This is a genomic window from Moorena producens 3L (assembly GCF_000211815.1).
Lineage (GTDB): Bacteria > Cyanobacteriota > Cyanobacteriia > Cyanobacteriales > Coleofasciculaceae > Moorena > Moorena producens.
The window spans coordinates 21,626-78,708 of sequence record NZ_GL890828.1 but is presented as its reverse complement, the minus strand read 5'-3'; the positions used below and the strand labels follow the sequence as shown (position 1 = coordinate 78,708).

General features: G+C 44.1%; 56 protein-coding genes and 3 pseudogenes. 29 read left to right on the top strand and 30 right to left on the bottom strand.

What is annotated here, in order from left to right:
• The first annotated feature begins 70 nt into the window (after positions 1–70).
• A complete protein-coding gene (locus LYNGBM3L_RS04940) occupies positions 71–1,300 on the top strand; it encodes a glycosyltransferase family 4 protein (RefSeq protein ID WP_008179804.1) in 1,230 nt (409 codons plus the stop codon).
• 994 nt (positions 1,301–2,294) lie between these two features.
• Here LYNGBM3L_RS04940 and LYNGBM3L_RS42825 read toward each other — a convergent pair.
• Positions 2,295–2,510 carry a hypothetical protein gene (locus LYNGBM3L_RS42825; protein WP_154659678.1) on the bottom strand — a complete coding sequence of 72 codons (216 nt, stop codon included), beginning with the start codon at positions 2,508–2,510 and terminating at the stop codon, positions 2,295–2,297.
• Between the two features lie 25 nt (positions 2,511–2,535).
• On the opposite strand from LYNGBM3L_RS42825, the gene LYNGBM3L_RS04935 reads away from it, so the two are divergent.
• Positions 2,536–3,750: a glycosyltransferase gene (locus tag LYNGBM3L_RS04935; RefSeq protein ID WP_008179803.1), complete on the top strand. Its 1,215-nt coding sequence runs from the start codon at positions 2,536–2,538 to the stop codon at positions 3,748–3,750.
• A 172-nt stretch (positions 3,751–3,922) separates the two neighbouring features.
• Positions 3,923–6,307 (top strand): tetratricopeptide repeat protein, encoded by a 2,385-nt coding sequence (locus LYNGBM3L_RS04930; protein WP_008179800.1) that lies wholly within the window; start codon positions 3,923–3,925, stop codon positions 6,305–6,307.
• A 393-nt stretch (positions 6,308–6,700) separates the two neighbouring features.
• Here the strand turns inward: LYNGBM3L_RS04930 and LYNGBM3L_RS04925 are convergent, their stop codons facing one another.
• A complete protein-coding gene (locus tag LYNGBM3L_RS04925; protein ID WP_008179798.1) occupies positions 6,701–6,901 on the bottom strand; it encodes a hypothetical protein in 201 nt (66 codons plus the stop codon).
• Positions 6,902–7,369: 468 nt separating this feature from the next.
• Between LYNGBM3L_RS04925 and LYNGBM3L_RS04920 the strand changes: the two genes are divergently transcribed.
• The 5 genes from LYNGBM3L_RS04920 to LYNGBM3L_RS04900 all read left to right on the top strand — a co-directional run bounded on the left by LYNGBM3L_RS04920 (position 7,370) and on the right by LYNGBM3L_RS04900 (position 14,609).
• Positions 7,370–8,257: a DUF4351 domain-containing protein gene (locus LYNGBM3L_RS04920; protein ID WP_008179796.1), complete on the top strand. Its 888-nt coding sequence runs from the start codon at positions 7,370–7,372 to the stop codon at positions 8,255–8,257.
• A gap of 285 nt (positions 8,258–8,542) precedes the next feature.
• On the top strand, positions 8,543–9,256 hold the full coding sequence (locus tag LYNGBM3L_RS33630) for a hypothetical protein (protein ID WP_008179794.1): 714 nt from the start codon (positions 8,543–8,545) through the stop codon (positions 9,254–9,256).
• A gap of 201 nt (positions 9,257–9,457) precedes the next feature.
• Positions 9,458–12,754: a CHAT domain-containing protein gene (locus LYNGBM3L_RS04910; protein WP_008179793.1), complete on the top strand. Its 3,297-nt coding sequence runs from the start codon at positions 9,458–9,460 to the stop codon at positions 12,752–12,754.
• A gap of 11 nt (positions 12,755–12,765) precedes the next feature.
• Positions 12,766–13,122, top strand: coding sequence for a hypothetical protein (locus LYNGBM3L_RS04905; protein ID WP_008179790.1), 357 nt, complete (start codon positions 12,766–12,768; stop codon positions 13,120–13,122).
• Positions 13,122–14,609, top strand: coding sequence for a hypothetical protein (locus LYNGBM3L_RS04900; protein ID WP_008179788.1), 1,488 nt, complete (start codon positions 13,122–13,124; stop codon positions 14,607–14,609). The genes LYNGBM3L_RS04905 and LYNGBM3L_RS04900 overlap by 1 nt, the downstream gene beginning before the upstream one ends.
• Here LYNGBM3L_RS04900 and LYNGBM3L_RS42820 read toward each other — a convergent pair.
• Positions 14,578–14,796 carry a hypothetical protein gene (locus LYNGBM3L_RS42820; RefSeq protein WP_154659677.1) on the bottom strand — a complete coding sequence of 73 codons (219 nt, stop codon included), beginning with the start codon at positions 14,794–14,796 and terminating at the stop codon, positions 14,578–14,580. The two genes, LYNGBM3L_RS04900 and LYNGBM3L_RS42820, sit on opposite strands and share 32 nt — an antisense overlap.
• 88 nt (positions 14,797–14,884) lie before the next feature.
• A complete protein-coding gene (locus tag LYNGBM3L_RS45435) occupies positions 14,885–15,100 on the bottom strand; it encodes a hypothetical protein (protein ID WP_044492282.1) in 216 nt (71 codons plus the stop codon).
• A gap of 245 nt (positions 15,101–15,345) precedes the next feature.
• On the opposite strand from LYNGBM3L_RS45435, the gene LYNGBM3L_RS04890 reads away from it, so the two are divergent.
• Positions 15,346–15,912 (top strand): Uma2 family endonuclease, encoded by a 567-nt coding sequence (locus tag LYNGBM3L_RS04890; protein ID WP_044492281.1) that lies wholly within the window; start codon positions 15,346–15,348, stop codon positions 15,910–15,912.
• Between the two features lie 39 nt (positions 15,913–15,951).
• On the opposite strand, the gene LYNGBM3L_RS04885 is transcribed toward LYNGBM3L_RS04890, so the two are convergent.
• From LYNGBM3L_RS04885 to LYNGBM3L_RS04850, 8 genes are all read right to left on the bottom strand, one after another.
• Positions 15,952–16,236 carry a DUF1816 domain-containing protein gene (locus LYNGBM3L_RS04885; RefSeq protein ID WP_008179783.1) on the bottom strand — a complete coding sequence of 95 codons (285 nt, stop codon included), beginning with the start codon at positions 16,234–16,236 and terminating at the stop codon, positions 15,952–15,954.
• 79 nt (positions 16,237–16,315) lie between these two features.
• Complete coding sequence (gene rlmB / locus LYNGBM3L_RS04880; RefSeq protein WP_008179781.1) at positions 16,316–17,359, bottom strand: 23S rRNA (guanosine(2251)-2'-O)-methyltransferase RlmB; 1,044 nt, start codon at positions 17,357–17,359, stop codon at positions 16,316–16,318.
• Between the two features lie 14 nt (positions 17,360–17,373).
• The gene (locus LYNGBM3L_RS04875; protein WP_008179779.1) at positions 17,374–17,862 is read right to left on the bottom strand and encodes a Mini-ribonuclease 3; all 489 of its coding nucleotides are present in this window, start codon (positions 17,860–17,862) and stop codon (positions 17,374–17,376) included.
• Between the two features lie 177 nt (positions 17,863–18,039).
• A complete protein-coding gene (locus tag LYNGBM3L_RS04870) occupies positions 18,040–18,408 on the bottom strand; it encodes an STAS domain-containing protein (protein WP_044492280.1) in 369 nt (122 codons plus the stop codon).
• Between the two features lie 364 nt (positions 18,409–18,772).
• Positions 18,773–19,930, bottom strand: a complete 1,158-nt coding sequence (gene carA / locus LYNGBM3L_RS04865) for a glutamine-hydrolyzing carbamoyl-phosphate synthase small subunit (RefSeq protein WP_008179774.1) — start codon at positions 19,928–19,930, stop codon at positions 18,773–18,775.
• Positions 19,927–20,469 carry a GIY-YIG nuclease family protein gene (locus LYNGBM3L_RS04860; RefSeq protein WP_008179772.1) on the bottom strand — a complete coding sequence of 181 codons (543 nt, stop codon included), beginning with the start codon at positions 20,467–20,469 and terminating at the stop codon, positions 19,927–19,929. The genes carA and LYNGBM3L_RS04860 overlap by 4 nt, the downstream gene beginning before the upstream one ends.
• Positions 20,470–20,505: 36 nt before the next feature.
• Positions 20,506–20,832, bottom strand: a complete 327-nt coding sequence (locus tag LYNGBM3L_RS04855) for a hypothetical protein (protein WP_008179770.1) — start codon at positions 20,830–20,832, stop codon at positions 20,506–20,508.
• A 512-nt stretch (positions 20,833–21,344) separates the two neighbouring features.
• A complete protein-coding gene (locus tag LYNGBM3L_RS04850) occupies positions 21,345–22,292 on the bottom strand; it encodes a Sll0314/Alr1548 family TPR repeat-containing protein (protein WP_008179768.1) in 948 nt (315 codons plus the stop codon).
• A 533-nt stretch (positions 22,293–22,825) separates the two neighbouring features.
• On the opposite strand from LYNGBM3L_RS04850, the gene LYNGBM3L_RS04840 reads away from it, so the two are divergent.
• The 7 genes and pseudogenes from LYNGBM3L_RS04840 (at position 22,826) to LYNGBM3L_RS04825 (ending at position 26,727) form a co-directional block, all read left to right on the top strand.
• Positions 22,826–23,473 (top strand): ABC transporter ATP-binding protein, encoded by a 648-nt coding sequence (locus tag LYNGBM3L_RS04840; protein WP_008179764.1) that lies wholly within the window; start codon positions 22,826–22,828, stop codon positions 23,471–23,473.
• 3 nt (positions 23,474–23,476) lie between these two features.
• Positions 23,477–23,752 carry a hypothetical protein gene (locus LYNGBM3L_RS45430; RefSeq protein ID WP_131827056.1) on the top strand — a complete coding sequence of 92 codons (276 nt, stop codon included), beginning with the start codon at positions 23,477–23,479 and terminating at the stop codon, positions 23,750–23,752.
• Positions 23,753–23,845: 93 nt separating this feature from the next.
• Positions 23,846–24,592, top strand: a complete 747-nt coding sequence (rsmG, locus tag LYNGBM3L_RS04835) for a 16S rRNA (guanine(527)-N(7))-methyltransferase RsmG (protein ID WP_008179760.1) — start codon at positions 23,846–23,848, stop codon at positions 24,590–24,592.
• Positions 24,565–24,762, top strand: a pseudogene (locus LYNGBM3L_RS49310) (hypothetical protein); the annotation flags it as partial. The gene rsmG and the pseudogene LYNGBM3L_RS49310, both read left to right, overlap by 28 nt.
• Positions 24,672–24,860, top strand: a pseudogene (locus tag LYNGBM3L_RS49305) (hypothetical protein); the annotation flags it as partial. The pseudogenes LYNGBM3L_RS49310 and LYNGBM3L_RS49305, both read left to right, overlap by 91 nt.
• 348 nt (positions 24,861–25,208) lie before the next feature.
• Positions 25,209–25,820 carry a Uma2 family endonuclease gene (locus LYNGBM3L_RS04830; protein WP_008179757.1) on the top strand — a complete coding sequence of 204 codons (612 nt, stop codon included), beginning with the start codon at positions 25,209–25,211 and terminating at the stop codon, positions 25,818–25,820.
• Between the two features lie 115 nt (positions 25,821–25,935).
• A complete protein-coding gene (locus tag LYNGBM3L_RS04825) occupies positions 25,936–26,727 on the top strand; it encodes a DUF4058 family protein (protein ID WP_044492291.1) in 792 nt (263 codons plus the stop codon).
• Between the two features lie 258 nt (positions 26,728–26,985).
• Here the strand turns inward: LYNGBM3L_RS04825 and LYNGBM3L_RS04820 are convergent, their stop codons facing one another.
• The 3 genes from LYNGBM3L_RS04820 to LYNGBM3L_RS04810 form a co-directional block, all read right to left on the bottom strand.
• Positions 26,986–27,513 (bottom strand): Uma2 family endonuclease, encoded by a 528-nt coding sequence (locus LYNGBM3L_RS04820; RefSeq protein ID WP_008179753.1) that lies wholly within the window; start codon positions 27,511–27,513, stop codon positions 26,986–26,988.
• A 177-nt stretch (positions 27,514–27,690) separates the two neighbouring features.
• Positions 27,691–27,972, bottom strand: coding sequence for a type II toxin-antitoxin system RelE/ParE family toxin (locus tag LYNGBM3L_RS04815; protein ID WP_008179751.1), 282 nt, complete (start codon positions 27,970–27,972; stop codon positions 27,691–27,693).
• Complete coding sequence (locus LYNGBM3L_RS04810; protein ID WP_008179749.1) at positions 27,969–28,304, bottom strand: hypothetical protein; 336 nt, start codon at positions 28,302–28,304, stop codon at positions 27,969–27,971. The genes LYNGBM3L_RS04815 and LYNGBM3L_RS04810 overlap by 4 nt, the downstream gene beginning before the upstream one ends.
• Before the next feature lie 124 nt (positions 28,305–28,428).
• On the opposite strand from LYNGBM3L_RS04810, the gene LYNGBM3L_RS04805 reads away from it, so the two are divergent.
• Together LYNGBM3L_RS04805 and LYNGBM3L_RS39745 are read left to right on the top strand one after the other, a co-directional pair.
• Positions 28,429–29,250 (top strand): Rpn family recombination-promoting nuclease/putative transposase, encoded by an 822-nt coding sequence (locus tag LYNGBM3L_RS04805; RefSeq protein ID WP_008179745.1) that lies wholly within the window; start codon positions 28,429–28,431, stop codon positions 29,248–29,250.
• Positions 29,228–29,629 (top strand): hypothetical protein, encoded by a 402-nt coding sequence (locus LYNGBM3L_RS39745; RefSeq protein ID WP_131827055.1) that lies wholly within the window; start codon positions 29,228–29,230, stop codon positions 29,627–29,629. Before LYNGBM3L_RS04805 ends, LYNGBM3L_RS39745 begins: the two co-directional genes overlap by 23 nt.
• Here the strand turns inward: LYNGBM3L_RS39745 and LYNGBM3L_RS04800 are convergent.
• From LYNGBM3L_RS04800 to LYNGBM3L_RS04780, 5 genes are all read right to left on the bottom strand, one after another.
• On the bottom strand, positions 29,548–30,615 hold the full coding sequence (locus LYNGBM3L_RS04800; protein ID WP_008179744.1) for a hypothetical protein: 1,068 nt from the start codon (positions 30,613–30,615) through the stop codon (positions 29,548–29,550). The genes LYNGBM3L_RS39745 and LYNGBM3L_RS04800 overlap by 82 nt on opposite strands.
• 1,686 nt (positions 30,616–32,301) lie before the next feature.
• Positions 32,302–32,535 (bottom strand): hypothetical protein, encoded by a 234-nt coding sequence (locus tag LYNGBM3L_RS04795; protein WP_008179742.1) that lies wholly within the window; start codon positions 32,533–32,535, stop codon positions 32,302–32,304.
• A gap of 516 nt (positions 32,536–33,051) precedes the next feature.
• On the bottom strand, positions 33,052–35,460 hold the full coding sequence (locus LYNGBM3L_RS04790; RefSeq protein ID WP_008179740.1) for an ATP-binding cassette domain-containing protein: 2,409 nt from the start codon (positions 35,458–35,460) through the stop codon (positions 33,052–33,054).
• A gap of 612 nt (positions 35,461–36,072) precedes the next feature.
• Positions 36,073–36,591, bottom strand: a complete 519-nt coding sequence (locus LYNGBM3L_RS04785) for a DUF8051 family protein (RefSeq protein WP_008179736.1) — start codon at positions 36,589–36,591, stop codon at positions 36,073–36,075.
• Between the two features lie 61 nt (positions 36,592–36,652).
• Positions 36,653–37,249, bottom strand: coding sequence for a hypothetical protein (locus LYNGBM3L_RS04780; protein ID WP_008179734.1), 597 nt, complete (start codon positions 37,247–37,249; stop codon positions 36,653–36,655).
• Between the two features lie 237 nt (positions 37,250–37,486).
• Between LYNGBM3L_RS04780 and LYNGBM3L_RS04775 the strand changes: the two genes are divergently transcribed.
• Together LYNGBM3L_RS04775 and LYNGBM3L_RS04770 are read left to right on the top strand one after the other, a co-directional pair.
• Positions 37,487–38,095, top strand: a complete 609-nt coding sequence (locus tag LYNGBM3L_RS04775; protein ID WP_008179732.1) for a TetR/AcrR family transcriptional regulator — start codon at positions 37,487–37,489, stop codon at positions 38,093–38,095.
• 83 nt (positions 38,096–38,178) lie between these two features.
• A complete protein-coding gene (locus LYNGBM3L_RS04770; RefSeq protein WP_008179730.1) occupies positions 38,179–39,198 on the top strand; it encodes an ABC transporter ATP-binding protein in 1,020 nt (339 codons plus the stop codon).
• Positions 39,199–39,221: 23 nt separating this feature from the next.
• Here LYNGBM3L_RS04770 and LYNGBM3L_RS04765 read toward each other — a convergent pair whose 3' ends face one another.
• Entirely contained in the window at positions 39,222–39,728 is a 507-nt protein-coding gene (locus LYNGBM3L_RS04765) for a ferric uptake regulation protein (RefSeq protein WP_008179729.1), read from the bottom strand.
• 313 nt (positions 39,729–40,041) lie between these two features.
• Positions 40,042–40,548, bottom strand: a complete 507-nt coding sequence (gene lspA, locus LYNGBM3L_RS04760) for a signal peptidase II (RefSeq protein WP_008179728.1) — start codon at positions 40,546–40,548, stop codon at positions 40,042–40,044.
• Between the two features lie 12 nt (positions 40,549–40,560).
• On the opposite strand from lspA, the gene LYNGBM3L_RS48370 reads away from it, so the two are divergent.
• Complete coding sequence (locus LYNGBM3L_RS48370; RefSeq protein ID WP_267871985.1) at positions 40,561–40,689, top strand: hypothetical protein; 129 nt, start codon at positions 40,561–40,563, stop codon at positions 40,687–40,689.
• Between the two features lie 31 nt (positions 40,690–40,720).
• On the opposite strand, the gene LYNGBM3L_RS04755 is transcribed toward LYNGBM3L_RS48370, so the two are convergent.
• Positions 40,721–41,305 (bottom strand): biotin transporter BioY, encoded by a 585-nt coding sequence (locus LYNGBM3L_RS04755; protein WP_008179727.1) that lies wholly within the window; start codon positions 41,303–41,305, stop codon positions 40,721–40,723.
• Positions 41,306–41,342: 37 nt separating this feature from the next.
• Positions 41,343–42,368, bottom strand: a pseudogene (gene bioB / locus LYNGBM3L_RS04750) (biotin synthase BioB); the annotation flags it as partial.
• Between the two features lie 317 nt (positions 42,369–42,685).
• Here bioB and LYNGBM3L_RS04745 point away from each other — a divergent pair.
• From LYNGBM3L_RS04745 to LYNGBM3L_RS04715, 6 genes are all read left to right on the top strand, one after another.
• Positions 42,686–43,681 (top strand): PstS family phosphate ABC transporter substrate-binding protein, encoded by a 996-nt coding sequence (locus LYNGBM3L_RS04745; protein WP_044492278.1) that lies wholly within the window; start codon positions 42,686–42,688, stop codon positions 43,679–43,681.
• A 293-nt stretch (positions 43,682–43,974) separates the two neighbouring features.
• A complete protein-coding gene (gene pstC, locus LYNGBM3L_RS04740) occupies positions 43,975–44,916 on the top strand; it encodes a phosphate ABC transporter permease subunit PstC (protein ID WP_044492277.1) in 942 nt (313 codons plus the stop codon).
• Positions 44,916–45,824 (top strand): phosphate ABC transporter permease PstA, encoded by a 909-nt coding sequence (gene pstA, locus LYNGBM3L_RS04735; RefSeq protein ID WP_008179721.1) that lies wholly within the window; start codon positions 44,916–44,918, stop codon positions 45,822–45,824. The genes pstC and pstA overlap by 1 nt, the downstream gene beginning before the upstream one ends.
• Positions 45,825–45,921: 97 nt before the next feature.
• Positions 45,922–46,752, top strand: a complete 831-nt coding sequence (gene pstB / locus LYNGBM3L_RS04730) for a phosphate ABC transporter ATP-binding protein PstB (protein ID WP_044492288.1) — start codon at positions 45,922–45,924, stop codon at positions 46,750–46,752.
• A 203-nt stretch (positions 46,753–46,955) separates the two neighbouring features.
• Positions 46,956–47,360, top strand: coding sequence for a photosystem II protein Psb27 (psb27, locus tag LYNGBM3L_RS04720; RefSeq protein ID WP_008179714.1), 405 nt, complete (start codon positions 46,956–46,958; stop codon positions 47,358–47,360).
• Between the two features lie 656 nt (positions 47,361–48,016).
• The gene (locus LYNGBM3L_RS04715; RefSeq protein ID WP_008179712.1) at positions 48,017–49,498 is read left to right on the top strand and encodes a family 10 glycosylhydrolase; all 1,482 of its coding nucleotides are present in this window, start codon (positions 48,017–48,019) and stop codon (positions 49,496–49,498) included.
• A 141-nt stretch (positions 49,499–49,639) separates the two neighbouring features.
• Here LYNGBM3L_RS04715 and rpe read toward each other — a convergent pair whose 3' ends face one another.
• Complete coding sequence (gene rpe, locus LYNGBM3L_RS04710; protein WP_008179710.1) at positions 49,640–50,347, bottom strand: ribulose-phosphate 3-epimerase; 708 nt, start codon at positions 50,345–50,347, stop codon at positions 49,640–49,642.
• Between the two features lie 273 nt (positions 50,348–50,620).
• On the opposite strand from rpe, the gene LYNGBM3L_RS04705 reads away from it, so the two are divergent.
• Positions 50,621–51,085: a CAAD domain-containing protein gene (locus LYNGBM3L_RS04705; RefSeq protein WP_008179709.1), complete on the top strand. Its 465-nt coding sequence runs from the start codon at positions 50,621–50,623 to the stop codon at positions 51,083–51,085.
• Positions 51,086–51,112: 27 nt separating this feature from the next.
• Here LYNGBM3L_RS04705 and LYNGBM3L_RS04700 read toward each other — a convergent pair whose 3' ends face one another.
• Both LYNGBM3L_RS04700 and LYNGBM3L_RS04695 read right to left on the bottom strand, forming a co-directional pair.
• Positions 51,113–51,562 (bottom strand): hypothetical protein, encoded by a 450-nt coding sequence (locus tag LYNGBM3L_RS04700; RefSeq protein WP_008179708.1) that lies wholly within the window; start codon positions 51,560–51,562, stop codon positions 51,113–51,115.
• A 253-nt stretch (positions 51,563–51,815) separates the two neighbouring features.
• Positions 51,816–53,006, bottom strand: coding sequence for a HetZ-related protein 2 (locus tag LYNGBM3L_RS04695; RefSeq protein ID WP_008179707.1), 1,191 nt, complete (start codon positions 53,004–53,006; stop codon positions 51,816–51,818).
• 832 nt (positions 53,007–53,838) lie between these two features.
• Between LYNGBM3L_RS04695 and LYNGBM3L_RS04690 the strand changes: the two genes are divergently transcribed.
• Positions 53,839–54,135 (top strand): DUF2470 domain-containing protein, encoded by a 297-nt coding sequence (locus tag LYNGBM3L_RS04690; protein ID WP_008179706.1) that lies wholly within the window; start codon positions 53,839–53,841, stop codon positions 54,133–54,135.
• Between the two features lie 94 nt (positions 54,136–54,229).
• Here the strand turns inward: LYNGBM3L_RS04690 and LYNGBM3L_RS48365 are convergent, their stop codons facing one another.
• From LYNGBM3L_RS48365 to LYNGBM3L_RS42815, 3 genes are all read right to left on the bottom strand, one after another.
• Positions 54,230–54,358, bottom strand: coding sequence for a hypothetical protein (locus LYNGBM3L_RS48365; RefSeq protein ID WP_267871984.1), 129 nt, complete (start codon positions 54,356–54,358; stop codon positions 54,230–54,232).
• Positions 54,359–54,491: 133 nt separating this feature from the next.
• Positions 54,492–54,905 carry an Hsp20/alpha crystallin family protein gene (locus LYNGBM3L_RS04685; RefSeq protein WP_008179705.1) on the bottom strand — a complete coding sequence of 138 codons (414 nt, stop codon included), beginning with the start codon at positions 54,903–54,905 and terminating at the stop codon, positions 54,492–54,494.
• Between the two features lie 1,448 nt (positions 54,906–56,353).
• Positions 56,354–56,518 (bottom strand): hypothetical protein, encoded by a 165-nt coding sequence (locus tag LYNGBM3L_RS42815; protein ID WP_154659676.1) that lies wholly within the window; start codon positions 56,516–56,518, stop codon positions 56,354–56,356.
• Positions 56,519–57,083 lie beyond the last annotated feature (565 nt).

The window sequence follows — 57,083 nt, the reverse complement described above, 5'->3', positions numbered from 1 at the left end:
GCACCTTGTAAGCCCCGTGGGAACCCCCAAGACCGCGCTGCATCGCTTTCTTACCTAACCTGAAGATATGATGAAAATTCTCATGCTATCTGCCACCTTTCCTTATCCCCCCACTAGGGGAGGAACTCAGGTTCGGACATTTAATTTACTAAAACATCTTAAGTTAAGTCATGATATCACCATGATTACTCAACGTTCAGAAGATGTCACGGATCAGGAAGTGGAAAAACTAGGGAAATGGGTAGATGAATTGGTGGTTTTCCCCCAACCAAAGCCTTGTGATCCCTCAGGAGGAATCTGGGGCAAAGTAAAGCGATTTAGTAATTTTATTCGCCAAGGCATCCCCCCCAGTGTGCTACATCTCTACTCCCCGGACATTCAGCAATGGGTGGATGAAGCTGTGGCGGCTGGAAGGTTTGACATTATTACCTGTGAACATAGTGTAAATGAAATATATGTACGACCAGAATGGCGACAGCAGCTGGGAACGGTGGTGAATATTCACAGTTCTGTGTATGGTACGTTCCGTAATCAGTTGGAAACAGGAACCTCGGAAAATCAGCTGAGAGACCAGTTAAATTTACCCCTGTTGCGCCGCTATGAGGAACGATACTGTGCCAAATTTACTGGTCTTGTGGTCACAACACCGGAGGATCAAAGCCAGATAGCTGCCTACAAGCCATCGGGTAAAATGGTGGTGATTCCAAATGGGGTAGATTTGACTCAATTTACCGAACGCACTGCTGACCCAGGGGGACATCGCATAGTTTTTATTGGAGCTATGGATAACCGAGCCAACATTGATGCTGTAAGCTTTTTCAGCTTGGAGGTCTTTCCAGCCATTAAAGAACGCTATCAAGATGCTAAGCTGGACCTGGTAGGAGCAAGACCAGTACCTTCGGTGTGGTCGTTGGCAGAATTGTCGGGAATTACGGTCACCGGTCGTGTGCCATCAATGGTAGAGTATCTCCATCAAGCAACTATCTGTGTGGTACCGATGCGGACTGGCTTTGGCATTAAAAACAAGACCCTGGAAGCAATGGCGGCTGGGGTACCTGTAGTGGGAAGCGATCGCGGTTTGGAGGGACTGGCGGTTGATGGTGCCAATACACCCCTGCGAGCATTGCGGGCAAATCATGTTAATGAGTATCTTAGTGCCATCACTCGTTTGTTTGAAGACCCACAGCTGCGAGCAAAGTTGTCTCAAAACGCGCGTTCATTGATCGAGAATGAATACACCTGGGATCGGGCTGGTCAATGCTACGAACAAGCCTTAACTCAGTCAGTGGTTAGGGGTTAGTGAAATCTGTTCATGTGACATACTCCCACACTGAATCGAAGATTACAGTGTGGGCTTCTTACCAACTCCAGCCATCACTATCGGCTTTCGCCGACGCGGGGCGCGTTCGGATACACGGGTTACTTTATTAACGACACGGGATGCCCCTCCGCACCGGAACAATACAATGAGTTCTATTTTTTAGGCACGTAAGTGGCTGACAAACCAGCATTTAAGGCCGTAGGCCACGCTACGCGAACGGCTTTGTTTATCAGTACATATATTATAGCAATTTTATAATACCCTGTGCAAAATTCATCCCACACCTATGCTACGCATTAGGTGTGGGGCTTCTTTTGCCGGACAGCTAAAACCTCCGAGAGTAGGGAAACTCCGTATAGCAGTCGCCAGGGCAGTTAGGACATGACAAAAGTCTCAAACCCTTTGTAAGCGCAAGAGTTTGACTTCTGACAAATGACTTCTGACTTTTGACTTCTGCTATAACGGTGGCAAACCCCTATAAATCACTGTGACTGGAAGTCATAGAGAGATTAGGATACCTGGTGTTTGGTAAATCGGGAAATTTGAATTTTTAACTATATTTTCTAGAGGAAAATTCACAATTAGTATAAATGTATTGGAATGAAGATATAATACATTTATACTGTCCGATTTTTTCGGTAGTGTTATTTGTCGTTGTTTTTTGGGTTTTGGGTAATAGGTAATCGGGAATTACTCTGCAGTAATCAGAATTATCAAAAACCCCAACCTTGGCAATATCGATTATCACGTATTTTATACAATAAGAAGTTGGAGTAAATTAAAATTACGAAATGTTAATAAAAGTTTAGATTTTTTTCAAAAAGTATAAATAAATTAATCCTTAACTCATGTAAAAAGTGAGATATAGCAGAAGTCAGAAGTCACAAGTCATTTGTCAGAAGTCAAACTCTTGCGCTTACAAAGGGTTTGAGACTTTTGTCATGTCCTAACTGCCCTGTCTTGATGCAGTCGCTCATGGGGGAAACCACGGCAGTCGCTCATGGGGGGGACCACGGCAGTCGCTCATGGGGGGACCACGGCAGTCGCTCATGGGGGGAACCCCCAAGACCGCGCTGCCTCCCCAAGACCGCGCTGCCTCCCCAAGACCGCGCTGCCTCCCCAAGACCGCGCTGCATCGCTGGCGACTGCTATAAGCATGAATTATTGCCTGTCCTTTCCTTGTGGTCACTTATTGCTCAAAGTAGTAACGTCCTATGAAGATTCTAATGATCTCCACAACCTTTCCCTATCCGCCAACGCGGGGGGCAACTCAGGTCAGGACGTTTAATTTACTCAAGTACCTGAGTAAGCGTCATGCTATAACCTTGGTTACTCAACGTTCTGAGGAGATCAAGGACATCGAGGTAGAAAAATTGCAGCAGTGGGTGGAAGAACTGGTGATGTTTCCCCAACCGCAGCCATCAGAACAAGAGAAAGGCATAAAGGAGAAATTACAGCGCTGGAGTACCATTTTGCAACAGGGAACCCCCCAGAAAGTACTCCAACTCTACTCAACTCCAATGCAGCAATGGCTGGATCAGGCTGTAGAGGGGGGACAATTTGACCTGATTACCTGTGAACACAGTACCAATGAGATTTATGTGCGACCAGAGTGGCGGGAGCAGCTGCGAACTGTGGTGAATATTCATCATTCTGTATACCGGAAATCTCTGGACAAGCTGGAAACCAAAACATCAGACAATCAGCTGAAAGACCAGTTGAATTTGCCCCTATTACGTCGCTATGAAGAGCAATATTGTGCTAAGTTTACAGACATTGTAGTCACAACAGCAGAAGATAGACGGCAAATAGAATCATTTGAGCTAGACAGTAAAATTACATTGATTTCTAATGGGGTTGATGTTAATACATTTCCCCGGCGCATCTCTGATCCTGGTGGACACAGATTAGTATTTACTGGGGCGATGGATAACCCACTAAACATCAAAGCAGCTCGTTATTTTAGCCTAGACGTGTTCCCAGCAATTACAGAGCGCTATGCTGATACCAAGCTAGAATTAGTCGGACCCAAACCGGTGCAGGCGGTGCTAGAGTTAGAAGATATACCAGGGATTAGTGTAACTGGCACGGTGCCTTCTTTAGTAGACCACCTTCATAAGGCAACCATATTTGTGGTGCCAATGCAAAGTGGATTTGGCGTAAAAAATAAAACTCTGGAAGCGATGGCAGCAGGAGTACCGGTCGTGGGAAGCGATCGCGGTTTGGAGGGCTTGATAGTTGATGGCGGGGATGTCCCTTTGCGGGCATTGCGAGCAAATGATACAACAGAATATGTTTATGGCATTAGTCGGTTATTTGAAGACCGCCAGCTCCGTAAGCAACTGTCGGAAAATGGGCGAGCGTATATTGAACAGAAATATACTTGGGAACGTGCTGGTGAGCTGTATGAGCAGGTAATCACAGATTGAAGGGTTTAGGGTGCACTTGTTTTAGATTGAGCAAGGGGGAATGACAAAGACATGGAAAATTAGCCTTTAAGTCCAAAAATCTGTACTATTTGGCTAATTACTATCTATCTATTGCCCCCAAGATTTTTTTCAAACTAGGAAAAAACTGGAAAGATAAACCATTAAAACATCAGTGCAAAAGTCTAGTAGAGGTGGTTGGTTAACAACCTTGGGCGCGATCGCTGCCTTAATCACCACTAGCGGTATCATTGCCGGTAGTATCTGGGTGGCGGTTATGTTAATAATTGATCCTGATTCGATTGTATGGATCAATCACATTTTGCCGAGTTGGGCTCGTATCCCCCAGATTGTTCCCTCATCTGCCAAGACATTTGCCCAAATTCAAGGGGAGATTCGTGAAAATGGACTAACGGCGAGCACACCCCTTGCCCTTCACTCTGAGTTGCTGCTACCGATTTTGGCATCACCACCATCATGCCAAAGTAATTGTGACCAGATCGTGGAACTCAGAGTCTATCAGCCCCTTGAACAAAGCAACAGCGAACAGCAGTATTATCAGCTAGTTAGTCAGCTGCCTATCACTGCCCCGGTCGAATATTTTGTGCTGTCTACCCAAGTGAACACAGGATCGGATGATGCTAGTGTCTCCCGTTCACTACCTTTAACCAAACTCGATCGTTTCGATGAACAAGCTCTAGAGGAAGGGTTTTGGTTCAACCTCTCGGGTAACGTGGTCTCAGAAAATACACCAGAGAGCTATGGACAAATTATTCACTACAATCCAGACCAGACACACCTGAGTATGATGTTGGAGTGGACAAGCCCTAATGAAGGTCCTCCCTATTGGCAGGAAGTGACCGGTGGTGCTAGTCCAGAATTAGTGGTTAATCATACTGTAGGCTTGGAACCCCAGTTCAAGGTTTACCAAATTCAACCTCGGTCTTTTGTTCCCAACCCGATTTATCTAGAGGAAATTTCCCTGACCCAAACAGCGATAGATACTAAACTCTATCGCAATGGTTTAAGCCTAGCCCGTCATGGTTTGTGGTCTGATGCTTGGCAATGGTTGAACCAACAGAAACCAAAACACTGGTCAGCAGAGGCTCAAGCCCAAATGGATTTGGTTAAACTGCACGCTCAGGTCACCGAGTCTCAGGCAAATCAAATTTGGGCAAGTGCCAGTGCCGCTATCTTTGCCTATCTCCTGGATGGTCGCTGGGGGGAGGCAAAAACAGTGTTTCAGACGGCAGTGGATGGTGCTCAGTTGGGGGATATTATCACCATGCTAAAGAGCGATTCTGGGGGATTGTGGCAGCGGGTGGAAGCAGCACTAGAGGTCAATCCTGATGACAGCAATGTACAAGCTTGGGGAGGGTTGATTTTGGCAGCCCAGGAAGACCCTCAAAAAGCGATCGCATGGGTGAAGGAATTACCCCAAACTAATCCCCAGGTTTACCAACTCCTCAACCATATGGAAAATGCCTTAAACCCAGTTCCAGCTATTGTCAGGCACTTCAGTCAACTGGTTGGCAATTCAGAAATAATTCAAACTGTCAACGCAACGGATTGGTTGCAACCGGAAGATGGAGATGGGGGAATAGGAGAACAGCACTGCCAAAGGCAACAGGAAAGTACTGAATTGGTTTCTGTAGCAGAGGAAGAGAGTATAGCAGTTTCACCCCTGTCCCCTTGTCCATCTGTCTCCGTCACTCTACAAAAAAACCCCGAGGAAGTTTGGTATCAAGTACAGGTAAAAGCATTTCACGATGGTCAGGGTTGGCGGTGGATGCCCTTTTCTGATTTACGGCTGCCCACTTTGACCAAGGGAAAGCGATTGTGGCGATATTTGGGCTTAGACGTTGACCCCCAGATTCGGATTAGCCTTTGGAGTGAGAATGGTATCCAGCAATCAACTACAGCTACGGTCAAGGGGGTTTCCTACCAGAAAGGGGTGATTAAGCTGTTGGCAGCAGGTGGGAAATTCCCTAGTGAAGCCCTAGCTGTTGATGGCTCTAATCAGCACCTGCTAGCACACACCGATACGGGACTGCGCTGGTTAGACCCAAGTGCGATCACTTTGTCAGCACTCTACCACCTTAACCCTGAGTCGGTGTCAGCCATGCTGCCAGTACTCTGGCAGGAGTTAATCAACAGTGGTCAATTCTCCTCAGGACCCATTCCTAGCTTACCAATGATGCTTCAGGAGATTGGGCATTGGTCAGTTAGACCGATCGAGCTGACTGGCAACAACCAGCCAGAAGCGGTCATAACCTTATATCAAGAAATATCAGTTACCTCAGAATCTAGCGAGGTCGGTCTATCGGATAGTAATAATGACGGGATAGATACAGAAAGGGCAACTACTATCTACAAACCCCGCACCATGATTTTTTCTGACGCAGGAGCCTTACTCTACAGCGAATTTTCCCAAGATGCCAACACTTCCATGACTGCGATCGCGGATTTAGGGGATGGCGGTCCTGCGGCTATAGTCATTGATGAACCGAATAACTATAGCTTTAAGCGTTGGTCAGCCAAGCATCAGCGTTTTGAATAATTAAATAGGCGTTGCGTCAGTCAAGTAATGGATAGCAGTAGAGTGGGCATTCTGCTCGCTCTACCAGATCTCGAACGGGCAAGATGCCCATTCTACAGGTGCGACCCAAGGGCCCGAGCAATCCCTCGCGCCCTTGGAGGCGCGCACCTACTCTTATAGCAGAAGTCAGAAGTCAGAAGTCAGAAGTCAGAAGTCAAACTCTTGCGCTTACTTAGGTTTGAGACTTTTGTCATGTCCTAACTGCCCTGGCGACTGCTATAAAATCATTCTATTATTCAGGAACGCCAAAAAAATAGCCGTAGAAATACTATCCACGGCTATGTCAATCACATATGTCAGAAATTTCCTAAACCCAAGGCCAAGGGGGGGAAACCCCCCCAGAAAGTTAAGGTGTTATGGCAATAACCAATACTTGGTCATAGTAGTAATTACTTCTCCTGGAATATCGGTCGGTTCTAGAGGGGTCCACTCCGCGATTTCGGCATAGCCTAGGGAATAAAACATTTGCATACTATAAATTACTGATTCACGAGTACCTTTGAGAGTGTGCTGAGTCGGTTGTTTCTTGAAATTGCGAGTAAATTTTTCTGACATTGTGAAAAAAATCAACTTGGATTTACAATGATTATTATAATAATTATATATTTAATTGGTCAAGGTTTTTTAAAAGTTTTTTTGGGAAGTTTTAGGGTTTGTATAAAAAAGCTATTGCATAGGCTTGACAAAGCATAATCTAACGTTAATTGTAGACAAATATTAACTTATTTTACTTAATTTTTAGTTAATAATTTGAGCAATAATATGGCTAAAATGTGATAATATTAATTATATTAACCAACAATAGCAATCATTTTACCTGGTTTTTATCACCCGAGCTACCGTTAATGATTGTCGGGGTTTACTGGGAATTTCAAGAGTTAGTTAAGTGGCCAATATTTCCGACAGACCTTCCCATGGCTTTATTGAAGATGATTTGGGATAGGTTCGAGTCGTCGAATTTGTGGCTCTTAACCCTCTTTTCGATTAGTTCACCAGAATTTACTTAGTTCCTTCAGATGTCTAATGACTTACGACAGTACCCTAAAATATTTAGTTGAACAATATCCTCAAGCCTTTACCCGTTGGTTGTTTAACCAAGAACCAGCAGAGGATATCGAAATTCTAAACACCGAATTAAGCACAGAACCAATTCGGGCAGATGCCTTGTTTTTTGTGCGAGTTGCTGATGCTATCTTGCATCTTGAATTTCAAACCTTACCCCAATCTGAACCTCCGTTACCCCTGCGGATGCTGGATTATTGGGTAAGGTTATATCGTCAGTATCGCTGTGATATTGAACAGGTAATAATTTTTCTCAAACCAACCCGATTAGCCGGAGTATTTGTGAATCAATTTACCGAGAGGAACCTATCCTTCCGCTACCGGGTGATTCGGATTTGGGAATGTGATCCACAACCGTTACTAACAACACCGGGGTTACTACCCTTGGCAGTATTAGCACAAGCGGAAGTGCCAGAAAACCTGCTATCCCAAGTAGCAGCCAGAATCGATATGATTGAAGATAGACAACAGCAGCGTAATTTATCTGCTTGCGTGCAACTGTTGGCTGGGGTGAAATTTGATGAACAGTTAATTCAAGCCTATTTTCGGGAGGATATGATGCAAGAGTCAGTCGTTTATCAACGAATTATTCGCCAAGGATTAGAACAGGGATTAGAGCAAGGATTAGAACAGGGATTAGAACAAGGATTAAAACAAGGATTAAAACAAGGAAAGCGCAATGAGCTGAATTTAATTAAGCGTCTACTTAACCGTCGCCTAGGTGAAATCAATCCCCAAGTACAAAATCAAATTGAGGAATTATCCTTTGAACAGTTGGAGGATTTAGGAGAAGCGTTGTTAGATTTTGAAACGGAAGTGGATTTGACCAATTGGTTGAACCAGTTATAGCGCTACGCGCAAGGGCAAGAGGCAAGAGGCAAGAGGCAAAGGTGCGCTTTCCAATGGGCGAGTAAATCGCCCTTGGGTCGCACCTAAAAGTTTACTAAAAAATAGGTGCGCTCTTACCATTAAGAATTTCATTCGCTACGGGTCGCACCTTTTTCAGCTTGTATCAATGTCTTAACTTTAATGGGTAGTGCTATAACAAATAAGTAACATCCAGTTAGGTGTTGCATTCAAAAGCCATGCTATCAAGACCTGATCGAGTGGCTTCTGAACCTCTCCCTTGAGTATTTGAATATAAACCTTGAGTATCTGGACCTTGTGGACGAGTATCTGAACTTCGACCGTGAGTATTTGAATACCGTGGTTGAGTCTCAGAGCCTCGTGAACGAATATCAGAGTCTCAACGTTGAGTATTTGAGTCTCGTGGTCGAGTATTTGAATATCGTGGACGAGTCTCAGAGTCTCGTGGTTGAGTATTTGAATATCGTGGTCGAGTATTTGAATATCGTGGACGAGTCTGAGAGTCTCAACGTTGAGTATTTGAGTCTCGTGGTTGAGCCTCAGAGCCTCGTGAACAAACCTCTTCCCTGCTCCCTACTGAGATGGAATAGAGCTGCGGGCAGGATGCCCACTCTACTGAGATGGAATAGAGCTGCGGGCAGGATGCCCACTCTACTGAGATGGAATAGAGCTGCGGGCAGGATGCCCACTCTACTGAGATGGAATAGAGCTGCGGGCAGGATGCCCACTCTACTGAGATGGAATAGACGGGCGGGCAGGATGCCCACTCTACTGAGATGGAATAGAGCTGCGGGCAGGATGCCCACTGTACTGAGATGGAATAGAGCTGCGGGCAGGATGCCCACTGTACTGAGATGGAATAGAGCTGCGGGCAGGATGCCCACTCTACTGAGATGGAATAGAGCTGCGGGCAGGATGCCGACTCTACTGAGATGGAATAGAGCTGCGGGCAGGATGCCCACTCTACTGAATATGGAATAGAGCTGTGGGCAGGATGCCGACTCTACTGATATGGAATAGACGGGCGGGCAGGATGCCCACTCTACTTCTAACTTCTGACTTCTAACTTCAGACTTCTGACTTCTTAGAAATGCTATAATCTATGAGGTTTTATATGAAGATTGATAAATCCAGGGTGCTTTAAATAAGTCTATTTTTTGAATAACTATTGTAGAGCAGTTGATGGCAATGGCTGACAATACATTTCATGCCCAACTCGACTTTCTATTTCAGGTACTACAAGCAACCGCAGACAGTAATGGTGATGAGCAGGTAGTTTACCCATTACTGGCAAAAAATACAGACAAAATTAATGATATTTTAAAAAAATTTCGGGTTTTGGTAACAACTAGGCTGGCGGAAGCGAAAGCAGATGAACCGGAATATATAGCCGTAGATATTTTTAAATTCAGCACACTAATACTACAATTTACCTTGGGTGACAAAGCCAGCAATATGGAAATTGGAATCACTGGCTATGAAGTCGCACTAACTGTTTTCACTCGCGAGGCTTGGCCCCAAGATTGGGCTTTGACTCAATACAATCTCGGTAATGCTTACTTTTACAGAATCACAGGTCAGAAAGAACAAAACCTAGAAGAAGCTATCGCTTGCTACCAATTGGCAAAAGACGTTTATACCCGTGAAGCTTTTCCTGAAAAATGGGCAATGACTCAAAACAATCTCGGTGAAGCTTACCGTAACAGAATCACAGGGGATAAAGCACAAAACCTAGAAGAAGCGATCGCTTGTTACCAATTGGTAAAAGACGTTTATACCCGTGAAGCTTTTCCTGAAAAATGGGCAATGACTCAAACCAATCTCGGTAATGCTTACTCTAAAAGAATCACAGGTCAGAAGGCACAAAACCAAGAACAGGCCATCGCTTGCTACCAATTGGCTTTAGAAGTTCGCACCCGTGAAGCTTTTCCTGAAAAATGGGCAATGACTCAAAACAGTCTCGGTAATGCTTACTCTAAAAGAATCACAGGTCAGAAGGCACAAAACCAAGAACAGGCCATCGCTTGCTACCAATTGGCTTTAGAAGTTCGCACCCGTGAAGCTTTTCCTGAAAAATGGGCAATGACTCAAAACAGTCTCGGTAATGCTTACTTAGAAAGAATCACAGGTCAGAAAGAACAAAACATAGAACGAGCGATCGTTTGCTACCAATTGGCTTTAGAAGTTCGCACCCGTCAAGCTTTTCCTGAAAAATGGGCAATGACGCAATATAATCTCGGTAATGCTTACTCAAACAGAATCACAGGTCAGAAGGCACAAAACCAAGAACAGGCCATCGCTTACTACCAATTGGCTTTAGAAGTTCGCACCCGTGAAGCTTTTCCTGTTTATTGGGCAATGACTCAACACAATCTCGGTAATGCTTACTCAAACAGAATCACAGGTCAAAAAGCACAAAACCTAGAACAGGCCATCGCTTACTACCAATTGGTTTTAGAAGTACACACCCGTGAAGCTTTTCCTGTTTATTGGGCAATGACTCAAAACAATCTCGGTAGTGCTTACTCTGACAGAATCACAGGTCAAAAAGCACAAAACCTAGAAGATGCGATCGCTTGCTACCAATCCGCTTTAGCCGTTCGCACCCGTGAAGCTTTTCCCTATGAATGGGCATCGACTCAATACAATCTCGGTCGTGCTTACCAAGATGCTCAAAAGTTCCCTGAAGCTTACAATGCTTTTGATAGTGTTATTAAAACTGTAGAATTCCTGCGAGATGAAATTATTTCTGGTTCTGGAGAAGAAGAATACAAGACTAAACTAGCTGAAAAGAACAACCGAAGCTACCGAGGCATGGTAGAAACTTGCCTAGACTTAACTAATATCACCGCAGCCATTGACTATGTGGAACGGAGCAAAACCCGCAATTTAGTGGAAAAGATTCTCAGCCGTGACCTGAAAACTATTTTTCCTGTAGATGTTGCTACTCAACTACAACAATACAGAGATGAAATAGCGGCAGGTCAGGAGCAAATCCAACAGGGTAAAGCTGACAATCCAAAAGTCCTAGCACAACATATCCAACAGTTGCGACAGCAGCGCAATGATTTACAAGACCACAATTTACCTATCGGTTCTAGGTTTAAGTTTGAGCAATTTCAGCAGAAGCTGGATCACAACACTGCTATTGTAGAGTTTTACATTACAGGGGATAAGCTGCTCACCTTCATCTTTAGCGGTCAAACTCAAAAACCTATAGTTTGGCAATCTGAACCACAAGACTTCAAAAAACTGGTAAATTGGACAAATAAGTATTTACGAGATTACAAAGCTTATAGAATCAATAAAGATAATTATAATTGGCAAAATGACCGGGAGCATGCCAATTTAGCAAATCCATGCCTCAAAGTAACGAGAAGACTAGGGTTTCAAAGCATAATTGAAAGTGTTATGCGCAAAAATGGGATGCTCCCAAATGACCTGAGTAACCGCCTACATGAGTTGGCTGATATTCTATCCATTGATCACATAATTCAGCAAATTCCCGAAAAATGCGATCGCTTAATTTTAATCCCCCATCGGTTTTTACATTTATTCCCCCTTCATGCCTTACCGATTACCAGTAAGCAGAGAGAAGGTAACCCTAAAATTCTGATGGATCGCTTTCCAGCAGGGGTAAGTTACGCCCCTAGCTGTCAACTACTGCAACTTGTTCAAACCAGAAAACGCCCAGAAGAGTTTACCCACCTGTTTGCAGTTCAAAATTCCGCTGATAATTTACATTACACTCCTATCGAAGTAGACGTAGTTAAAGGCTACTTCAATCCCCCACCAGATACAGAAATTCTTGTGGAAAACGCTGCTACCAAAGCTGCTATAGATAGCAAAGCTTTCAACAGTTACCACTGTTTACATTTTAGCTGTCACGGTTACTTTAATTACCAAGAACCACGAAAATCCGCTCTAATTCTGGCCAATGCCCATAAATCGACCTCTGCTGAACCCAATTCGGAGCGCTATTTACGGATAAGTGAGGAGGAAGTATTTGACCTAGAGAAATGTCTGACTATCGATCAAGTCTTTGACCTACAATTAAAACAATGTCGCCTGGTCACCCTTTCTGCTTGTGAAACAGGATTGATTGATTACACCAACATCAGCGATGAATACATTGGGTTACCCAGTGGTTTCCTAGTGGCGGGGAGTCCAGCAGTGGTTAGTAGCTTGTGGAAGGTAAACGATTTATCGACAGCATTGTTAATGATTAAATTTTATGATAATTTGCTAAACTCCCAAATGTCCTTAGCAGTTGCTCTTAACCAAGCCCAACTCTGGCTGCGGGATGTAACAAAGGAAAATTTATTACTCTGGATTGAAAGCTTATCTATAAAGAGTTATCAAAAGCGGCGTTTGAGTGCTCCCCTTTTGAAGAATGATGATTTTAAGTATCTAAGACCCAGCGATAAGCCTTTTGAAAAACCTTACCATTGGGCAGCATTTTGTGCAATTGGTCAATAGGAGTTAAAACTATGAAACCTGAGATTCAAGAAATAGGAAATTTTATCAAGCTAATCAACAGCCAACCAGATATTTTTTCTGAACAGGATCGTAATGAACTGGAAGCGATAATTACTCCGCTATCTAATCATGATGTGGAGGGACTATTAGATAAGATTGAGAACTGGTGTAAATCTAATCCAGTTATTGACGATGCTCTAAATGTTTTAGTGGGTAGTCAACCAATTCGTGAAAAAGGAATTGGAGGCACTGTCGCCACTCCTGAAGCCAAAGCTGACTATGAAAAGAACGTGAAAGAAGAACTACTCAATGCCCTCCGCAAGAGTTCTACGGAAGAAACCGAAAAACCCAACACTCCCAAAGGCTGATGACTGACAGCGCCTTGCGAATCAAAAACCCCAGCGTCACCCTTTATGCCTTCCATCTGTGCCAAGACTTAAGTCAAGAACCGGGAAAGTTCCGACAGGATGCGGATCAGTTGTGGCAACACTGTGCTCAGCTCAGCGAACCCCTAGCTATCCCAGACCTGAAATCTTTACCTGAAAAATTACAATCCCCTCCCAGCCAAACCGCGATCGCAAGCCGTTACATAGAACTATTACCTGATCATGGTCGCTTAACCTATACTGCACCACTGCAAATAGAAGGCTCTGCCCTAACAGTAGAGGTCTATCCCGTTAAAATTCATGACACCTATGCCCTTGACCTAACTCTGTATTACCAAAATGTCACCGTTCCAGCCAGTCAATTTAGTCGGTTAAATCCCCAAGGGTGCCTCCTAGCCAGCAATATTCAACCTTCTTTGGGACAAACCTTAGTGCTCTATGGGGAACCAGTGGGCACTCCCGAGGAGGATAGAAAGTTAGCCGATGCCTGTGTGGATGCTTTTTTCCAGGGAACCGACCAAAAACCCGAACTTAGCGCATCTGGGCACTTATTTGGTAGCCCAATTTTTGCCTATGACAACGGTAAAGAGAAACCAACGGAGCAATGTCACCTTCTGGTCTGGTTAAACCGTCACCCAGAAACCTTAAACCTGGTTGAAAAGACGTCTTTGTCATTGTTCAATCTATTGTGCTGTCGCAGTAAAATCCTGTTTGCTTATGATCAAGCCCGTTGGTGTTATCGCCAAACTAGAGGACTCTATGGGCAACTCGAAGAAGAGGTTAAAGGCTTCAAGGAATTGCCAAGGGATCCAGAAACAAGGCTAGAGCAACTGAAGCAGAAACTGACTGAGATGCCACTAAAGACCTTTGACTATGCTGGTTATCTGCGAGACATGGAGGATCACAAAACTGCGATCGCTACCAATGTCAGCAACTATGAGACATGGCTCACAAAAATCAGTGAATATAGTCTCAAATACGATAATATCGAGTTTTTAGAAGACTTCCTCAACCAAAGAACCAACCTGTTTCAAAATCAGATTCAAACCAACCTCAATTATCTCAAACCGGGTCAGCAACTATTTGACCAGATGCTTGGTAGTATCCGAGGCATTGTAGAAATTGACCAGGCAGAAAGGGATCGCGCTTTGGAAAAAGCCTTAAGAGATAAGGAGAAGGCTGATCAAGCCCGAGAAAAAAGTTTAGAACGTTGGATTGCCTCGGTCGGTATTGGTTTAGGGGTCAGTGGTATTTCTTCCCAAACCGATGCTAAACCTCTAGAAGCGATCTTGATCAAACTAAACCCGAATGTATTGATAGAAAAATGTCCTAGAGCTGAACTCCAGCCTTGCTTGACTTACACTTTCTGGTTTGTGCTATTTCATGTTTTGGTTGGTGTTGGATTTGGTGCGGTCACTGCTTTAATTTTGGGTCGAATTATGCATCGGGGAGGAGGGAACAGGGAATAGGGAGCAGGGAGCAGGGAATAGGGAGCAGGGAGCAGGGAGCAGGGAATAGGGAATAGGGAATAGGGAGTTTTTCTTGCTCAATAAACAGAAAGTTTTTAGCTTGTAGGGTGGGCAAAAACCGTTTGGTTCTTGTGAGAATTATAGAGCCATTAACTTTGCCCACCCTACTTTTAGATCTGGTGGGCAAAAACCGTTTGGTTCTTGTGAGAATTATAGAGCCATTAACTTTGCCCACCCTACTTTTAGATCTGGTGGGCAAATGCCGCGAAGTTTGTTCAACTCAAAACCAACCGTTGTTGCTTGAGTAATTGCTGCTGCTGCCAGAGGGATTCAACTTCTGCCTGTAAGTGAAGGTACTTTACTTGCTGGTCAACCCCATAAACTGATGTCATCAATTTCTTCACCTGGGGGTCAGCAGTGACAACAGAACGGGAATTGCTCTGCCAGTGGGCATTGGATAAATCTGTCATATGATCGGAAGAAGTTAACATCTTTATACTAAGTATTTTTGCTTGCTAAAAACTCCACGTAATTGTATACCAAATTTCCATCACATGCTAACTATACTTGGAACCCCCACACCCCACACCCTACACCCCACGCCCCACACCTGAGGTCTTTGTAAAAAACCTACCCTTATGAGATCTCCCCATCTCCCCACACTTCCCAGCCTCCCTGTAATTATGGGTATTCAACCTGACTTGATATTAATCATTCCACTAAGGAGACAGTCATGATGCAGCCTGTTGTTCTTAACCTAGAGAGAGTCAACCTAAGCGATCAACAATTCCACAATCTATGTCAGGCGAATCAAAATCTACAACTTGAGCGTAATGCCAAAGGAGAGCTAATCATCATGCCACCTGTAGGCGGATGTAGCGGAAATCGAGAAGCAAGTCTAATCAGTCTGTTGTGGTTATGGAATAATCAAACCAAACTAGGTCAAGTGTTTAGCTCCTCAACTATTTTTCGCTTACCCAATGGAGGAGATCGATCCCCTGATGCTGCTTGGATCAGGCTAGACCGTTGGGAAAGTTTAACCCCTGAACAACAGGAGGGATTTCCCCCCATTTGTCCGGACTTTGTAATTGAACTACGGTCTCGCACTGATTCCCTCAAGCCTCTACAGGAAAAGATGCAAGAATATTTGAACAGTGGTTTATGTTTAGGCTGGTTAATTAACCCCCAGAGCAAAGAGGTTGAAATATATCGTCCCAATCAAGCTGTTGAAACTGCTAAATTTCCTGTTACTTTGTCAGGGGAAACTATTCTGCCTAACTTTGAGTTAGCTTTGCCGCTTTAAATGACCTCAGTAGGTTAGTAACTGCGGAATCATCCTTTCTCAAACAATCGGCTTACTCAAGCTAGACAAATCGTCTAGCTCAGTTTGTTCTGGCAACTCATCAAAAATTGTTAGTCTAGTGGGTTTGCAGCGTTTGAGAGTTACTATAATGCCTTGAGCTCCTTCATCTTCTAAGTCTTCAATGTATCCATATTTGGCAGCCTGAGCCTCCTGCTGGTTAACAAAGGGTCCAAAGTAGTAGGTACACTTGGGGGTTTCGGTGATGATTTCCACCCAAAACGCTAACCCTAAGACGTCGAAGATTTTGATTAAGGCTTCTTTCATGAAATCTACCTAGTTTCAAGGATAATCTCTGTTAATTTAATCGGCTTTTAAACCTTTTTATCCTCCATTTACTTTAGTTTTATTGTTTTACAATCTGTTCATTGGAAGTACTATCGATATACAGTAAATCTGACCAACGCTGCCGATAGGTTTCATATAACACCATAGCAGTTGCTGCTGAGGCATTGAGGCTAGGGGTCTTACCCTGTAATGGAATTGAAATTAACATGTCACAGCAGCTTTGTGACCTTAGGCTTAAACCATTCCCCTCTGAACCTATTACTAATACTACTGAACCAGTCAAATCAACTTTGTGTAAAAGTTTACCAGTGCCAGCAGCAGTTCCGTAAATCCAAAAGCCCGCAGTTTTCAACTGCTCTAGGGCATTACTGAGATTGACAACTCTGGCAATAGGAAAGGTTTCTAGAGCTCCTGCTGCCACTTTCCTCACAGTTGAGGTGACACCAACAGCTCGACGTTGGGGTATTACTAAGCCTTGAGCCCCTAGAGCTTCTGCCGTACGAATAATCGCCCCTAAATTTTGAGGATCATTAATGCCATCACAAGCCAATAAAACTGGCTGCTCAGTTGCCCATTTTGCTTTGTCAATTAAGTCATTTAAATCTATGTAGTTGTAAGATGCTATTTGAGCTGCCACACCCTGATGGTTACCACCTTTAGTAATTTGGCTCAGGCGTTTTGGTGCTACTTCATCAATTACTGTACCGTTGGCCTTGGCTTGAACCAGTAAGGAGTGAAAGCGAGGATCGTAACGCAGCTGGGAAATAATCCAAACTCGGTTTAGCTGGTGCTGGTTTTGGAGAGCTGCTATAACTGAATGACGCCCGTAGATTAAGTCACTCTCTTCTTCTGTGCTACTTACAAGTTTTGACTTAGGGTACCCATGCTGCTTCGGCTGAGTTTCCTCGGAGTGATGGGAATGTTTTGCCCGTGGCTTTCTAGAGTGGTAGTTCTTTCGAGGGGGTTTCCCGTTCTTTTGAGAATTGCCTGGGGTCGAAGGAGATAATTTTTTATTCTCACCTTGCCGATCAGAGGACTTCCCTAACTTGATCTGGCCAGAAGCATCAGAGGAGGAATCAGAGGAGGGGTTTTGATTAGCCATAATAGAATAAGGGTTTATGGGCTGTCGAGTTTTAGATGAGCCAATAACTGGGTCAACCGTTGAGTATCAGTAAGGTAGAGGTATCCCAGTAAGGTTTCTAAGCTACTAGCTTGTTGATAGATTTCTCGATTGAGACGCCGGGGGGTCTTTGTGGCAGCATTCCGTCCGCGCCGTAAAACGTCTTTTTCAGAAGCAGTTAGGTAAGGTTCAAGCGATCGCAAAATCTTAGCTTGGCTTTCTGCTCTCACATGAGCCACTACCTGGTTATGATAGTCACAGATTCGCCTCGGTGGTAGCAGATAGTGGGTTCGGATGTAAAGTTCATAAACAGCATCTCCTATATATGCCAAGGATGCTGGGGAAATCTGTTGAATTTTGGCAATTTGATCAACTTTCGCCATGAATTGCCTAAATCGAAACTCTGTCCACAATACTATAGAGTCAGTTCCACCGCCATGGCTATCCTCTTCCAAGGGGTCTAATTGTGCATCTGTTTGAGCCATCTTTGGGGTATCACGGTCTTTTGTTTATTAGAGCAAATTTGACATCCTTCCACAATTTCTGCTTCGAGTATTCAATACATTGACTAAAAGGCAAGTTAATCACACTCAACTCTCACCGATTCCCCACTGCTGAGAAAGTGATGGCGGGTTTTGTCCCCGCCATCACCAACGATTTTGTCATTTACCCTTGACGTTCTCCTCAGCTACCGCCAGAGAATCTTGCAGGGAGAGAAATTTTTCTAGGCGCACTAGTTTCACAGTTTGAGTCACCCGGGGATTGGTCACGACTTGTAGACTTCCTTTAGCAGTTTGAGCTTTCTTTACTAGCTGCACCAAAGCACCCAAACCAGAGCTATCGACAAAATCAATTTTAGATAAGTCCAGAATAATATGCGCTGGACCTTCATCAATACATTTGCCAATAACGTTACGGAGAGTAGATTCCGAAAAGGCATCTAGCAATCCAGTAAGGCGGAAAATTTGATAATTTGACTCGACTTGGCGAGTGCCCCTTAAACTGACTGTAAGGGTTAGTTGTTCAGGAATAACACCCTCCTAGATATAGCTTATAAATATCAATAATTTAATACTTCTACTGTCAAGTTGACTACTGTGACAGTAGATTGATGACTTGGCTACCGTTGATACACGCGCCCTATCACCATACCTTTTTTTGTTGGTTAGCACCTCAAGGGGCTAAAACAACGTCAATATTAGATTATACAACAGTATCAGAGTAATGGGGGTAGGGTAACCGGGTGTAGCGGTAGGGTAAAATTAAGCCAGCCGCAATTGTAACCGATTAATTATAACTGAAGCAGATTTCTTGGTTTGCTGGCAATGCAGGGGTTATTCTATAGCCCCACACCCGCTCACCCTACAGTTGGGGTTTGGCATTGACTATTGGGCGCTATGCTCCTGGGTCGCCGCTACGCGAACGCATCAGCTCGACAAACTGCTGAAATAAATAGTCAGCATCGTGAGGACCAGGACTAGCCTCTGGGTGATACTGTACTGAGAAGAACGGTAAGGATTTGTGACGCAACCCTGCCACAGTGCGGTCATTGAGATTTAGGTGAGTAACTTCCACCTCCGTGCCTAAGGTATCGGGATCAATAGCAAAACCATGGTTTTGGCTAGTAATTTCCACCATTTGCTGCAAACCGGCTGGGTGATTCAAACCTCGGTGACCAAATTTAAGTTTAAAGGTCTGGGCTCCTAGGGCAAGACCAAGAATCTGATGTCCCATGCAGATGCCAAAAATAGGTTGCTGACGCTCCAATAAGGCTTTGGTGGTTGAGATGCCTTCGAGTACTACCGCCGGATCCCCTGGTCCATTGGACAGAAATATCCCATCGGGATTATACTTAGCAATTTCTTCTGGCGGTGTATTAGCAGGGACGACAATTACCCGACAATTGTAGCTCGCTAGACGCTTGAGAATATTACGTTTAATCCCAAAATCGATCGCAACAACTGTCAAAGGCTTGTCCTTTTCCACTCCATCAACCCCAGGACCGAACTCCCAATTGGCTTCCGTAGGATCAGACCATTGGTAAACCTTGTGAGTGCTCACTTCTTTAACTAGATTTAATCCTGCCATACTCGGAGCCCCTTGCACTTCGGACAATAATTCAGCGGAGTCAAGGATTTCTGTGGAAATGGCACCGTTTATCGCACCAATGGAGCGTATTTTGCGGGTTAATGCCCTTGTATCTATGCCGTAAATTCCTGGGATGTTGTGTTCCGCAAGATAATCGGGCAAGGACTGGGTAGAGCGCCAGTTACTGGGCCGGTAGCAGATGTTACGGGCAATTGCCCCTCGGATTTGAGGATGAGCAGATTCTTGATCGGAGGGGTTAACACCAGTATTGCCTAATTCTGGATAGGTGAAGGTCACAATTTGACCGCAGTAGCTGGGGTCTGTCACCACCTCTTGATAACCCGTCATGGCAGTGTTAAACACTACTTCACCAATGGTTGTACCAGTCGCTCCGAAAGACCAGCCTTGGTAAGTTGTGCCATCAGCGAGAACTAGCAGAGCTGGATGAGCCGTTGAGATAGTCATTTTATGTCAAGTAAACCCTTTTCTTTAAGCTTAGGATTGAAGCGAATTTCAGTCTTTACCCCTCGGGATTCTAGCTCATCTTTAATTTTAGCTTCAACTCTCCGAGCAATTTTCTTGAGAATCTTAATTTTTGCTAATTCCTCACTTTGCTCATAGTCTAATTGCTCTGCTTCAGTCATTGTCACTTTAGCATCAATGGGCTGGATCCACAGATTTTCCTGCTCTCCATTTCCCACCGGGATCACACCATTATCTTCAATCCATGCCTTACGAATCGTTTCTAATCGACTCCGGTCAGGTTTTTCAATCGTTTCTACTTTTAGCCAATAGCAGGAGTGATGCTGACGAACTAAATGTTGTTTGATGCTGATATATACATCTCGGGAATAATTCACAAATTTCAGCGTTTTATCTTGGTCAAAAATTGCGTATACACCAATCTTTTTTTGTAAAAATTCTGGTATATTTCCCGTTTCATCCAGATAGGGAATAAATTCTAAATCCTTCAGAGATGGAATTTGATTATCAGAGGTGAGCATGGGATGGGATTAAAAAATAAGATTAAAAACTAAATTTTATTGAAATTTGCGATAAATCCCACACAGGCGACTGGGATTAAAGATTTTGGCTTTGAACATGAAGTTAGGAGGTACATTAATGATGATATAATCATCAGATTCTTGATACTGCTCATATTCCGCTGGCATTCCCTTAGGGGTTGAAGTGGTGTAGGGAACTGGTTTAAACAGTAATTCAGTAAACTCAACCCTTTCAGCTTGAGCCGCTTCAGCTACTTGAGCCAAGAAGTTTTCCCCGGTTAGTAAAGCAAATAACTGGTCTCGGGCTTCTGGAGCTAGGACAAAACTGCTATCGAACTTGTTAATTATCTTGAGGCGAACCATAAGTCAAGGACAATCCCGAATTCTTTAACACAGGGATTATACCTGATCAAGATTCACTCGTGAACAAGACTTCCCTTAAATATACTGCTGAGTTCTGAGTAAGACCTGTCACTGTTCACTAATCCTATAGGATTGCCATAGGAGCACCCACAACGAATGCCCCTACTGTTTTTTTGAAAAAAATGCAGTTAACTATTTACAGTTTACTTTTAACCTTGGCCAATAGGCCACGGGTTCGCTGAAAGCGGGACTTCGTCCATCGCGTTCAACCTTCAACTTAGTTAACCTTCAACCTACCCTATACCGAACCCTAAAGGCGAACAACCTTGGCCAATAGGCCACGGGTTCGCTGAAAGCGGGACTTCGTCCATCGCGTTCAACCTTCAACCTTCAACCTTCAACCTTCAACCTTCAACTTAGTCAACCTTCAACCTTCAACCTTCAACTTAGTCAACCTTCAACCTTCAACCTTCAACCTTCAACCTCTAAACCTTAAACCTTCAACAGTAAACTTAGTCATCCTTCTGAGCCACGTCTGTTCCCCGCTTCCGGATCCGATTCCGTTCCTTCGAGCAATTCCTATTCCCATCTGTGAGTTTATTTTCAAGTTTGCACTGCTCGTAAGTAATTTGGGCAGCGTGACGTTTTGGGAGTTGATTCTGTTTTTCTAAAGCTTTGTTAAAAAAATATAAACTTTTTTCTTCCTGCCCCAGTTTTCGCAAAATTTGTGCTTTAAGGTAAAGTACATCTGGGTTGCTTGGTGTTGTTTCCATTGACCGGTCTACATAGTCTATTGCCTTAGAATATTGCTTTAAATCTCGATATCCTACAGCAATGCCTCGATAGGCTAAATAAGAAGGAAAAGCATAGGTTTCTAACTTGTCAATGGCTTGAGATGGGTCAGAAAATGGTAAATTAACTGCTAACATTAAATCCATATAGCCTGTAATCAAGTTTAGCTCTGGATCATTAGGATCAATTTCTTTGGCTTCATCCAGATATTCAAAAACTTTCTGCAATTTAGTCAAGGCGCTGATGGGACCTTCTTTTTCAAAATCGTAAGCCCCTTCCAAAAAATAACCTACTGCTGTGTAAAGATTACCTCGCAAGGGATCAGAGGCAATCATTTCCTTAGCCTTATTAAGAGTTTTAGTTCCGTAGCTCTTGAAGGTTTCCCAATCTTGATCTAAGTAAGCTAGAGATGATAGCATAGCATAGGTCATGGGTTCTTTAGACTGCCTAGATTCCGATTTTTTTAGATAAGCTTCGGCCTCTTTATAGTTTCCCTCCTTGAAGAAGAAGTCAAAAGCATCTTGAACAGTGTTATCAATGTCCCGAGGATTACTGTCGCGAAAGGGATCAGCTGCCAAGGTGGGCATTCCCCATAAACCGATTAATACAACTGCTGTGCTGACGCAGGCTTTAACTATCTGTTTTGGTGCTCGAAACCGTTGGTTCATCGTCATTCTGGCAATATTAAAAATATATGCTACTAACCTCAGTACTGACGTTGCACTTGATGCCAGGTTCCATGGTACCGGAAGTTGGGGCATAAGATAGTAAGGGACTTGCATGTAAAAAAAATACCAATTAAAGTAGGGTGGGCAAAGTTATCTTATCTATAAGACTCATTTGAACCAAAATGTTTTTGCCCACCCTACAAGCTAAAATCTGGTATTTTATTTTTTGGCTACTCCCTAAGTAAGCATATGCGCTACGCGCACGCTACGCGAACAGCAGTCAGCAGTCAGCCGTCAGCCATTCCCGTAGCGTGGCCATTCCCGTAGCGTGCCCCAAAGGCCAAAGGCTAATAGCTGATAGCTAATAGCTGATAGCTGATAGCTGATAGCTGATAGCTGATAGCTGATAGCTGATAGCTGATAGCTGATAGCTGATAGCTGATAGCTGATAGCTGAGTGGTTAGGATAGTAATGTTTATGAAATTTTGAAACCTCCAAAATTTTGGGAGAAGGGAAAGAGTGGGCAGAACGGAATGCTATATCTTAGAGACTTAACCTATCATCCACCAGCTAGCTCCACCCCGATCTTGAAGGGTCTGAATCTAGAGCTAGCACCACAAGAATTAGGACTAGTGATTGGTGTTAGTGGTTCTGGTAAAAGCACATTATTGGAAATTTTGGCAGGATTAGCCCAGCCGACGGCAGGAAAAATCTTTTGGGGAGAAACTGAACTCACCAACGACCACCTACCCCAACTGGCAGGATTAGTGTTTCAGTTTCCAGAACGGCATTTCTGTGGTAAGACTATCCTGGAAGAATTGCGGATGGGACATCCAGAGTTGGGGTCACAGAGGGTTTATGATGCTTTGGGGGAAGTGGGACTGGCTGATTTCCCCCTGCATACTTCACCCCATGCTATGAGTGGTGGTCAGCAGCGACGCCTTGCTCTGGCAGTACAACTGATTCGTCAACCCCATATACTGATGTTGGATGAACCAACAGCTGGATTAGACTGGTCTATGCGAAGACAGTTAGTTAATCTGCTGGCAAAACTCAAAACCCACTGGACACTGCTAGTGGTGACTCACGATGCTAGGGATTTACTGCCTATTGCTGACCGCTGCTGGACTCTTAAGCAAGGGGAATTAAAAGCTGTTGATTTAGCTAGTGCTGAGTTATGAGTGTTGCCAACAGCTATCAGCGGTCAGCGGTCAGCGGTCAGCGGTCAGCGGTCAGCGGTCAGCGGTCAGCGGTCAGCGGTCAGCGGTCAGCGGTCAGTAGACGTAACTCAGATTAAACGAATGTTTACCTGTTGTCTTGATGCAGTCGCTCATGGGGGAAACTCCCAAGACCGTAATGGTGCGTTTACAGTCGTCGAATTAAATTCGCCACGGGTCGCACCTCTGCATCGCTTATTCAAAAGCACCTCAAGTAGCGTGGCACAGGCTTCGACGCTGTGACTTAACCCATAAGCTGATAACTGAAAGCTGAAAGCTGAAAGCTGATAACTGAAAGCTGAAAGCTTACGTGTTGAGTAGTTTTAAAAGTAAAAAATGACAAATGACCAAAATGTTTTATTGCTGCCACAGATGACAGAGGTTTGGCAAGAAACTCTAAATTGGCAGCCAGCTCCAGAACAACAACAGTTGTTTCAGAAACTATATGAAGGGATTTTGTCAGGCAATCGCCAGTTGAATTTAACTCGGATTACGGCTCCCGAGGAGTTTTGGGAAAAGCACCTGTGGGATTCTTTGGTAGGATTGGCTCCAATATGGCAGTCTATAACTCCAGGACAGAGAATTATTGATATTGGAACGGGGGCGGGATTTCCGGGATTACCAGTTGCGATCGCATTTCCTAATACTGCTATTACTTTACTCGATTCCACTCGCAAAAAAATTACTTTTCTTCAAACCTTAATCCCCCAGTTGGAAATCAATAATGTTACAACCTTAGTTGGCAGAGCAGAAGCTATTGGACAGAAGCAGCAGCATCGACACTCCTACGATATTGCTCTAGTTCGTGCTGTTAGTGCCCCTTCTGTTTGTGCTGAATATGCTCTACCACTTCTGAAACAGGGAGGTTTGGCGATTCTCTATCGTGGTCATTGGACAGATGAAGAAACCGAAGCTTTACAGCCAGCGGTAAAAAAGTTAGGTGGAAGAATTGAATCAGTTGAAAAATTTACTACGCCTTTGAGTGATAGTGTTCGTCATTGTTTGTTTTTGAAAGTATTATCACCAACAGTAGCTAAGTTTCCCCGTGCTGTAGGATTACCAGCACAAGACCCTTTGAATTAGAAGATAGATTTTTTGTAAGCGGTCAGCGGTCAGCGGTCAGCGGTCAGCGGTCAGCGGTCAGCGGTCAGCGGTCAGCGGTCAGCGGTCAGCGGTCAGCGGTCAGCGGTCAGCGGTCAGCGGTCAGCGGTCAGCGGTCAGCGGTCAGCGGTCAGCGGTCAGCGGTCAGCGGTCAGCGGTCAGCGGTCAGCGGTCAGCGGTCAGCGGTCAGCGGTCAGCGGTCAGCGGTCAGCCTTCAGCTAAAAGCTCACGCTATGGAACCGTCAGCTGATGTAACAGAGATTAAACCAATGCTTATTTGTTTTATTCAAAAGCACCATCTGTACCGCATTAGCTGAGAGCTGAGAGCTGAGAGCTGAGAGCTCTCAGCTAAAGGCCTACGGCTACGCTACGGGAATAGCTTTGGAATAAAACAAGTAAGCATTGGAATAATGCTGAGTTACCTCCCAGGGTCGTTCGCACAGCGTGGCCAAACGCGCACGCGTGGCCGAAAGGCCAAGGCCAAAGCCTGTGCCACAAGGCACCTCAAGTAGCGTGAGCTTTTAGCTCACGGCTGACGGCTGACGGCTGAATGCTTACACTAGAATTATCAAAAAAATGGCTTCTTAGGAAAACTCCGATGACTGCCACTACTGCACTGCTTAGCCTCGAAGACTACTTAAGCTACAACGATGGCACTGTTCGGCGTTATGAACTGGTGAATGGGGAACTGATTGCCATGTCTCAACCCAAAGGACAACATGGTGCAATTACTGAGTTTCTCAACGATCAATATCGGGCTGAAATTCAGGTTCAGGGGTTAGCCTGGGTTTCTAAGCAAGGGTTTATTGCGATCTGCTTGCAGCAGCGCTTCGCGAACGAGTCGCCCCGTGGGGGACGTTGGGATACAGCGCGGATTCCAGATGTGACGGTGGCAACACTGGAGCAATGGGAGGGAATGCTGGATCGAGAGGCGATCATTCGTCTCAACGAATCGCCACCTTTTTTGGTGGTTGAAGTGGTTAGCGATTCGACTCGGACGACGGATTATCGCAGTAAACGAGTGGAGTATAACTTGCTGGGGATTCGCGAATATTGGATTGTCGATCCCCTCAAAAAGCAGGTTGTGGTGTTGCAGTTGGTGGATGATCTTTATGAGGAAACGGTTTTTGTGGGGGATGAGTTGATTGAATCAACTATTTTTCCCGGCTTGCAGCTTTCGGCACAGCAAGTGTTAAAAGCAGCCCTTTAGAATAAGTAATAAGTCATAGACTTTTAGCCATCAGCCGTTAGCTGTCAGCTGTCAGCTAAGTTCTAAAAGCTGAATGCTGAACGCTGAACGCTCTAAGCACCGAGGAGGAAATTTTATGCCTTCCCCTTTTCCAGGGATGAACCCTTACCTAGAACATCCAGAAGTTTGGCCAGGAATACATCACTGGCTAATTGTTGAACTAGCCAGATCCCTTTCTCCTCAACTGCGTCCCAAATACAGAGTTGGTGTTGAAGTGCGCATGTATCAAACTATTGGTGAACAATCATTGCTCGTTGGCATTCCGGATTTAACTGTCAAAGGTTCACAGGTGACAACTAAACAACTAATAACTAATGTTGCAGTTGCACAAGCTCCAACTCAACCCCAAACGGTACAAGTTCCTGTACCTGAAACTATTAAACAAGGTTATTTAGAAGTGCGAGAGGTAGCTACCAAGGAAGTAGTAACAGCTATTGAAATACTCTCTCCCATTAATAAACGTTCTGGAGAAGGACGCAAGCAATATGAAAGTAAACGAAATAAAGTCTTAGGCAGTTTCACTCATTTAGTAGAAATTGATTTACTGCGTAAGGGACAACCAATGCCAGTTTATCACAGCAATATTGAAACCCATTATCGAATTTTAGTCAGTCGAGGAGACCGTCGTCCTCAAGCTGATTTGTATGGATTTAATTTACCAGCTCCTATCCCCTCATTTCCGTTACCGCTGAAGTCTGGAGATACAGAACCATTAGTAGATTTACAGTTATTATTGAATAATATCTACGATCAAGCCAGTTATGATTTACTCATAGATTATAATCAAGAACCACTACCGCAATTGTCGGAAGAGGATCGGGTTTGGGTTAATACATGGTTAACGGAGCGAGAATTGCGATCGCACTAGGGTGGGGTAAGCATTCAGCGGTCAGCAGTCAGGCGTAGGGTGGGCAAATAATCTTTGAAACACCATTTGATCCGTTATCATGTCCATTTGCCCACCCGACAAGATCAGCGATCGCACTACAAGAGTGGTCAGCAGTCAGGCGTAGGGTGGGCAAATAATCTTTGAAACACCATTTGATCACTTATCATGTCCATTTGCCCACCCGACAAGATCAGCGATCGCACTACAAGAGCGAATAATCCCCCTCAGTTATCGCTGTCAGGTCATGGCAATTACCGCTTCCACTGTAAAGTCTGAGATAGTGTCAAGGGTGGGGAGTATGTCAGTTCCGGCAAACACCAGTGGTAGTTCTTGGTTTTCCCAAACCCAGATTTGCTGTCGCTGAATATCGATTAACCAAGCCAGCTTAGTCCCGCTGCTCAGGCAGTGCAGAATTTTGTTCTGTAGGTCTAATGTGCTTTGGTCAGGGGAGCGAATTTCAATTAACCAGTCTGGTGAACCTTGCAGGGGGCGATCTTGATCCCGGATGCGATCGCGTTTAACAACCACAATATCTGGTACAGGGGATAAGGGAGGAATGATGCACCGGAGTTCTTGAATCGCAACGCAAGCATGGGTTTGATTGTTGATGGCGTTTACAAGGTTACGCTGGAGGCGGGAATGAAACAATGTTGGCATCGGTTTTTGCTTCGGGTGTCCATGGATGAATTCCCAAGCAGGAGAAGCTTCTATGTTGGGTTGTTGGAGAAAAGCGTCTAAGGAGTTAGTAATGCTAGGTGATTGCATAATTAAGTTAGCTGAATAATGCTTAAATGATCCCTATCCAACAAATATTTCATGGCTCGTCTTGCGCTTCGAGGGGTAGGGTGGGCAAATAATCTTTGAAACACCATTTGATCACTTATCATGTCCATTTGCCCACCCGACAAGAGCGTAGGCACTACTCTACAAGCTCGCCGTCAGCTAATATACTTCATCATGAGAACCTAAATTAAGCAACAAAATAGCTTCTTCAGAATCTTCAGGATTTTCGATAAATTCAAATAAAATACGGTAGCTGTAGTCAATTGAACATGACCAGATATTGGATAAATCGCCTTTAAGTTTGTGGGTGTGTAAGCTAGGATGAAATGGATCTTCTGCTAACTGACGCACGGTTTTCTCAATTAGTGGTCTAAAATCTGGTCTTTTACGAAGTATTCGCTTTAAACCTCTTAGTGATTGGGGTGTCCAAGCAATTTTCATGGTTGATCGAGTTCTTCTAAGAATTGATCAACTGAGCCAAATTTTACTTTACCTTCCGCTAATTCTTGGCGAATTTCTTTGATTTCTTGCAATAGTATTTCTCTCCGTTGTAGATGGAATCTTTTGAGAAGAGTATCGAGTAATATCTCTTGCTCTTCTAAGGACAATTTTTCAACGGTTTCAATCGCTTGCTGAAAGGCTGAGGTTTTGAGCATACTTTCAAGATGATTTCCGGTTTTTTCTATTTTATCAAAATCAGCAGGGAGTAGGGTGGGCAAATAATGAATGTGGGGTAGGGTGGGCAAATAATTAAAGAAAGGCCATTTGATCACGAATCATGTCCCTTTGCCCACCCTACTACAAGAGCGATCGCACTTAAAGCAGCCCATTTCTTTCATGAATCAGATAGGATTGCTATATACTTAGAGTATACCACTTTTAGTGGAGAGCTAAGTAATGACATTTATCAGCCCTAAAACCGACTTTGCCTTCAAAAAAATCTTTGCCTCCCAGGAAAGTAAACCGATTCTGATTAGCTTTCTCAATGCTCTTGTCTACCACAATCAACCTCTGATCCAAGATTTGGAAATTATTGACCCTTATCAGTCTTCTCCTCTTCCAATCCTCAAAGACTCTTTCCTCGATGTGAAGGCCAAACTGAGTAATGGTTCTTTGGTGATTATTGAAATGCAGGTTTTGCAGGTAGAATCCTTTGCTAGACGAGTTTTATACAATGCTACTAAAGCTTACTCTCTACAGTTAGGTAAAGGAGAAGGCTATCGTTATCTCAAGCCAGTGATTGCTCTGACGATTACGGATTTTGTCATGTTTCCTGAGCATAATCAGGTAATTTCTAATTTCAAGTTACGAGAAGAGACTACCAACATCAACTACATCGAAAATCACTTAGAGTTAGTGTTTGTGGAACTACCGAAGTTTGAGAAGCACTTGGAGGATTTAGAGCAACTCGATGAGTTGTGGATGTATTTTTTAAAAAATGCGCCTTCCTTAGAGACGGTGCCACCGCAAATGGCGGAAATACCGGAGTTTCAACAGGCATTTGGGATTGCTTCTGAGGCGAATTTAAGCAGGAAGGATTTGGAGGAATTAGGAAAAAGAGAGATGTTTATTCATGACCAACAAGGGCTAGTGATTTTTGCTGAGAAACAAGCTAAGCAAGAAATAGCACGCCAACTTTTGCCTCTGTTAGATAATGAAACGATTAGTCAGACTACTGGCTTACCTGTAGAGGAAATTGAGAAGCTGCGAGAAGGCTAAGGGTAAGCTATCAGGGGTAGGGTGGGCAAATAATGAAAGTTTGGCAATTTCATCAGTTATCCTGTCGATTTGCCCACCCCACAAGAGCGATCGCACTTTTACCCAACAAACAACAGAGGCGATCGCATGCCGTAGGGTAGGGTGGGCAAATAATGAAAGTTTGGCAATTTCATCAGTTATCCTGTCGATTTGCCCACCCTACAATATCAGAGCGATCGCACTACATATAGTATATTATGCGATCGCACTACAGAAAACCTGCTCGCACCAAAATTGTCAGAAGTTCGGTAACCGAGTCTACTTGCCAGTCAGGTTATTGTGGGTGATAGAGATGTTGTCCCAACGGGCACCATTGGCCGATGTGGAGAAGGCAACATAACCCCCAGAGCTACGCATATCATTGATACTGAAGGCGTTAACAACATTGGTGACTGTGTTTGTCAAAGTTACTGAAATTGTAGAGCCGTCATCGGTGAGAAGCAGGTGGACTGGGTCGTCCCAAAAACTATCTCCTCCCGGTGGATCTTTACGGAAAAACTCCATGAAGGGGCCACCGAATGAGACTCCAGTATGGCCATTTTGGAAGTTATGCAATCGCAGGTATATTCCGTTACTTGGTTCGTCAAAGGAACCAGAAGGAAGTCCGTCACCACGAACTTGAAGAAAAGCAATTTCGTTAGCCGGAGTGAAAGTAATGTCTGCCTCAATTGTGAGTGGATTGTCAATACTCGGTTTGAGATTAGATGCTACAGTACGAAGGGTTCCGCGATTAGTCACACTTGCCCAACCAGCATCAGTGGCATTCCCGGTTCCACCTCCGATCTCGAAATTTGCTGAATCAAAGGTCCCACCGGTGAAATCTTCAGTAATGGAGTCTGGTTCAGAACATTTTGACGTGTATACACGGCATTTTTGATTTACCGAATCCAAATTCCAAGCTCCGCAGTTCACAATTGCAGCACATCGATCACCACACTGTTCATAGGTTCCCGAAAATGGTTCAATCGTACGAATTCTAGAAATAGCTTTACAAGTTTCTGCTGTCCCAGGAGGTATAAATCCCCATCCACCGGAGGGGTCTGGTTCAGAACATTCTGACGTGTATACACGGCATTTTTGATTTACCGAATCCAAATTCCAAGCTCCGCAGTTCACAATTGCAGCACATCGATCACCACACTGTTGATACGTTCCCGAAAATGGTTCAATCGTACCAATTCTAGAAATAGCTTTACAAGTTTCTGCTGTCCCAGGAGGTATAAATCCCCATTCAAGTGTGTCAACCTGAGCATTCCCGACTGCGTAGAATGCAGTAAACAAAACTACAACAACGAGGGTAAAAATATATTTTGTTATTTTCAACATCAGCTTAATCCTGATGAACAATAAAAGTATGAAGGAGAAGCATTGCTTGCCTGGTGCATCTCAGTTTTGCAATTAGGCAAAAATTCGGCATAAAATTCCCACACTCCTCGCGCCCGGGCCCCACACTCCCCGCGCCCGGGCCCCACACTTGAGATCTTTTTTACAAATATGAGATGCACCCGGTGTGGCCAGGTAGGGAGTCACCTGTCTCCTCAGGGGTGGGGTTTTCACCCACATCCAAAAGATAGTTAGAAATTTTGAGGGTGTATCCGATACTTTTTAGCTACCAAAATCTACCAAAAGCAAATTCTGGCTCGCCAATGCAAGATGCTTTCACATCCAGGGGGTATCTCCCAAAGCTCTTACGGAATATCCCGCGAGCGCCATAAAAATGTCAACAAATTTGGTTCCACCGGGATAGACAGTGCAACTATTAAACCCTTGGTTTTCGGTTTTAATTTAAGTTACATAATAATCTCTGTCGGTGTTACCCTAATTTAATTCTAACAAATAATAAAAGTTTTTGGTATACTCTGCAACATTTTCTCTAGCGGTTTACTAACCCTCGCGATTCCCCCAGCTCATACCCCTCTAGTTTCTAGAGGCTCCTAGCTGGAACGAGCCGCACCTGCATCCAATCTTCTTCTAGAACCAATCACTCTGGAGTCTTTCTTTTTTTGAGCTATTGTCCTAGAGGTAGAGTTAGAATATTTCGGTTTATAGGTATGAGTCCGCATAGCTAGTTCTATTTACCTTGTACCCTTGAAGAAAACAATACCAGTCGATCACATGGGTGCATCTCACTTTTGTAAATGTTCGTAGGGTGCGTTAGGGACGGGGGAGCCCTTATTTTCTTGGTAGCCAGTGTTAGGACAATCCGTCCCGTAACGCACCACCCAAACGGCAAAAATGAGATGCACTCGATCCCACCGTCTTCTAGGAGCGCGACATGGCACCCCAAACTTTAACCAACTGGTATCATAGTAATTATAGTTATCTGTTACAAGAAATCGAGCCAGTTTGTAACCTATTTATAAAAGTACATAGAAGGTTAAAAAATCCACAAAGCGTTACATAATTTGGCTCCGATACATCTGCCTTGGCTGAACTTTGTCGCTAATTCCATCTCTCCCCATTTGAAAGGGATATCCTGCTAATGGGTGGGCAAATTGGGACGGCTGAGATGAGACAACTTAAGAGGCGTTGCTGCTCGGGTGCATCTCATTTTTACTGTTTGACCCGGTGGTGCGTTACGGGACGGACTTTCCCAACATTGACGACCGATAAAATGAGTGCAAGCCCGTCCCTAACGCACCCTACGAACTCACCCAATTAATAATTCCTCTAACTATAACAAAAAAAATCGGTCAAGCTCTGGTTAACCCCAAGTCTTGACCGAATTCTTTTGTAAAGCTGAGCTCAACTCAACTCTAAATCACTGTCTTGATGCAGTCGCTCATGGGGGGGACCACGGCAGTCGCTCATGGGGGAAACCCCCAAGACCGCGCTGCCTCCCCAAGACCGCGCTGCATCGCTACTGATGAACTAATACATTCTTATCGAATTAGTCAGCAACTGCTCGAAAGCAACCACATTCTAACTCATCCTTCATCCTGATTTATATCCCTCCACAAAAAACGTTCACCATTCATAGTCGCCAGGGCTTTGCCCTGGCAATTTACTATCCTAGTCTACGTAAAAATATCGAATCAAAAAGGTCATAACCTCACCCGGTTTTCCAGTAGGCTCGGGAGTGCTCCACTCGTCTGGGTAAGCATACTTAAGGGAATAAATGGCATTAATTGTTTTGCGAACCTTTTCAGGAGAACCGATCAAAACGAGCTTGGCTTTCTTCCGTTTACGACCTTCGTTTTCAGGGGTGATATTGTCATCAGAGTTAGGTGGAAAGTTTTTAGTCATCAGTAATGACTCCTTGAAACTGCTTATATTATTAATATATTTATAAATTAATTTATTGTCAAGGGGTTTAGTAATTTTTTTTATTACGAAATATGGAGATTGTGGAGAGGTTAGAAAGAAAAGATATCCGATGATTTTTTGTGTTAATATCAGAGATTAATAGTAGGGTGGGCAGTGCATAAAACCAATTGAAAAGCTGATAATCCTAAAAAGTAAGCACTGCCCACCGACAGATTAATAGTAGGGTGGGCAGTGCATAAAACCAATTGAAAAAGCTGATAATCCTAAAAGTAAGCACTGCCCACCGACAGATTAATAGTAGGGTGGGCAGTGCATCCGACTAATTTAAAACCTGACTATCCTAAAAGTAAGCACTGCCCACCCTACATCTACTCTATATTTCTCTGCCCACCGACAGTAAATTAACTATAAAATTAATTCTCTGGTGGGCAGTGCCTCAGACTAATTTAAAACCTGACAATGATCAAAGTAAGCACTGCCCACCCTACATATTTCCTATAAAATATCCTTCCGCTTCTGTAATTTAAAGGCGATTATTAAATAAACCCCGGTGTGTAAGCACAGTAGTAGCCAGTTAAGAATCAAATTTTGCCAGGTGGCATCATAAACGGGTGTTGCTTCAAAGGGAGGAGGAGGAAGCTTCAATCCAAACCTGGAAGACTGTTCTGGTACCATGCTATTCACATTTACCAGGGCACCGTAAGCTCCCATTGACCAACGACTTACCATCAGCCAAGATAGTGTACTGGCTAATCCTTTTAGTTTAAAAATAACTCCAGAAAAAATAATCTGGGGTAGCAAAATCAATGGTATAGTATTATTGGCTTCACTTTCATTTTTAACCAATGTCGATACCATCAGACCTAAACTGGTAGCAGCGATAATGGTTAAAAAAGTAGTGATTCCCAAGCCAATTTTCCAATCCAGTAGTTCAGAGGTAGGTGGCTTAAACCCATAGAGCACAATAGTAACAATCAAGATAGTTTGTAAAATAGCTAAGCCAGACCGAATCAGTACTTTGGAACCGAGATAGGGAAATAACCCTAAATTAACCAGTCGCTCTCTCGCATAAATACTGGACTCTTTCACAATTTCTTGCAGTGAACTAGATAGTCCAACCCACAGGGCAGCACAGGTAAAAATAAACAATACTCGTAGCGCTAGAGGTGCTTGGGTTATCTCTGGAGACTTCAGTTGAGCTAAGGGGTCTTTCCCTGACAACGTCAGAATAATCAAACTAATCCCAATCGGAGCAGTTAGTAAGGCTAGGGCAAGACTTCGCATATCCCGCACTACTAGTTGTAGATAGCGCTGACTGAGCAACAGCAGTTGCTTGAGTTGCTTGAAAACAGGAATACCAGCACTTTTGCTAGGGATTGAGGTCGATAGCAACCTTTGACCAGGACTGAGGTGTGCTGAAATGTAGGTCTTGTAACCAGGTGAGCTGAGAAACCGCTGATGCCAGTGTTCACTATTCTGCTCAAGTTCCTCCGGTGTTTCCCCTTGCTCTAGCTTCAGGTAAATATCAGGGAAGTATCTTAAGTCTGGAGATGGCATCTTAAAAAAGTCCATCGCTTCTGTGGGAGGACCAAAGTAACACAACCGTCCACCCCGACCCATAAAGGCAATGCGATCGCATACGTCAATATTCGCAGTAGCATGAGTCACCAGCACCACAGTTCGTCCCTGATTCGCTAATTCTCGCAATAGCTGCATCATTTCCTTATCCAGTCCTGGATCTAGACCAGAAGTAGGTTCATCCAGAAAGAACAGTTTCGGATCAGCCAATAATTCCACAGCAATACTGACTCGTTTCCGTTGTCCCCCACTCAGATTACCCACAACCGTGTTTCTCACAAAATCCAGTTTGACTTGTGACAAAGTTTGCTTCACCACCTGTTTCACATCAGTATCTGGTGGTAATCGTAATTCACAGGCATAGGTTAATACTTCTTTTACAGTTAAATCCCGATGCACAATATCATCTTGGGGAACATAGCCAATTTGTGAGCGGTACTGATTAAAATGCTGTCGCAAATCTTGGCCATTGATAAATACAGTACCTTTAGTAATTGGTGCAATTCCTAATAGAGTTTTCAGTAACGTAGATTTACCAGTGCCACTACCTCCTACCAAAGCCACTAACTGACCAGGTTCAATCGGCATAGAAACGTGATTCAGGATAGTGCGTTTTTTGCCTAATTTATAATTAACCTCGCGCAGCAATTTATCAGCATCAATCCGAATTTGATTACCTTGGTCAACTAATTCTAAAGTATCCTGCCTCAACAGTAATATAAACGGACCAATCCGAATCGTATCCCCATCCTTAAGTAAAACTGGTTTATGGATTAACTTGTCATTGATAAAGGTACCATTTCTGCTATAATTATTAATCTGATAATTGCCTTCGTAAATCTTGATAAGGGTAGCGTGAAGGGAGGAAACTGTCGGTGCATCTAATGGCCAACAGTAGGAAAGTTCAGGATTAGGAGAACGACCCAATTGCACTGGCCAATTTTGCACACTTGCCAAGGAAAGCTGCCGTTTATTTGGCGTCACCCTTGGTTGACTATGGGCAGGATTAAAGTAAGTGAGGCGAATGTAATCCCGAGGATTTTGTCCAATGGTCAACTCTAAGCCATGTTTCAGAAGATACCCATCAGTGATGCGAGTGTGGTTAACAAATAGTCCATTAGTACTTGGATTTGCCCCATCACCATCAAAAATCCGATAATCCTCTCCCTCTTGAAGCAGAAAAGCATGGCGTTGGGAGACAATAGTCCAGCCTGTTTCAGGAATATCGAAATCTGACCAAGTGCGATCGCGTCCTAATCGATAAAATCCTTTCTCAAGAGAAAAACGAAGTACTTGACCTTGATTGTTTAGCTCTAGATATATCATTGTCATATATAGCACTCTCAATCGGATGAGGTACCTCGCCCTTAGGGTTTTAGGGAGCTAAGGCCGTGGGCCACGCTTACTGGCTTTGCCAGACGCTGCGCGAACGCGCCCCGCGTGGCCTACGGCCAAACGCGAACGGAGCAGCGGTAAGAACCTTGAATGTACCTCATAGCTATGATAAACGCTATATAATTTTTATTTGAGATGTAAACATAGGATTGATATAAAAAGCAAACATATTCCTTCTAATTCTTAAGCATTCAGCGGTCAGCAGTCAGCGGTCAGCTTTCCTTAACTCAGATTAAACTAATGGTTATTTTTGTTATTCAAAAGCTGTTCGGTGTAGCTTGCCCTATGCCCATAAGCTGATAGCTGGTAAGCATTCAGCCGTCAGCCGTCAGTGGTCAGTGGTCAGCTGATTTTATTCAAAAACACCTCAAGTAGGGTGGCACAGGCTTCGACGCTGTGATCTAAGCCATAAGCTGATAGCTGATAGCTGATAGCTGATAGCTGATAGCTTACGATAGCTGTTACCGTAGCCTGGTACAGGCTTCGACGCTGTGCCACAAAGCTGATAGCTGACAGCTGAATACTTACGAATGTTAGGCACTGTTAGCTACCTATAGCCGATTTCGTAGCAAAGGTAATAATGCCAACACCAACAATAACCAAAAAGAAAGCGAAATATACAAACGTCTTTGAATAGGGTTTGCTTTCTATTACTTGCTCCTTGCCACTAGTGTTACTCGTCATAGCTCCGCGAACAGAAAGAAATAGTAAAGGAAGAGAAACAATCATTCCCAATACTTCAATTACAAATAGCGCCTGAGGCATGGGATCTGGCGAAACTGGAAAGAGTGTTCCTAAGTCTAGGGCGTATACGATAAAATAGGACATAGCACATAAGCTAGACACAATGAACGCCCACTTTAAATCTTTGAAGATAAAGTAAATAATTAAAAGGCTGACTATCTCTAGGGAAGTTAAGAAGGTATTAAATGCCCCCAATATCAAGGGGTCAATGTGTGAGAAACTCCTTGTTTCAATTGAACCACCAGGAATTAGAGACCCCAACAATCCAAAAGATAAAACCAAGAGTGCAGATACCAGATGTCTAATAGTTATTGTCATTGTAATTACCTCACAACTAGAATTATTCCTGTCAAACACCACAAATCAGTACCAGAAAATCTTATCGCGTTTCCCTAGGGCGATAAGGGGTTTCCTTAAGCAAATGACTGACTAATATTTTTAGAAAAAACAAAGGGAGAAACCATTCCAAACCAGGCATTGGGGAAAATAGATAGCGATCGCCCAACAGCCCTAACCCGTAAAGCCCTAGGGCTACTGGACGTTGAAGATAGAGGGGAGACCGCAAAATCAACACTGATGCCCCCAACAGGTAGCTGGACACACCGATCAAGAACCCCCAATCTCCCCCACGAAATAGCAGCGCCACTAACAAGACATGGATCACATGAACAGACACAAATCCTAAATGCTGCTGCCAACCCTGTTCCGGTCGGTGATACCAACCCTTAGCGGTGGAAGTGGCATTGGTGAGGAGACCCCCCACTAAATCAAGGCCAAGAACAGCAATCAGTCCTAATTGCAACGGGCTCCACTGTATTGGGAGGGTCAGCGCGTAGGTTGGAGCTGCTACCAAAGCCACCAGCGACGGCACAAATTGTATCAGCAACTCAGCTTGGGTTGCCCCTGGTCCGGTGAAGCGATCAAGCCAACCTTTGAGACCAGAGCGAGGGGAGGGACAAGTCAGCTCAGAGTGCATTAGCTTAACCTCATAACAGTTGTTATGCTAACAATATAACAACTGTTATGATAAGCTGTCAATAGGCATTGAGACTTTGTTTATGTCCCACTTTATATCTGGTGTTATCTGGTTATAGCAGTCGCCAGGGCAGTTAGGACATCGACATTAGTCTCACACCCTTTGTAAGCGCAATAGTTTTACTTCTGACTTCTGACTTCTGACTTCTGACTTCTGCTATAGTTCCCTTTAATGCTCATGTCCCAACAGGATCGCCGCCTTGAAGTTTCTGAAGCCGCCTGGCGAGTTATTGTCCGAGAGGGGTTAGATCGCACCAGTATGCGCGCGATCGCCCAAGAGCTGGGTTGCACCACCGGAGTTGTTACTCACCACTTTCGAGATAAGCAGGAGCTTATTCTGTTTGCCCTTAATCAAGTAACTCAGCGTCTGCAAAAAACCATGCAGGCTGCAACAGAGCACGCTAGGGGAGTCGATCGACTGGTAGAAATGCTATCTGCGTTTTTGCCACTAGACACTGAACGGCAAGATATTCTCAAGGTCTGGGTGGCCTTTTTGGGGTATGCCATTGGACGAGAATCCCTGATGGCTGAGCATCAACATAGTGCTGCTCAGCTCCGTCAGGTGATTATTCAAGAGTTGAAAGCTCTACAGTCAGCCAAACTGATTCGACCTAACATAGAGCCAGAGTTAGAAGCCAACGCCCTGTTAGCCCTGGTCAATGGGGTTAGCCTCGACTCCCTGATTCAAGCCAAACGCCTTAGCCCTGACCAGCAGCAGATTGTAATTCGGCGCTACGTTAACGAGTTACTGTCTACCCATGCTATGCCTGACTCTGGTAATCCTTAATCAAGACAAGTTGGTGTTGTCAAACATTAAAGCAATGGCATGTGAACGGCTAATATGATTGCGATTAAGCATTAAACAATCACATGACAGCACCACAGCTAGACAACCCCAAGCCCAACCCACAAAACAAAAGTCTCTTACACATAGAAAACCTACAGATGCACTTCCCCATCACCCAAGGAATCATCTGGCAAAAGCAAATTGGCTCCATCAAAGCTGTTGATGGACTCAACTTCGATATCAACCGTGGCGAAACTTTAGGCTTAGTAGGAGAATCTGGCTGTGGCAAAAGTACCACCGGACGAGCGATCCTACAACTATACCGTCCGACAGCTGGTCATGTTTACTTTGAAAATATCGACCTAACCCAGCTAGAGGCTGAATCCCTGCGCCAGATGCGCCGCCGGATGCAAATGATTTTTCAAGACCCCTATGCTTCTCTCAATCCCAGGATGACCGTAGGAAGTATTGTCGGTGAACCCCTGCAAATCCATGGGTTAGCCATCGGTAAACAAAAACAAGAACGAGTCCAGTCCTTACTAGAGGTGGTAGGACTCAATCCCCAGTTTATCAATCGCTATCCCCACGAATTCTCTGGGGGTCAGCGTCAGCGGATTGTGATTGCTCGCGCCTTAGCTTTAAACCCTGACTTTATAGTATGTGATGAACCGATTGCTGCTTTAGATGTATCCATTCAAGCCCAAGTCGTTAACTTGATGCAGTCGTTGCAAGCAGATATGGGCTTAACTTATCTATTTATTGCTCACGATTTAAGTATAGTGCGCCACATTTCTGACCGGGTGGCAGTAATGTACCTAGGCAAAATAGTAGAACTCGCAGATCGCGTCTGTTTATATGAGAACCCCTTGCATCCCTATACCCAAGCATTAATCTCAGCCGTACCAATTCCTGACCCTGAACTTGAGCGTCAACGGGAACGTATTATCCTAACAGGTGATGTACCCAGCCCCAGCAATCCCCCCAAAGGTTGTCGGTTTCACACTCGCTGTCCTATGGTAATGGATACTTGTCGGCAAGACCCAGAACCAGAGTTTAAAGATGCAGGTAGAGGACATTATGTTGCTTGTCATTTAGTTCATTGACAAAACGACAACCACTCACAAAACTAATGTTCGTGCATCGCAATGGATCGAGAGCAACGCCAATTACTCGGTAGAGCCGAAGGCCATCCCATGCGCAGGGCTTCTGGGCAAATGGTATGAATGGTCAGCTGGCAATCAATCAGCTGCAAGCCTTCTTTTTCCACCTGCTTCATCCCTTGTTTCAAGATTGAGTCATTCTTGAATTCAACGGTCTGGTTACACTGAATACACACCAGATGATGGTGATGATGGGGAAAAGGCTGATTGAGTTCATAATGTTTATGCCCTTCTGCCAACTCCAATTCCCGCAGGATGCCCATCCGTGACATTAACTTAACGCTACGGTAAATAGTAGATAAGCTGATTCCTTCTGCTCGTTGCTCGAGCAATTCGTGAAGTTCCTCAGCACTGAGATGGGTTCCTCTCGGTAAATTTTGGAAAACGTGGAGAATGGTCTCCCGTTGTGGTGTCATACGCCAACCTCGAGCATTGAGTTCGGCCTTGAGTGAAGCAGCTGTATAGTTAGCCATGGTAACCCTCTCAAAAACGAGCCATTATTGACAATATTAAATAATTATTTCTCTCACTTGCAAGAAAATTTTCTAATTGAGAATAAATAGTAAAGGATTATTGGTTACTTTTGAGAATAGGGCAGGCACGGATCGAGCTCGGATACAGGGATACGCCGAAAATACCAAATCCAGCACGATCCGGATTTGGCAAATAAGTTAGGAAAAGGGCGAATAAGGGAAAGACGGGGCACAGAGGGAAGACAGGGCACAGGATTATGGAAGCAGATTGGCCATAACCCTTGTGTATTGTGGCTTGTAAGTTATGACTATGTTATTGTCCCCTCTCCCTAGATTTTGGAGATTGATGCTTAAAACTTGCAATAAGCAAGCATACAATACCTAAGTTGATACACACATCGGCCACATTAAATACCGGGAAGTTAATCAACCGAAAATGGAGGAAATCCACAACGCAACCCGTTACTGTCTGGTTATCTACCAAACAACTGTTGAAAAAACGGTCTATGCCATTCCCTAATGCTCCTCCCAGTATGAAGCCATAACCAAGCTGTTCCAATCTAATCAGCTTTGGTCCAAACCAAGCTAGAGCGATTAAACCAAGACTGACGGCTAAGGACAGCCAGCGCAACCAGCTGCCGTCTTCACTAAAGAGACTGAAAGCGGCACCAGTATTAGTAAAATAGGTAAAGTGAAACACCCCTTGCCACAGGGGTAGAGTCTCTTCCAATTCAAAATTCTGCACCACCCAATATTTAGTCAGCTGATCCAGAATCAGACCAATAGCAGCAGCAAACCAACACAGGCGGTTTTTTTTCATTAGTCATTAGTCATGATAGCATTTATTGATTGGGTGAGGGACTTACTAGGAGTCGGTAGTCGGGAGTCGGGAGTCGGGAGTCGGGAGTGTCAAAGCCGTTTTACACATCTAGTGAGTAGCCGTTCGTTAATTAAACCTTAGCAATTAACAAATTTATTTTTACCAATGACTATCAATAAAACATCAACTGCCGTAGAGCAAATGCCACAACGGTGACAGAACAAATTACCACTAGCTGACTCGGTAAAGGTGAAATGGTATATTTCATGATGGCTTCCATGAGAGGCTCAGCCCCAAGCACTGACCAATTGATGCCGTGGAAAATCATCAAATAGCCGACACCATAGGCATGGATGGTTAGTAAACCACATAGGCAGCTAAATGCCAATGTTTCGACTCGTGGTTGTACGCGAAAGGCTAAAAAACCACACACCCAGGCTCCGGCAATAAAGCCTAGTATGTATCCAAAGCTGGGTTCCTTGATATAGCCAATACCTCCACCTTGAGTAAAGACTGGGAGGTTCAACCCGATCACAACATAGGCAATTTGAGAAAGAGCACCAGCATTTCTGCCTCCTAAACAAGCAGCTAGTAGGACTGCTCCAATCTGATAGGTAACCCCTAGGGATATAGTTTGAACACCTTGAGTTGACCAATCCCAGGGTGGATTGGAGACAAAGAAGGCTTCTAGAAACGTGCCGCCGATTGTCAGCAGCAAACCAATTATGGCCCACAAAATCTCATTGGGAGCAGACACAGTTACATCGATAATCTATTTATTCTGGCTATTTATTCTAAGAGTTATATTCTCCGGGAATCGGAGCTTCACCACCGGTTAGACCCAAAGAGTCCAGCATAGCGTGGTCTTGCTCTGGTGGCTGTCCCAGAGTGGTGAGGTAGTGTCCAATCAGCATAGCATTGATTCCGGATTTTAGCCCTTTTGCCTGCAATTCACCCATCACGGCTTCTCGCCCACCAGCATAGCGCAGGATTTGCTTAGGTAGGATCATCCGGAAAATTGCGATCGCTTTTAGTGCTTCATAGGGGTCTAGCTTCCCAGATTCTCCCAAAGGGGTTCCAGACCGAGGATTGAGCAAGTTCAGGGGTACTGATTCCACCTTTAACTCCCCCAGGGCTAGAGCTAAATCCACTCGGTCTTCCCAGCTTTCTCCCATGCCCATAATGCCACCAGTGCAGGCTTGAATCCCAACTGCTTTCAAGTTCTGGATCGTCTCGACGCGATCGCGCCAGCTGTGAGTAGTGACAATTTCTGGGAAAAACCGCTCTGAGGTTTCTAAGTTGTGGTTGTAGCGAGTTACCCCAGCTTCTTTCAGGGCTTGGGCTTGTTCCGAGGTCACTTCTCCCAAAGCACAGCAAGGCTTAATGCTGGTTTCGGCAATAATCTCCCGTACCGTTTCCAGAATTTGTTCAAACTCTTTCGATTTAGGACTACTGTACTTTGGTCCACGTCCCTGACTCACTAGGCAAAAACGTTTGGCTCCAGCCGCTTCAGCTGCCTTAGCTTGAGCCATAATCTCTTCCTTAGACTTAAGACCATAAATCGGGGAATCAACGCCAGGATGGTGAGCCGACTGGGCACAGAAGCCACAGTTTTCTGAGCAGCCGCCAGATTTGACATTGACGATACTACACAAATCCACGGTATTACCACAGCAGGCTTGGCGCACTTTGTCAGCTGCTTGGCACAGCAGCAATATATTATCTTGCCCTTCGAGTTTGGTCAGGGCTAAGGCTTGCTCTCTAGTAATGCGATCGCCTGCAATAATCCCCTCAGTTAGCTTTTGTAGCCACTGATTCAGGGATGCTGGGGATGTTAAGCATTGTTCTGGTGTACTTCCTGGTGTACTTGCTAGTGTACTTGCTGGTGTAGTTGATAAATCTACAGATAGACCTACAGCAGTTGACAAAGGTGCTTGAACCACAGTATCTCCCACATATATCAGCTTTAAAGGCACCCTTCACTATACCACCTTAGAGTAAGTTAGCTAGTGAAACCTACTACACCAACTATAAATTTAACCTTTTCTTAATTAAAATTTAACCCAAAGCTTAACCTAGTCTTGATGATGGAGCGCTACACTCCGGCTGTGACGCCTAAAATAATTAAGCCAATTCCATGTTGTCTCAAAAGAATTCTTTATTGTCAATAGCATTGATCACCACCTTAGCCGTGGGCATTACATCCTGTGGTGGTGGTTCAGCCCCCACAGCTACAGTTGAGGTAGATGGTTCCAGTACCGTATTTCCCATCTCTGAGGCAATGGCGGAAGAGTTCCAGAAAGCCAATCCGGGAATCAAAGTTACCGTCGGTATCTCTGGTACTGGTGGTGGATTCAAGAAGTTTTGTGCTCGAGAAACGGATATTTCCAACGGCTCCCGTCCGATCAAAGCATCAGAAATAGAACTTTGCAAGAAGGGAGGAATTGAGTACATCGAATTACCCATCGCCTTTGATGGACTTTCTGTGGTAGTTAACAAAGAAAATAACTTTGCTAGCTGCCTAAAAACCGCTGAACTCAAAAAAATCTGGGAGCCAGCAGCTCAAGACAAAGTCAACAACTGGAAGCAAATTCGTCCTGGTTTCCCTGATACCAAACTAGGACTTTATGGTCCAGGAACTGACTCCGGAACCTATGACTACTTTATGGAAAACACGGTTGGTAAAGACGCTGGCTCTCGGGGCGACTATACCGCTAGTGAAGATGACAATTTGCTGGTGCAAGGGGTATCTACTGATAAGGGTGGACTAGCCTTCTTTGGTTACGCCTACTACGAAGAAAACAAAGATAAACTCAAACTGCTAGAGATTAATGGAGGAAGTGGTTGTGTTGCGCCTAACAAAGCAACTATTGCCGATGGGAGTTACAAACCTCTATCTCGCCCAGAGTTTATCTATGTCAATAAAGAGGCGGCGAATCGACCGGAAGTTAAAGCTTTTGTAGAGTATCATTTGGCAGCAGAAAATTCTAAATTAATCTCCGAAGTTGGCTATGTGCCCATGCCAGAAGACATTATGATGCTGGTGAGAAAGCGCTTTAGCGAAGGCACAGTCGGTACAGTCTTTGCTAATGCTCCTAAAGGATCCAAAGTTAAAGAGCTATTAGAGAAATAAAGAATAGTAAAGGATTTCTTAAAGTCTGAAGGATGAAAGATGAAGGATGAAGGCCGAAAAAATACAAGTTGCTAAGTCACCTTGCTTGTAAGTCACCTTGATAGATATCATAAGTACATCTATCAGTATAATTATTTCATTCCTCACACTTGATTCCTCACACTTGATTTCTCACACTTAATTTCTCACACTTCATCCTTCATCCTTTATCCTTTATCATTCGCACTTCATCCTACCCTTACAGAACGCTATCAAGCGAACACACTTGCTCCTTCACACTTAAAACTTTACCAATGACTACCACTCCGCCATCTTTTGAGTCATCAGACTCTGAGATGTTTCGACCAAACCGGCAATTAAACAAGCGGGTAGAACTGGTAGTAAAAATAGTTTTTGCTACCTTTGCCTTTGTTTCTGTCGCAACTACCATCGGCATTGTTCTAACCCTAATATTTGAAACAGTAGCATTTTTCCAAGAAGTATCACTCTGGAAATTCCTGACTGATACAGCATGGACTCCCTTGTTTGCTAATCCCAAATTTGGCATTTTTGTACTGATTAGTGCCACCTTCCTGACCTCTGTAATCGCGCTGATGGTGGCATTACCCTTGGGATTGCTGGCAGCTATCTGCTTAAGTGAATATGCATCTCCTGGTATCCGTCGTTGGCTCAAACCTGCCCTAGAAATATTAGCAGGGGTTCCTACGGTAGTATTCGGTTACTTCGCCCTGATGCTAGTTAGCCCCTTCTTAAAAACATTTATTCCCGGGTTACAAGGATTCAATGCCTTAAGCGCTGGGATTGTTTTAGGAATAGCCATTATTCCCATGGTAGCTTCCCTCAGTGAAGATGCTATCTATGCTGTACCCAATAGTTTAAGACAAGGTGCTTATGCCTTGGGGGCAACTAAACGAGAAACCATTATCGGAGTAGTAATACCAGCAGCATTATCTGGAATTGTTGCTTCCTTCGTACTAGCGGTTTCCCGTGCTGTGGGTGAAACCATGATTGTTAGCATTGCTGCCGGTCAAAATCCCACCTTAGGAGTAAATCCCCTAGTACCAGTGATGACCATGACAGCCTATATTGTTCAGGTCAGCTTAGGAGATACACCAGCAGGTTCCCTAGCCTACAAAACTATTTTTTCTGTAGGCATGACCCTGTTCTTACTTACCTTAGCCCTAAATATCTTTAGCTTTTGGTTTGTCCGCCGCTTTCGGGAGAAATACGACTAATGGCACAAGACCTAAAACCTCTAGGAGACGATTCCCCAGGTTACTTCAACCTCGCGCTACCCAAGCGCTATAACTTTGATAAAATCTTCGCCATTGCTGCCTGGGTTGCCATCTTTTTTGGGCTAGTGATACTGGCAGTATTGCTGATTGATGTTTTTCTCGATGGTCTGCCCCGGCTTAATGGACAATTTATCAGCAGTCCTCCCTCCCGTAAACCAGACCAAGCTGGTATTTTTCCTCCCTTAATCGGTAGTGTATGGCTGTTGGTGATAACAGCAATGGTCTCTTTTCCCTTGGGAGTAGGGGCGGCTATTTACTTAGAAGAATATGCCACTGACAACCTGTTGACCCAGATTATTGAAATCAACATCGCTAACCTCGCTGCTGTACCTTCAATTATTTACGGCTTATTGGGGTTACAAGTGTTTGTTCGGTGGTTGGCTCCCATTACTAATGGTAGGAGCATACTAACTGGTGCCCTAACCCTGTCGTTGTTAATTCTGCCTATCATTATTGTTGCCACCCGTGAAAGTCTACGGGCAATTCCCAACAGTTTGCGTCAAGCGGGTTATGCCTTAGGAGCAACTCGTTGGCAAGTGATTCGAGAGCATATTTTTCCTCTCGCTTTACCTGGTATCCTGACAGGAACTATTTTGGCACTGTCAAGGGCAATTGGGGAAACTGCTCCTTTGATCACTATCGGAGCCTTGAGCTTTATTACCAGGCCGCCCATGAACCCACAAGATCCATTTACTGCACTGCCAATTCAAGTTTACAACTGGATCTCCCGTCCCCAAGAAGCCTTTCACACTAACGCGGCAGCGGGAATTGTGATGTTGATGATAGTGCTGTTGGTCATGAATGCTGGAGCAATTTTCCTACGCAACAAATTCCAAACCAATAGATAGTAATTTACAATACCCACTATTAAAATACCGATTCAAAGGAATGGAAAAGTTTTCAGTTTTGATTTCAAAAGTTAACAATTACACAGATGATTTAACTATGAATACCAACCAAGTTATCGAGTCCACAAGTTCTTATTTAGAAGTAGAAGAACCGGTTTTACGGGCTGAAAAAGTTTCCGTCTACTATGGATCATTTTTAGCAGTCAAAGATGTCTATTTAGATATTCCGAAAAACCAAGTTACTGCCTTTATCGGACCTTCCGGTTGTGGAAAAAGCACCTTGTTGCGGTGTTTTAATCGCTTAAACGACCTGATTCCGGGAGCAAGGGTGACAGGTAGAATAACCTTCCATGGGGAAAATCTCTATGATAAAAAGTTTGACAACAGCATTGAAGAAGTACGTCGCCGCATTGGCATGGTATTCCAAAAGCCAAACCCTTTTCCCAAATCCATTTATGAAAATATTGCCTTCGGAGCCCGGATTAATGGCTATCAAGGGGACATGGATGAATTAGTGGAGCGCAGTCTCCGACAAGCTGCCCTCTGGGATGAAGTCAAAGATAAACTAAGACAGAGTGGTCTGTCTCTATCTGGCGGTCAACAACAGCGTTTGTGTATTGCTCGCGCCTTAGCCATTAAGCCAGAAGTGTTGTTGATGGATGAACCTTGCTCCGCTCTTGACCCCATCTCCACCCTCAAAGTGGAAGAACTAATGCACGAGCTGAAAGAAAAATACACCATTGTTATCGTTACCCACAACATGCAACAAGCTACCCGAGTAGCAGACATGACAGCTTTCTATAACGCTAGGGCAACGGAAACAGGTGGTAAACAAGGCTATTTAGTAGAGTTCAATAGAACTGAAGTCATCTTCCAAAATCCTCAGCAGGAAGCCACCAGGGACTATGTTAGTGGGCGTTTCGGCTAAATCCCCCTCACATTTTGCCCTAAAATGGGGCGAAATGTAGCGAAACCTTGTGTTTCAAACCCAACTCGTGGCAGATTTGATCTGAGACTACACATTCCATGGCAACACGCCCGTGGGATTTTTTTTTCTGATGGGGATGCTCCCCCCAGTACCAATTCAAGATAGGATCAAATCTGATTATAAAATTGGATTTGATGTCAATCATGCTAATAAAGCGCTACTTATCAGGTTTTATTGCCCTGGTACTGGTTATGGTTATCGGTTTAACTGGTTGTGCCTCAAGTGGTACAGGCTTAACAGGAGATTACCGTCAGGATACAATAACTGCTCTACAAGAATTAAGACAAGCCCTTGAATTACCAGAAGATTCACCAGATAAGACGGCAATTCGTGAAAAAGCCACTCTACTGATGAATGACTATGCCTCGCGCTACCGCAGAGATAGATCTGTGTCTACCCTCAATTCCTTCACTACCATGCGAACTGCTGTCAATTCCTTGGCTGGTTACTACAGTTCCTATCCCAATCGCCCTTTACCGAAAAAGGTGAAGGATCGTCTAGAGCAGGAATTTTCCCAAGTCGAGCGTTCTCTCAAACGGGGCGCTTAAGCTGTCCACACCTCGCCTATTGTAGGCGAGGCATAAGCCGGGTGAACAAAAAATTGCCAGTATAAACCTGTCCTATCTTCAGGTTTCTTGAGAACATCCCAGGCAAGGGAGGGTAGGATTATCGATGATCTAAAACTATTGGCCAATTCTTTCCCTGCTCCTACCCTAACTCTCGTAATCAGTAAGAATTTTCCGGAACAGTTGCTAAGAGAGCTGAAAACCTTTAAAGGTAATGCCAGCCGTTAGCGGTTAGGGGTTAGACTAATTATTATAGGGTTGATCACTACTAGGGCTTTAGTTAACTAATAATTAATGGAGTATAATCTAAAGTTGACAAATTTAATGATATATGCATCAAATAAAACGATATAGATTTACTTATAGATTTACCTCTACCCCCTCCCTTGGTGTTTCCCTTTCTATCCCTAAACTAGATCATAACTAGCTAAAGCTAATTTTAGAAAAAATCATAGTTAAAAACCCCTGTGCAATAACGGCGGGGATGAAAACGAGTTAGTGACTTGCTGACCCTCTCGTAGTATCCGTTTAGAATCCCTGATGCTGCACCTGGGGGAGATGTCAAAGATATTGAACCAATCGGGGATGAGTTAGCTGGCTTTTGGCTAACTTTCTGTTCTTTTGTAGTGTTTCTAGGAATGTATAACAGTTTTGGTAAACGGAGGCAACACCGGCAAGGTCTACATCGTAGCTTGATTGCCGCCCTTGCAGTAGGAAGTAGTCTGTTGAGTCAGTGTTGGTTGGTACCAACAGCTGAGGCAAAAACAAAAGCTTATTGCCACTTTACTCAGGAAGCGATCGCTCAAAAAGAAAGCTTAAGAGTTAATTCCTTAAAGAATAACTCAGACTCTAAAATCAGCTACCAAACCATTATCCAGGCACACGCCAGTTTCTTACAGCAGTGTCGTTCCCAAACCTGGCCGCAAAATCAAGCAATTTGGGTGCGCTTATATCCCTGTGATGCTCGTCCTGGAGCCCTTGAGGAAACCCTAGACCGTATTGTGAACCAAGGCTACAATCAAGTCTACGTTGAAGTATTTTACGATGGTCGCGTCCTGTTACCAAAGGCAGATAATCGTACTCCTTGGCCGTCAGTCATACAACAACCGGGGACTGAGAACGTAGATTTATTAGCCCAGGCGATTCAAAAAGGTCGTGAGCGGGGTTTGCAGGTGTATGCCTGGATGTTTACAATGAATTTTGGTTATACCTACGGTCATCGTGCCGAGCGGCAACAGATTCTTGCCCGCAATGGTCAAGGAGAAACGAGTTTGTCTGTAGTTAAGGATGGCTCTCAAGTATTTATCGACCCTTACAATCGACAAGCCCAGGTAGACTACTATGAGATGCTTAAGGGTGTATTAAAGCGACGCCCCGATGGGATTTTATTCGACTACATTCGCTATCCCCGTGGTTCAGGTTCCCAGTCTGTGGCCAGCAGTGTCAAGGATCTTTGGATTTACAGTGATGCAGCTAAGCAAGCCCTGTATCAACGGGCTGGTAACAATCAAGGTAAGGAGCTAATTCGGCGCTATCTGAGTAAGGGTTCCATTAGCGCTAAGGATATAAAAGCTGTCAAAAAGCTCTACCCTGATGAAAAAACCCCCCTCTGGCAAGGTCGCACTCCTTCAGCAAGAGAAAGTACTCGAACTATACAATGGCAGTTGTGGCAACTCAGTGTTGCTCACGCTGCCCAAGGGATATTAGACTTTCTCAAATTAGGCGAATTGGCAGCAGAGCGAGCTGGGGTACAAGCCGGTGCAGTGTTTTTCCCCGATGGCAACCAAGTTGTAGGTCGCATGGGTTATGATTCCAGACTACAGCCTTGGGAACATTTTCCCCGTTCCCTGGAATGGCATCCCATGTCTTATGGTGTTTGTGGTCACACCGGTTGTATTGCCAATTTAGTCAAACGGGTGTTTAAGTGGGCATCGTCGGAAACAGACGTAAAACCAGCACTCGCAGGAACTTGGGGAAGATCCATAAAAAATCGTCCTTCCCTAGAAAACCAGATGCAGGCATTGCGCCGAGTGACACCACAAATTAACTCAGTCAGCCATTTTGCCTTCTCTTGGCAAGATCCAGAATTTGACCGCGAGCGCAAGTTTTGCCGATTGTAGTAGTTGTCAATTAACTTAGGTACTTATGACCTTAGGGTTGCGCGGGAGTAGGGAGTAGGGAGCTCGGGTGTCGGAAGAGGGCTGCTCAGAATGAGCCCCCTCGACCTTTGGTTAAGATTGCCCTAATTGGGATGCTTCTGATTAAGCAGTTACTAATTCGGGTTCAGGACGCTTGCTGTTACGAATACCGCTAATTGCCTCTGCGTAATCTGGTGCCTTGAATACAGCGGAGCCAGCCACAATCGCATTCGCTCCAGCTTCTAGCACTTGCCAGGTATTGTTAACCTTGAGTCCACCATCAACTTCAATCCAAGGAGAAAGACCGCGCTCATCACACATCTGACGGAGTTTGCGGATTTTTGGCACAACTTCAGTAATAAAGCTTTGACCACCAAAGCCAGGATTGACGCTCATAATCAGGATCAAATCACAGACTTCTAGGACGTACTCAATTAAATCCAAGGATGAGGAGGGGTTAAGTACAACACCTGCTTGCTTACCCAATTCTCTAATCTGACACAGAGTGCGGTGCAGATGGGGTGAAGCATTGTGTTCAGCATGAACAGATATAATATCAGCCCCTGCCTCAGCAAAGTCTGCGACATACTTTTCTGGTTCCACAATCATCAAGTGGACATCCAGTGGCTTTTGGGTAATCGGGCGAATGGCTTTAACAACTAGAGGACCAATGGTGATGTTAGGGACAAATCTACCATCCATGACATCAACATGAATCCAATCAGCGCCTGCGGCATCCACAGCCTTAATTTCTTCTCCCAGTCGGCTAAAATCAGCTGACAGGATAGAAGGGGAAATAACAACTTGCTTTTGGGATAGGGTGTTGCTCATGATTGGAGGTGTTCTCCTGGAAGCTTATTTTTCAGTATTTTAACAAAATCTTTAGATTTTCCCTAACCAGTTGTTGTGCTGCTGAGCTATTTGGGGACCAGTGGGATGGTGACCAGTTGGCTATAAATCACCCCATACCTACGGATGCTTACCTCTAGCAGGTCATTATGAAACTTTTGATAACATGGGCAACAGTTAGTCAGTCTGTACTCTTATGCAGCTGCCTTACTCAAACGATAGAATATCCTGCTTTAATAGAATTTTGGAGGAAATATGACGTCAAATCCCCAAGCATCTGCATATACTCAAAGCAGCACCAATGAAACTACCCTTGAGGATGAAAAACAGCTGAAAGTAGACCTCAAAGTTGATCAACCTGGTGCTATAGCCAAACTCACTGCTCCTGAGCCAGAACTCACCCAACCGTGGCAGGAATGGTTGCAAACTCTTACAGACATTTTGTCACAATTGCCGGAATATATCGGCGGATTTGTTAGCAATTACCAAAAACCCTTGCTTACCATTGGTCTTTTGCTCGCTGGGTTCATGACTGTTAAGATCACTTTGGCGGTGCTGGATGCAATTAACGATATTCCCCTGATGGCACCGTTGTTTGAATTAGTGGGTATTGGCTATACTATCTGGTTTGTAGCTCGTTATCTACTCAAAGTCGAAACACGCCAAGAATTATCAGGGGAGATTCAATCCCTTAAAGGTCAGTTTATAGCTAAAAAGTGATAACTAGTGTGGTGGCATTAGCCCTTGTCAGGTGAGGAGTAAAAAAAATAGGGCATGGACAATCGTCTCAATTGGTTTCCATACCCTATTGCAGTAAATTAGTTTGACACTCCCCGGCCTAAAGGCGCGAGGATTCAAAGCGCGGAGGTACCCTTTTGGGGCATTGCTCGTAACAACTACCAACATGGGGTTGATAGTCCAATTGGCGGTGCCAATTGCCTCTACTCTCTCCGACAGAAATGTCATTGAGTCTACTTTTTTTTTAAGTACTTTGATTCGCTTTCCAAAAAGACTCAGGCGCACGCCTCCTAGGCGAATTAAATTACGGGGTCGCGCCTCTTGCGTGGCATTGGGCTGGAATTGGAGTCTTAGACCGAGTCCCCATTTCGAGTAACTACCATTTAACCAAGGCGTCCCACTGCTGGGAGTTTCACCCTTCCTTTTCGGGTCATTGCGTCTTCTGCTATTATAGCACAAAGCCGTCCGTTGAAGTTACCGTAAGGGAGTTGAGCCTTTATGGTTAGTCTGCTATGGGTAAAAGGGTTAAGTCTTTTGTAATAAGGCTCCACTCCCTAAGGTTTCGTCTCCTAGAAGGACGGGGTTTCAGACCCATTTTTTTTGATGACAGTAAATTAGTGTTTTTTGGCTGTAGCTCCTTGTAGCTATACTAATTAATACCTATCACTTATTTATAAATTAGCGCGATTTATTGGATAATAAAATTCAAACCTCAACTTGCCGAAGCACTGCGCAGGGCTTGAGCTGCTAGATAGAGTTTGTTCCATTCACCCATCACCTGGTTACTTCTCCAGTTAAGATCGTTAGCGATCGCTTCGAAGGTATGACCAGCTTTCAACTTATCCAGCAACTGCTGTTGCTCAGGGGTCAGTTTTTGCTGATATTCTTGCCATTGCCTTGGGGTTAGTCCAAAACTGTGCTCAGTATAGGATGTTTCCAGCCAACTTGCTACTAAGTCTGGTTTGCCTTTTACCCCATTGATGGAAAAGACACGAATGGCATGGTAACTAATTTTTTCCCGTAGACGATAGACCTTCTTGATCGGCCAATTTAGGCGACGAGCGATCGCCTCTTGAGATTGACCTTGCAAGTAAAGTCGCAGCCAAAGGGCCGCCTCAGACCCTAAGTTTTTCTCTAAGTAAGCCTCAAATTCCTTAGATACGGACATCCTTAGGCTTTGTTTCTCTTCCCAAGCCTGCTTATGTTGATAATTAGTAATGGCTTGGTTATCCAATAGACTCACTGGGGCATCGGTTTCCCCTTCCGGATTGATTGACTCTGACACTAAACGTACCATGTCTCCTTCCGGCACATGGGTCATCCCGCCACGTTGAGACCGACGCAGAAAGTTGACAAACCGATAGACAACTAAGGGCTGGTTGCGAATCGGGCGCAGACAATACTCTTCAAGAGTAGTTAATAATAAAGCATTGCGCAGCGGTTCTTCGAAGGTACATTGTCTAATCCAGGCAATTTGCTTTTGGATATAGCGATCGCTATTTAATAATTCCTGAATCACTTCTTGGAGAACATCCACCACAGCCCTTTGGCGATCGCGACTTAGGGACACCCAAGTGCGGATTTTATTGCGTAAGGTAACTAGACTGGCTAAGCGGGTGGTCAAATTGCGATAGGAACGTTCTGGTGGCACCCCCAAGTAACGCTGTTGCAAAATTCTGTAACGATACTCCATGGCTTGGACAGCGATTGCCAGTTTGCTCTGAGTGAGAGTGTCAAACCCCTCTTTATCTTCTCCAATTAACCACTGTACAATACTGGAGCTGATGGCTGGATTTTGGTTTGGACAGTCACTCAACAAGCGGGACTGCCATTCTCTTTCCAGTTTGTCCGCCAACTTTGCCATGACATTGCACTCCTTGGATCCCTGTTTTAAAGTTTGCATGACAACCCTCCCTGTTTCTACTCACTCGAAGTGGGTAGTGACTGCTTTCTATTTGACCACTAATTCCTAGGTATTGGAAGTGATCAAACTCCCATAAATACGCTTACAAAAGTCACACCAGTAGGATGATAGATAGCACGCCTGTCTGGAGATCTAGATCGTCTTTTAGATGTGTTCTAGATCACAAGCCCTAAATATACTTCTGGGACACCCAGCAAGTTTTACCTTCGTAAACTAGGGTAAGCACCACTATTTAGATATCACTGAGAATGATATGAATTATGCTGATAGCAGCCAATTGATATACCGTCACAGTATCTTCATAAGTATTTATCAAGCTTTTAGTGTAAAGGTGTTTAACTGAGTCGTCTACCCTGATAATCTAACCCTGACGATTTAGCTGAGTACACCCGATATCCCGGTAGCTCTTGACCTTAGGGATTACTATTTAACATACCTTCTTGAATCAGAGGAAATGCTCATACCTAATAATGAATATATCAGAAAACACCCATCAGATCAGCTAACTTGATGCTGAAACAGGCACCCTCGGAATTTTACACAGGTTGGAATTACCGCTGTGCCTATGAATTCTATCCTCCAAGCTAGTCAACTGCTAATAAGGAAATCAGGAGTTCCCCATAGACAGTATATCCACCCAGACCTGTCAAAGGTCTGTAATTCTGATATCCCCGTTCGCCGTTGGCGGTTACCTATTGCCTAAAACCTTAATTTTTCGTTTCAGCTGGGTAATTCCTGACTGTTTTGAGAAGGGAAACCTGATATCTTGATAAAGATACTTGTTTTGATCACTATACTTGTTCAGTTAATCATGTCTGACCCATTGTCTCCTGAGGTAAGCGATCGCATTTGTAAGCACATGAACGATGATCATGCTGATGCTGTGGCACTGTATGCTCAGACTTTCGGTAATTCCCCTGATACAGAAGAAGCAGAAATGGTTTCCATTGATGCTCAAGGCATGACGATCATCACAAAAGTTAAGGGGGAGTCTTCCACTGTGCGCATTACGTTTGATCATGTACTTAAAGATTCTGAAGATGCTCACTACACCTTAATTGACATGATCAAACAGGCAAGGCAGTCAATAAGCAACCTGAAGGGGTGACAAGCACCATTGTTAGGCTTGTTGTCACCCCCTCAGGTCACTGACTTTCACTCCCTGAAAAGGTTGAAGATTTACGCTTACCGATACTTTTTAGCTACCATAATCTACCAAAGGTAAACTCTAGCTCGCCAAGGCAAGATGCGATCGCATCCAGGGGGTATCTCCCAAAGCCCTCAGGAATATCCCGCGAGCGCCATAAAAATGTCAAAAAAGTTCGTTCCACCGGGATTACAGCGCAACTATTAAACCCTTGGTTTTCGGCTTTAATTTAAGTTACATAATAATCCCTGTCGGTGTTACCCTAATTTAAGTCTAACAAATAATAAGAGTTTTTGGTAGACTCTGCAACATTTTCTCTAGCTGTTTACTAACCCTTTAGGCAGGGTTAGTTTCAGCATGCCGTTGTGATATTCAGCTTCAACCTGATTTCTGTTAATCTTGGCTGGTATTGGAATAACCCGTTTGAATTTCCCATAGCGTAGTTCCGAGCGTACCATACCTATTCCTTTAGTCCTAGCTGCTGACTTGCGCTCGCCACTGATGCAAACAGAGTCTTCGGTCAGTTCAACATCAAGGTCTTTGGCTTCCATGCCTGGAATTTCTAGTGTCAGGTAAACCGCTTTAGGAGTTTCCTCGATCTCTGCATAGGGCATAAACGTCATCCCTGGAAATCCTCCCTCGCCGCTATTCATGAAATGGGTGAGTCGGCGGTTGAGTTCCCGATGCACACTTTCTAGATCTGGCAGATGTTCCGAACGAGTAATAGCCATCATGGTTATCTCCAACTATCCAGTTTTTTTAACCTTCACTTCTAATTTCCGCCCAGTTTATTGTTGCCCAACTAGCCACACTCTAGATAGAAGAAAGTTCCAGACTGGCAGGAATTGATTCACAGAAAATCTTGGGATGTTTGGAAGCCCCGTCTATGCACAACCGGGGTGCTGATTTTAGTATCTGATTTTACTGTTTGGGCTGCGGTGAGCAGATTTTACTCTTTTGAGATCTACTTTTTTGAGATCTATCTATTTTTGAGATCTATTTTTTGAGATCTAATTATGAGTATTTATTTATAATATCTCTATTATAACTTAATCTTATGAAAACTGCTGGACGCTTTGGCAAAGTTGTTTAATATTTTTAATACTAATTTAATATTTTTAATAATCAGAGCCTTGATCAAACACTCTATCATGGCCTAATTAGCTATTGATGCATCAAGACAGGGCATAAGGAACTTCGGATCAGGTAACTTGGCATGGGTTGGGAATACGCCATAGGGAATACGCCATAGGGAATAGGTAAAAAAATCCTGTGTACCGCATTAATATGAGAACCGCTAAATGAAATACTCAAAGATTTCCCCAAATGCCTAAAATTGCGGATCCTGTCACTTGTCTGTGGCAGATAAAACTAGAGAAATGCGATGCTCCAAGCCGCTGCGCGATTGGCCGTAGGCCACGCTAAAAGCGATTGACCGTAGGTCAAGCGGGGCGCGTTCGCAACTAGGGTTGAGATTCCCGGGTAAACGCCTCAAAATTTGTATCAAAAATTACATCAAAAAAATAAACAATAGTATCAAAAATCTATAATCGATCGGTTGATTGTCAACAAGCCCGAAACATTGCTCAATTATTTGCCGTGTTATCCTTGGTGGATTTGAGAGATCTGGAAATTCTCGTTGCGGGGAGCATCCCAATTTGGCACGTTAGCTCTTTTTAGGGGGCTGAAACCCTTGAAATATCGTTGCTTTGGGTAATATTGTTTCCAAAATGGGATGCTCCCTCGTTGCGTAAGCAAATGCTCCTGTGATTTTTGTTCAAAGTCAGCGGAAAATTCGTTGAAATAGAACAAAAAAACTGCTTTAGGATTCGATTTATTCGACTTAAAAAAAAATTGAGTTAATTAAATTTTTTATGTTACAATTTATACCAAATTATAGGCGTTTACCCTGGTTGAGATTCCCGACTTCTCCAACCAGCCAGGAATCTTCCCAAACTCGGTTCACCAAAGCTTTTGAAACTCTTCAGGCTGAGAATCCCGAAAATCCCGAAAATCATGACATTCATCGGAATCATCTGGGAAAATCGCTGACGGGGTGACGAAACAGGCTCAAATGCTTGCTATGTAAAGGTTGTACCATTTTATGGTTAAAAAAAGTAGGTCTGTAGACATCTTGGGGGGGCGACATTAGAGCTAAAAAGTAGACTGTATAAGCGACCTAGCTCTCATACCTGTCTTGATGCAATAGCGAGTGGGGGGAACCACGGCAGTCGCTCATGGTTTTGGGTCTGTGTGCGGAACCTGCGTCCGCACCGCTGTTTGCCCCGTGGAGACCCCCAAGACCGTAATGGTGCGTTTTCCGTAGGCGAATTAAATTCGCCACGGGTCGCACCTCTGCATCGCTTTTTATAGGCAGCAATCGCCTCACAATTACTGTTCATGTTTGTTAGGATAAACCAACCTTCTTTTGTCACATATTTTCGATAACTCTTTTTCCATTTACAGGCGACACTAAATCCTTTAACTTTTTTGGCATTTGTAACTTTTACATTTTCAATAAATAAAGATATTACCGGTTTTTATCCACAATTCTTTAAGGAAAACAAACCAGAATTTTTTAGTTCAATCACGATTATTTTAGTATAAAAAAAAATCAACCCTTGTGTATCTAGCCATTGAGCCAATTTAACCGAACAAAAATCTCGGTCTCCTAAAACCAGAATTTGATAGTTATAAAATAGCCCTATAATATTTAAAATTATTTGTTTTTGCTCTTGAAGTTACCGTAGAACAGTGGAGCATTTATGGGTAATCGGTTATGCATAAAAGGGTTAACTCTTTTGTAATAAGGCGACCCTGTTCAAGGTTTCGTCTCTGAAATATTGCTTGATACCAACTTTGATAGAAGTTCAAAATAAACAGGTGCGCTTGACCTTGGCGAATTTATT

What these genes read in the sequence shown, in the direction of transcription:
- LYNGBM3L_RS04940 (WP_008179804.1), top strand. Translation starts at nt 71, where the DNA reads ATGAAAATTCTCATGCTATCTGCCACCTTTCCTTATCCCCCCACTAGG.
- LYNGBM3L_RS04935 (WP_008179803.1), top strand. Translation starts at nt 2,536, where the DNA reads ATGAAGATTCTAATGATCTCCACAACCTTTCCCTATCCGCCAACGCGG.
- LYNGBM3L_RS04925 (WP_008179798.1), bottom strand. Translation starts at nt 6,901, where the DNA reads ATGTCAGAAAAATTTACTCGCAATTTCAAGAAACAACCGACTCAGCAC.
- LYNGBM3L_RS04920 (WP_008179796.1), top strand. Translation starts at nt 7,370, where the DNA reads ATGACTTACGACAGTACCCTAAAATATTTAGTTGAACAATATCCTCAA.
- LYNGBM3L_RS04910 (WP_008179793.1), top strand. Translation starts at nt 9,458, where the DNA reads ATGGCAATGGCTGACAATACATTTCATGCCCAACTCGACTTTCTATTT.
- LYNGBM3L_RS04905 (WP_008179790.1), top strand. Translation starts at nt 12,766, where the DNA reads ATGAAACCTGAGATTCAAGAAATAGGAAATTTTATCAAGCTAATCAAC.
- LYNGBM3L_RS04900 (WP_008179788.1), top strand. Translation starts at nt 13,122, where the DNA reads ATGACTGACAGCGCCTTGCGAATCAAAAACCCCAGCGTCACCCTTTAT.
- LYNGBM3L_RS45435 (WP_044492282.1), bottom strand. Translation starts at nt 15,100, where the DNA reads ATGTTAACTTCTTCCGATCATATGACAGATTTATCCAATGCCCACTGG.
- LYNGBM3L_RS04890 (WP_044492281.1), top strand. Translation starts at nt 15,346, where the DNA reads ATGCAGCCTGTTGTTCTTAACCTAGAGAGAGTCAACCTAAGCGATCAA.
- LYNGBM3L_RS04885 (WP_008179783.1), bottom strand. Translation starts at nt 16,236, where the DNA reads ATGAAAGAAGCCTTAATCAAAATCTTCGACGTCTTAGGGTTAGCGTTT.
- rlmB (WP_008179781.1), bottom strand. Translation starts at nt 17,359, where the DNA reads ATGGCTAATCAAAACCCCTCCTCTGATTCCTCCTCTGATGCTTCTGGC.
- LYNGBM3L_RS04875 (WP_008179779.1), bottom strand. Translation starts at nt 17,862, where the DNA reads ATGGCTCAAACAGATGCACAATTAGACCCCTTGGAAGAGGATAGCCAT.
- carA (WP_008179774.1), bottom strand. Translation starts at nt 19,930, where the DNA reads ATGACTATCTCAACGGCTCATCCAGCTCTGCTAGTTCTCGCTGATGGC.
- LYNGBM3L_RS04860 (WP_008179772.1), bottom strand. Translation starts at nt 20,469, where the DNA reads ATGCTCACCTCTGATAATCAAATTCCATCTCTGAAGGATTTAGAATTT.
- LYNGBM3L_RS04855 (WP_008179770.1), bottom strand. Translation starts at nt 20,832, where the DNA reads ATGGTTCGCCTCAAGATAATTAACAAGTTCGATAGCAGTTTTGTCCTA.
- LYNGBM3L_RS04850 (WP_008179768.1), bottom strand. Translation starts at nt 22,292, where the DNA reads ATGAACCAACGGTTTCGAGCACCAAAACAGATAGTTAAAGCCTGCGTC.
- LYNGBM3L_RS04840 (WP_008179764.1), top strand. Translation starts at nt 22,826, where the DNA reads ATGCTATATCTTAGAGACTTAACCTATCATCCACCAGCTAGCTCCACC.
- rsmG (WP_008179760.1), top strand. Translation starts at nt 23,846, where the DNA reads ATGACAAATGACCAAAATGTTTTATTGCTGCCACAGATGACAGAGGTT.
- LYNGBM3L_RS04830 (WP_008179757.1), top strand. Translation starts at nt 25,209, where the DNA reads ATGACTGCCACTACTGCACTGCTTAGCCTCGAAGACTACTTAAGCTAC.
- LYNGBM3L_RS04825 (WP_044492291.1), top strand. Translation starts at nt 25,936, where the DNA reads ATGCCTTCCCCTTTTCCAGGGATGAACCCTTACCTAGAACATCCAGAA.
- LYNGBM3L_RS04820 (WP_008179753.1), bottom strand. Translation starts at nt 27,513, where the DNA reads ATGCAATCACCTAGCATTACTAACTCCTTAGACGCTTTTCTCCAACAA.
- LYNGBM3L_RS04815 (WP_008179751.1), bottom strand. Translation starts at nt 27,972, where the DNA reads ATGAAAATTGCTTGGACACCCCAATCACTAAGAGGTTTAAAGCGAATA.
- LYNGBM3L_RS04805 (WP_008179745.1), top strand. Translation starts at nt 28,429, where the DNA reads ATGACATTTATCAGCCCTAAAACCGACTTTGCCTTCAAAAAAATCTTT.
- LYNGBM3L_RS04800 (WP_008179744.1), bottom strand. Translation starts at nt 30,615, where the DNA reads ATGTTGAAAATAACAAAATATATTTTTACCCTCGTTGTTGTAGTTTTG.
- LYNGBM3L_RS04795 (WP_008179742.1), bottom strand. Translation starts at nt 32,535, where the DNA reads ATGACTAAAAACTTTCCACCTAACTCTGATGACAATATCACCCCTGAA.
- LYNGBM3L_RS04790 (WP_008179740.1), bottom strand. Translation starts at nt 35,460, where the DNA reads ATGATATATCTAGAGCTAAACAATCAAGGTCAAGTACTTCGTTTTTCT.
- LYNGBM3L_RS04785 (WP_008179736.1), bottom strand. Translation starts at nt 36,591, where the DNA reads ATGACAATAACTATTAGACATCTGGTATCTGCACTCTTGGTTTTATCT.
- LYNGBM3L_RS04780 (WP_008179734.1), bottom strand. Translation starts at nt 37,249, where the DNA reads ATGCACTCTGAGCTGACTTGTCCCTCCCCTCGCTCTGGTCTCAAAGGT.
- LYNGBM3L_RS04775 (WP_008179732.1), top strand. Translation starts at nt 37,487, where the DNA reads ATGTCCCAACAGGATCGCCGCCTTGAAGTTTCTGAAGCCGCCTGGCGA.
- LYNGBM3L_RS04770 (WP_008179730.1), top strand. Translation starts at nt 38,179, where the DNA reads ATGACAGCACCACAGCTAGACAACCCCAAGCCCAACCCACAAAACAAA.
- LYNGBM3L_RS04765 (WP_008179729.1), bottom strand. Translation starts at nt 39,728, where the DNA reads ATGGCTAACTATACAGCTGCTTCACTCAAGGCCGAACTCAATGCTCGA.
- lspA (WP_008179728.1), bottom strand. Translation starts at nt 40,548, where the DNA reads ATGAAAAAAAACCGCCTGTGTTGGTTTGCTGCTGCTATTGGTCTGATT.
- LYNGBM3L_RS48370 (WP_267871985.1), top strand. Translation starts at nt 40,561, where the DNA reads ATGATAGCATTTATTGATTGGGTGAGGGACTTACTAGGAGTCGGTAGT.
- LYNGBM3L_RS04745 (WP_044492278.1), top strand. Translation starts at nt 42,686, where the DNA reads ATGTTGTCTCAAAAGAATTCTTTATTGTCAATAGCATTGATCACCACC.
- pstC (WP_044492277.1), top strand. Translation starts at nt 43,975, where the DNA reads ATGACTACCACTCCGCCATCTTTTGAGTCATCAGACTCTGAGATGTTT.
- pstA (WP_008179721.1), top strand. Translation starts at nt 44,916, where the DNA reads ATGGCACAAGACCTAAAACCTCTAGGAGACGATTCCCCAGGTTACTTC.
- pstB (WP_044492288.1), top strand. Translation starts at nt 45,922, where the DNA reads ATGAATACCAACCAAGTTATCGAGTCCACAAGTTCTTATTTAGAAGTA.
- psb27 (WP_008179714.1), top strand. Translation starts at nt 46,956, where the DNA reads ATGCTAATAAAGCGCTACTTATCAGGTTTTATTGCCCTGGTACTGGTT.
- LYNGBM3L_RS04715 (WP_008179712.1), top strand. Translation starts at nt 48,017, where the DNA reads ATGTATAACAGTTTTGGTAAACGGAGGCAACACCGGCAAGGTCTACAT.
- rpe (WP_008179710.1), bottom strand. Translation starts at nt 50,347, where the DNA reads ATGAGCAACACCCTATCCCAAAAGCAAGTTGTTATTTCCCCTTCTATC.
- LYNGBM3L_RS04705 (WP_008179709.1), top strand. Translation starts at nt 50,621, where the DNA reads ATGACGTCAAATCCCCAAGCATCTGCATATACTCAAAGCAGCACCAAT.
- LYNGBM3L_RS04695 (WP_008179707.1), bottom strand. Translation starts at nt 53,006, where the DNA reads ATGCAAACTTTAAAACAGGGATCCAAGGAGTGCAATGTCATGGCAAAG.
- LYNGBM3L_RS04690 (WP_008179706.1), top strand. Translation starts at nt 53,839, where the DNA reads ATGTCTGACCCATTGTCTCCTGAGGTAAGCGATCGCATTTGTAAGCAC.
- LYNGBM3L_RS04685 (WP_008179705.1), bottom strand. Translation starts at nt 54,905, where the DNA reads ATGGCTATTACTCGTTCGGAACATCTGCCAGATCTAGAAAGTGTGCAT.